Source organism: Streptococcus sp. AM43-2AT, assembly GCF_003603405.1.
In the GTDB taxonomy this organism is placed as follows: domain Bacteria; phylum Bacillota; class Bacilli; order Lactobacillales; family Streptococcaceae; genus Streptococcus; species Streptococcus ilei.
In genome coordinates this window covers 460,479-501,533 of sequence record NZ_QTND01000002.1, presented here as the reverse complement: position 1 = coordinate 501,533, position 41,055 = coordinate 460,479, and the positions used below count along the sequence as shown (strand labels likewise).

Annotated in this window: 25 protein-coding genes and 1 tRNA gene (1 of these 26 cut by a window edge); 20 read left to right on the top strand and 6 right to left on the bottom strand. The window is 45.0% G+C overall.

Going from position 1 to position 41,055, the window contains the following annotated elements; genetic code table 11:
• From DW930_RS06935 to DW930_RS06920, 4 genes are all read left to right on the top strand, one after another.
• Positions 1-1,042 (top strand): GBS Bsp-like repeat-containing protein (locus DW930_RS06935; RefSeq protein WP_207801604.1); only part of this gene is annotated, 1,042 nt, incomplete at its 5' end.
• Positions 1,043-1,466: 424 nt separating this feature from the next.
• Positions 1,467-6,791: a Cna B-type domain-containing protein gene (locus DW930_RS06930; RefSeq protein WP_123159638.1), complete on the top strand. Its 5,325-nt coding sequence runs from the start codon at positions 1,467-1,469 to the stop codon at positions 6,789-6,791.
• A gap of 183 nt (positions 6,792-6,974) precedes the next feature.
• Positions 6,975-7,910: a zinc ABC transporter substrate-binding protein gene (locus tag DW930_RS06925; protein ID WP_123159637.1), complete on the top strand. Its 936-nt coding sequence runs from the start codon at positions 6,975-6,977 to the stop codon at positions 7,908-7,910.
• 11 nt (positions 7,911-7,921) lie between these two features.
• Positions 7,922-11,119 carry a pneumococcal-type histidine triad protein gene (locus DW930_RS06920; protein ID WP_123159643.1) on the top strand — a complete coding sequence of 1,066 codons (3,198 nt, stop codon included), beginning with the start codon at positions 7,922-7,924 and terminating at the stop codon, positions 11,117-11,119.
• 132 nt (positions 11,120-11,251) lie between these two features.
• On the opposite strand, the gene DW930_RS06915 is transcribed toward DW930_RS06920, so the two are convergent.
• Positions 11,252-12,175 (bottom strand): RluA family pseudouridine synthase, encoded by a 924-nt coding sequence (locus tag DW930_RS06915; protein WP_227877757.1) that lies wholly within the window; start codon positions 12,173-12,175, stop codon positions 11,252-11,254.
• Positions 12,176-12,358: 183 nt separating this feature from the next.
• On the opposite strand from DW930_RS06915, the gene pbp2a reads away from it, so the two are divergent.
• Complete coding sequence (pbp2a, locus tag DW930_RS06910) at positions 12,359-14,590, top strand: penicillin-binding protein PBP2A (protein WP_123159636.1); 2,232 nt, start codon at positions 12,359-12,361, stop codon at positions 14,588-14,590.
• 664 nt (positions 14,591-15,254) lie between these two features.
• Here pbp2a and DW930_RS06905 read toward each other — a convergent pair.
• Positions 15,255-16,175, bottom strand: a complete 921-nt coding sequence (locus tag DW930_RS06905) for a neutral zinc metallopeptidase (protein ID WP_123159635.1) — start codon at positions 16,173-16,175, stop codon at positions 15,255-15,257.
• Between the two features lie 126 nt (positions 16,176-16,301).
• On the opposite strand from DW930_RS06905, the gene rpmG reads away from it, so the two are divergent.
• The 3 genes from rpmG (at position 16,302) to nusG (ending at position 17,363) form a co-directional block, all read left to right on the top strand.
• Positions 16,302-16,454, top strand: a complete 153-nt coding sequence (gene rpmG / locus DW930_RS06900; protein WP_006595433.1) for a 50S ribosomal protein L33 — start codon at positions 16,302-16,304, stop codon at positions 16,452-16,454.
• A gap of 9 nt (positions 16,455-16,463) precedes the next feature.
• Complete coding sequence (gene secE, locus DW930_RS06895; protein WP_023024653.1) at positions 16,464-16,640, top strand: preprotein translocase subunit SecE; 177 nt, start codon at positions 16,464-16,466, stop codon at positions 16,638-16,640.
• A gap of 186 nt (positions 16,641-16,826) precedes the next feature.
• Entirely contained in the window at positions 16,827-17,363 is a 537-nt protein-coding gene (gene nusG / locus DW930_RS06890; RefSeq protein ID WP_006595435.1) for a transcription termination/antitermination protein NusG, read from the top strand.
• A 419-nt stretch (positions 17,364-17,782) separates the two neighbouring features.
• On the opposite strand, the gene DW930_RS06885 is transcribed toward nusG, so the two are convergent.
• A complete protein-coding gene (locus tag DW930_RS06885; protein WP_243635763.1) occupies positions 17,783-18,505 on the bottom strand; it encodes a hypothetical protein in 723 nt (240 codons plus the stop codon).
• A gap of 116 nt (positions 18,506-18,621) precedes the next feature.
• Positions 18,622-18,692, bottom strand: a tRNA-Cys gene (locus DW930_RS06880).
• A 311-nt stretch (positions 18,693-19,003) separates the two neighbouring features.
• Here DW930_RS06880 and rpsB point away from each other — a divergent pair.
• Positions 19,004-19,786 (top strand): 30S ribosomal protein S2, encoded by a 783-nt coding sequence (rpsB, locus tag DW930_RS06875; protein ID WP_048716695.1) that lies wholly within the window; start codon positions 19,004-19,006, stop codon positions 19,784-19,786.
• A 79-nt stretch (positions 19,787-19,865) separates the two neighbouring features.
• Positions 19,866-20,906 (top strand): translation elongation factor Ts, encoded by a 1,041-nt coding sequence (gene tsf, locus DW930_RS06870; protein ID WP_023024647.1) that lies wholly within the window; start codon positions 19,866-19,868, stop codon positions 20,904-20,906.
• Between the two features lie 341 nt (positions 20,907-21,247).
• On the opposite strand, the gene DW930_RS06865 is transcribed toward tsf, so the two are convergent.
• Positions 21,248-21,718, bottom strand: a complete 471-nt coding sequence (locus DW930_RS06865) for a small multi-drug export protein (RefSeq protein WP_023024646.1) — start codon at positions 21,716-21,718, stop codon at positions 21,248-21,250.
• Positions 21,719-22,071: 353 nt separating this feature from the next.
• On the opposite strand from DW930_RS06865, the gene DW930_RS06860 reads away from it, so the two are divergent.
• From DW930_RS06860 to DW930_RS06815, 10 genes are all read left to right on the top strand, one after another.
• Entirely contained in the window at positions 22,072-28,944 is a 6,873-nt protein-coding gene (locus DW930_RS06860) for an Ig-like domain-containing protein (protein ID WP_123159633.1), read from the top strand.
• A gap of 106 nt (positions 28,945-29,050) precedes the next feature.
• Positions 29,051-32,761: an alpha-L-fucosidase gene (locus DW930_RS06855; RefSeq protein WP_123159632.1), complete on the top strand. Its 3,711-nt coding sequence runs from the start codon at positions 29,051-29,053 to the stop codon at positions 32,759-32,761.
• A 229-nt stretch (positions 32,762-32,990) separates the two neighbouring features.
• Positions 32,991-33,449: a CtsR family transcriptional regulator gene (locus DW930_RS06850; RefSeq protein WP_123159631.1), complete on the top strand. Its 459-nt coding sequence runs from the start codon at positions 32,991-32,993 to the stop codon at positions 33,447-33,449.
• Positions 33,450-33,456: 7 nt separating this feature from the next.
• On the top strand, positions 33,457-35,886 hold the full coding sequence (locus DW930_RS06845) for an ATP-dependent Clp protease ATP-binding subunit (RefSeq protein ID WP_123159630.1): 2,430 nt from the start codon (positions 33,457-33,459) through the stop codon (positions 35,884-35,886).
• An 11-nt stretch (positions 35,887-35,897) separates the two neighbouring features.
• Entirely contained in the window at positions 35,898-36,386 is a 489-nt protein-coding gene (locus DW930_RS06840) for an ECF transporter S component (RefSeq protein WP_120701504.1), read from the top strand.
• Positions 36,367-36,771 carry a DUF4430 domain-containing protein gene (locus DW930_RS06835; RefSeq protein ID WP_123159629.1) on the top strand — a complete coding sequence of 135 codons (405 nt, stop codon included), beginning with the start codon at positions 36,367-36,369 and terminating at the stop codon, positions 36,769-36,771. The genes DW930_RS06840 and DW930_RS06835 overlap by 20 nt, the downstream gene beginning before the upstream one ends.
• A gap of 162 nt (positions 36,772-36,933) precedes the next feature.
• Positions 36,934-37,677, top strand: a complete 744-nt coding sequence (locus DW930_RS06830; protein ID WP_123159628.1) for a hypothetical protein — start codon at positions 36,934-36,936, stop codon at positions 37,675-37,677.
• A 204-nt stretch (positions 37,678-37,881) separates the two neighbouring features.
• The gene (locus DW930_RS06825; protein WP_123159627.1) at positions 37,882-38,940 is read left to right on the top strand and encodes an AAA family ATPase; all 1,059 of its coding nucleotides are present in this window, start codon (positions 37,882-37,884) and stop codon (positions 38,938-38,940) included.
• Positions 38,941-38,952: 12 nt separating this feature from the next.
• Positions 38,953-39,735 carry a nicotinamide riboside transporter PnuC gene (pnuC, locus tag DW930_RS06820; RefSeq protein ID WP_123159626.1) on the top strand — a complete coding sequence of 261 codons (783 nt, stop codon included), beginning with the start codon at positions 38,953-38,955 and terminating at the stop codon, positions 39,733-39,735.
• Positions 39,736-40,533, top strand: coding sequence for an NUDIX domain-containing protein (locus tag DW930_RS06815; protein ID WP_123159625.1), 798 nt, complete (start codon positions 39,736-39,738; stop codon positions 40,531-40,533).
• A gap of 189 nt (positions 40,534-40,722) precedes the next feature.
• On the opposite strand, the gene dusB is transcribed toward DW930_RS06815, so the two are convergent.
• Positions 40,723-41,055: the end of a tRNA dihydrouridine synthase DusB gene (dusB, locus tag DW930_RS06805; protein WP_165851216.1), read on the bottom strand. The gene runs 648 nt beyond the window's last position; the window shows 333 of its 981 coding nt (coding positions 649-981); the start codon falls outside the window, past its right edge — the gene reads right to left on this strand; its stop codon occupies positions 40,723-40,725.

Below are 41,055 nucleotides of genomic sequence, written 5' to 3'. Positions count from 1 at the left end.
CTGGTCTGATAAGGACGGCCAAGATGATATCCGTTGGTACGAAGCGATTCGTCAATCAGATGGGACCTACAAGGTCAGCGTGAAGGCTTCTAACCATAAGAACTCGACAGGGACCTACCATGTTCATTTGTACTATATCCAGGGGGATGATAGTCGTGTTGGTATTGGAGCGACAACAGTACAAGTTGAAAACCGCAAGGCCAATACAAAAACACAGGCTCTTATAAAGAATGTCAATTCTGAAAAAGGAACATATACGGTCACGGTATACCAAGCTCCTCAAGGTCGACAAATTAAGCAAATCCGAGTTGCGGTTTGGTCCCAGCCTCATCAGGAAAACCTTCGTTGGTATTCAACGAAACCAAGTGGTGTGGAAACCAATGTCGACATTCTTGCCTTTAATCATGGGAATGTATCGGGGGACTATACTACACATGTTTATGTAGATTATACAGATGACAGTGTTGAAGGTTTTAATCTTGGAAAAACAAAACTATCCCCTCGTAATCCAAAAGTTGGTTCTCAAACTGCTTATTATTCTCAACGCGATCCTCGTTGGGGAGGGAAATGGTATGGTGTCAGCAACATGGACCAATCGGGCTGTGTTCCAACTTCCTTGGCTATGACTTTTACGGATATTCTCGGACGACAAGTGTTACCAACTACAGTAGCGGATTATCTGTATTACAATACCAATTCTTTTAATAAAATTGCTGTAGCCGGAACAGATGCCGATGGACTTGTTGCTGCTACGAATCATTGGGGCTTAAAGAGCCAAATGCTTACAGGGAAAGATGCAATTGCTGCAACCTTAGTATCCGGAAAACACGTTCTTGCTGCAGTTGAGGAAAGTATCTTTATCAATGCTCCTTATACGCATGAAATCGTCTTGCAAGGCTATGATAACGGGAAAACCTATGTAAGAGATCCATTTAATCCTGCCAACAACGGCTGGCACTCTATTGATTATATCTTCTCAGTAAAAAGTACCGATCCAATCGATGCTAAATTAGGTTCACCATTTTTCAGCATTTTTGCCTAAGGACTTTTCTATAATAGAAAGTCAACCAGCTCCGAAAGAGGGCTGGTTTTTTTGCATCCCTTTGATGACAGGAGAAGGCATTAGACAGGGAGCTTGTGTCAAAAAAAACTTATAAATACCCTAAGGATATCCATGCAAGGCCTTTAGGGGCGTTTTGGAAGGGTATAAAAAAGCTATGAAAACAAGGGATGAAGGGGTAAAATAGATTCAAAATAAACAGCTTGCAATCATATTTTTGGAGAGCTTAACCTAAATTGGCTGATTGATGCAGAAATCAAGAAAACTTATTTAAAAAGAAACACTAGGCTATTCATTTGTTCATTTAGAGACATTTTTTATAAAATCGTTGGCTTAATTGACTCATATATGATAAAAATGTAATGAGGAACTTTTTGGGTTCAAAATGATAAAAGGAGATGAAAGAATGAAAAAGAGACCGTCCTTATGGACAACCTTTTTGAAAAAAGGGTTTGCCCTCTTCACCATTTTAATGATGCTGGGTCAATTGGGTCAAGGTGCTGTAACAGCCTTGGCGCAAGAGCTAGCAGTCGGAGATAATGGTGCCTTAGATGTTAGCCTCTTGTATGGAGATAAACAAGACCATCCAGGTGGCATGGCCTATAATACGGGTGATACGATGTCTGGATACATCCAGATTACCCCTAAAAATCTGACAACAGATCTGGATGATGTAGTTGTGAACCTAGTCCTTCCAGGGAAATACTTGGATGAGGTCAATGTTCCCGAGTTCAATAGTAGCTCACAACATGATGCACCAGTTGTGACCAAGGTAGGGGATGATTACCATGTCAGCCTACATTTTACCAACTACCAAAAATCTGAGGTCTTGACCCTGCCATTTATCGCCAAGTTTAAGTTAGGATTTCCTCCGACCAACTACTCGATGGATATTACAGGGATGCTCAATATCAACGGTGCTGAGACTGCTTTAAATAGTATCACTTGGAAACCTCAATACAAGGACTATATCTTAACCAAGTTTGTCAATCAGAACTATGATGCGACCATGTCCAGAGACTATGCGGAAGCATCTCCAGGGATTGTAACTGGAGCAGATGGCAAAAAGTACATCGAAAAAGCTACTTCAGTTCCGTTTGCTTTCTTGTTAGATGGGATGCGTGGACAGTACAATGGTAGCTATCGTCAGTTGGAATCTGCAACAATCACAGATAAGCTGCCAACCTATACGGACAAAGATGGAAAAACTCGTACAGCGGTTCTAGATACAGAAAAATCAGAAGGTTGGGTCGATAATGGAGATGGTACGGTTTCAAAAACTTTTGTTGCCGATGCCAATGCCAATCCTCAAAACTATCATTCAGATTTGATGCAAAAAATTCAAGACAAGAGTTTCTTGTACTTGAAATTCCCTGATTTGGTCATGGAAAAAGACCAAACCTTAGAAGATGTCTTAGTGAAAGATTTGACCAATACGGCGTCTGTCGTGGGGATTCCTGCGGAACGTGGTGATGGAGAGCCGGATGTAACGGCTGAAGATTCTCTCATCTTCCGACTCACTTCACGTGACTTGGAAGGTAAAGGAGCCTTTGCTAAGCAAGCAGATGGAAATGTCTACGATTCGACAGACTACAAGGCGGCTAACTACAAGTGGCTCTTGAAATACAATAATACCACACCATTTGCTCAAAAGAATGTTGTCTTTTATGATGAGCAAGTAGACTCGCGCTTGAAGTTTACCAAAATTGAATATGGTCGTATGTTGATTGGAATCTATGGAAATGGACCTCTGATCAATCAATACGTGAAACGCATCATCCTAACCATGGAAGATGGCTCAACTAAAGAAATCCAACCAGAGGCAGACAAGGATGGATTTGGAAACATTGATTTGACCAAATATGGAACGGTTGTCGGCTGGAGACTGGAGATGAAAGATGACTTCGCGCTTCCATCTGGTCAAGGGATTTATATTTCTACCTATACAGCCTTCAAGGATCCAGAAAAGACCCATATCGATCAAAATGATGAGTCCAAGAATGCCTATGAAAATACTGGACGGATTACTTACAAAACTCAATCAGGAGCAGACAGAGACCAGTCTGCTAAATGGCAGTTCAAACTTCTTCCATTGACAGAAAATGTTGAACTGACTAAGAATACTGATTACAACAATGTCCGATTCACAGATGGGAAAAGCATTCGTTTTGCCCTATCTGCGGAAAATGTGCGTTTGGATCCAGGTAAGGACTACAAGGACTTGCGGGTGATTGACCTCTTTGATCCAAATACGCTGGATATTGACTTTAAAGATTTAGATAAATACTTTAACAATAGCAGTATGCCATGGAACAAGTCCTATGAGGTCATTGAAAACTACCACAACTCTGGACGTTCGGCCTTGATTATCCACTTGGATCAAAAGGAATTTATCAAACGCTCGCTAGAGACTGGTGGCCAAGTTCGTTTGCCATTTATCTATACCAAGCTGAAAGGGAAGGCTGATGGCGGAACCTTTACCAACCATATCTATATGGCAGGAGAAGGACTCTGGGATTTAGAAACTGCTAACCCGAATAAGGTTGCAGTAGATAGCTATGATTTGAATAACAATGGTTCGACAACGGATAAGGTTCCTCATGCGGAATCCAACTATACCATTGTCGCAGCTGAAGGGGTTTATTCTCGTAAGTTCATCGCCAAGAACGATGACTTGTCTGATGCTTCAACAGTAACTCGAACCTTTAAACCAGGGGAAACCTTTAATTACAAGTTGACCATTAAGAACAACACAGACAGGCCAGTTGAAAATACGGTGATTTATGACGTCCTCCCTAAAGTTGGAGATGTCAATACACTTGATGCTTCAGCCCGTAAGACAGAATACACAGTTAGTCTTCGCGGTCCGATCACTGCACCGGAAGGGTGGACAGCATACTACACAACGGACACCACAGTTACAGCTAGTACCATGGCACAAGCGGCAGATAGAGATATTTGGACAGCAGATGTCACAGACTATAGTAAAGTAACAGGAATCAAGGTTGTTGCCAATGAAGGAACCACGATTGGTGCACGTAGCCAAGTAGATATTGCTGTACCTGTTGTTAATCCAAGTGAATTGACAGACCAAGTTAAGCAATTGATGCTAGAACGTACAGAAGATAACAAGGACAATGGTGGCCGTTCAGGTGTTGTACAAGCCCATAACCAATTCGGTTATAGAGCCAAGGGCCATGAAGGAAACCGCGAATCCAACACCGTAACTTCTCAAATCTTTGCAGCAAGCTTCCATGTGAAGAAGGTTGATAAAGACGATACTAGCAAAGGATTAGCAGGTGCTGAGTTCACCTTGTCAGATGCTACTGGTGCTGTTCTTGCGACTCTAGTTTCTGATAAGGATGGCGATCTTGCCTTCACCACCCTAACAGAAGGAACTTACACGCTTAAAGAGACTAAAGCTCCAGACAACTACAAGTTGGATGAGACAGAACATGCAGTCCTTGTGACCTACGATGCGGATCAACAGCTCTACCATGTGACGATTGATGGCGAAGCGACTGGTTCAAAAGCTTCACCAAAAGTGATTGCAAATGAGAAAGATATTCATTATATCGATCTGGAAGCTTCAAAAGTTTGGGATGACCAAGACAATGTAGAAGGTCTTCGCCCAGAATCCATTGAGTTCCAATTGTACAAAAATGGAACAGCAGAAGGCAAACCAGTAGCCCTTTCAGCAGGAAATGACTGGAAAGTAACCTTTAACAATCTTCCAGATAAAGATAAAGACGGCAAGGTGATTACCTATACCGTTAAAGAAGTAAAAGTTCCAACTCATTATACAACTGATAGTCAAGAAGCACAGTTTGTTGATGGGAAAGCAACGATTACCAACAAGCGTACTCCTGAAACGACAGAAGTAACCGTGAAAAAAGTTTGGGATGATGCTCAAAATCAAGACGGTCTCCGTCCGTCAACCATCACGGTGCATCTCCTAGCAAACGGAGAGGAAGTGCAAACAGCCACTCTATCTGGTGAGGGAGATACATGGAGCCATAGCTTCACAGATTTACCAGTCTACAAGAATGGTCAAAAACTAGTCTATACGGTAACAGAAGATACAGTTGCTAACTACTCAACAGTTATCGAAGGTTCGACGATTACCAACAGCTACAAACCAGGCAAGACAAGTGTAACAGTGACCAAGAAGTGGGTTGATGCAGAAAACCAAGATGGCCTTCGTCCGAAGAGCATCAAGGTCCAACTCTATGCTAATGACCAAAAATCAGGTAAAGAGGTAGAACTTTCTGCAGATAACGACTGGACCTATACCTTCTCTGACTTGGATGAGAAAAAAGCTGGTCAAGCTGTTCAGTATACAGTGAAAGAGATTGAAGTACCGAAAGGGTATACTCAGACTGTAGAAGCGACCAATCCAGGTCAGGTAGTGATTAGCAATACGCACACTCCTTCTAAGACGAAAGTTCAAGTAACCAAGAAATGGGAAGATGCCAATAACCAAGATGGCCTTCGTCCAGCAACGATTACGGTCAAACTTTATAAAGATGGAGTTGCTACAGACCAGACCCTGGAATTATCAGAAGCTAACCAGTGGCAAGGATCTTTTGAAAATCTTAATGAAAAAGCAGCCGGTAAGGCCATTCACTACACTGTAAAAGAAGAGAATGTCCCAGAAGGCTATACCCTTTCGATTGATGACAAGGATCCAGCACATCCTATCTTGACCAATAAGCATGAGCCGACTGTCACTCAGGTTAAGGTAACCAAGAAATGGGAAGATGCTAATAACCAAGATGGCCTTCGTCCAAAAGAAATTCAAGTTCAATTGTATGCAGGTGATCAAGAGGTGGGCGAGAAAGTTGTCTTGTCTACTGACAATAAGTGGACTCATACCTTTACTAAACTTCCAGAAAAAGCAAATGGAGAGATCATTCACTATTCTGTTAAGGAAGTAGTAGTTCCTAAAGGCTACACCGTAACAGAAGAGAGACAGGAGAAGGGTGATATTGTCTTGACCAATACACATACCCCAAGTACGGTGGATATTCCAGTCATGAAGATCTGGGCTGACAATGACAACCAAGATGGCCTTCGTCCGGCTAAGATTACTGTGAATCTTTATGCCAACGGTGAAAAGGTGGCCCACAAAGATATCACAAGCGAGACAGATTGGAGAGAAACCTTTACTGGACTTCCTGAATTTAAGGATGGTAAGAAAATTGTCTACACTCTTCAAGAAGAACGAGTTGAGAATTATTCACCAAGTATTGACCAAGAAAGCTATACCATTACCAATACGCACACTCCAGGTAAGACGACCCTCTCTGTAACTAAACAGTGGGATGACCAAGAGGATAAAGACGGCCTTCGTCCGAAGAGTGTGAAAGTGCAACTGTATGCGGATGGTAAGAAGTCTGGTGAAGTCATTGAGTTGTCAGCTGAGAACAAGTGGACTCATACCTTTGCGAACTTAGACAAACATGTCAAGGGCAAAGCTGTCACCTATACGGTGGAAGAAGTCGATGTTCCAACAGGTTACCAAGTGACGAAAACAGATGATGGTCAAGGTAATGTTGTTCTAACCAATAAACATGAACCAACAAAACCAGTTACACCAGAGCCTAAGAAACCAGGTAAGAAGATTGGTTTCTTGCCAAGCACTGGTACAACCATCTCCTTGATTAGCTTGGTATTAGCCTTTGTGGTAGCAAGCAGTGCAGCTTATCTCCTTAAAAAGAAGAAAAAATAAGCGCATTTCTTGATTAACAATTGTTTAATCAATCGCGAGAATATAAGAGGCCCCTTAGGGGGCCTCTTTTTTCTGTGTGGTCAAAAATACAAAAAATTCTTGACAAACTAAAAAATTAGCGTTATTATTAACTAGTTAATTAACTGCTTAATAAACCGATTAAGAAAAAGAAAGGGATTATACATGTTTGGGAGGAAACTAAGTGCCTTAGGAATAGGATTCATCTGCCTCTTGTTCTTGGTGGCTTGTGGAAGCCAGAGAAGTTCGGGAGCTGACTCAACGAAAAAGGGGCTCAAAATTGTGACGAGTTTTTATCCTGTCTATTCCCTAGTTAAGGAGATTTCAGGCGATCGAAACGAAGTCTGGATGGTTCAGTCAGGCGCTGGGATTCATGATTACGAACCTTCAGCCAAGGAGACAGCCCAGATCTATGACGCGGATGTCTTTGTTTACCATTCTCACACACTCGAATCTTGGGCCGGACGTCTAGACCCTAGCTTGCAAAACTCGAAACTGCGGGTCATCGAAGCCAGCAAAGGGATGGAATTGGATAAGGTTGCTGGATTAGAGGATATTGAGGATACGGCAGGCAAGGATGCAAAAAACTTGTATGACCCTCATACTTGGATGGATCCACTGAAAATTGCTGAAGAAGGAAAGATCATCGCCCAAGAGTTGGGAGACATCGATCCAGAAAATAGAAGTTATTATGAGGCCAATGCCCAAAAACTTGAAAAACGGTGTGAGGCTTTGGTGGCCAAATACCAGCCTCTCTTTGAAAAAGGGGCACAAAAGACCTTCGTGACCCAGCATACAGCCTTCTCTTATCTAGCCAAGCGCTTTGGCCTGAAACAATTAGGAATCGCAGGGATCTCGCCTGAGCAGGAACCAACAGCCCGTCAATTGGTTGAGATTCAGCAGTTTGTCAAGGACTATCAAGTTCAGACGATCTTTGTTGAGAAGCATACCTCGTCCAAGGTAGCCGATAGCATTGCCAAGGCGACAGGGGCAAAAGTGAAGGTTTTAGATCCTCTCGAAGCGGATCCGGAAAATAACAAAGATCTCTTAGAGAACTTAGAAGAAAATATGGCTAGTCTAGCGAAAGAATTACAGGAGTGAGTAAAAAAGAAATGAAGAAAAAAGCAACAATTGGATTAGTAGCAACCTTAGGTTTGGGTTTATGCGCCTATGCCTTAAGTCAGCAAGCACCAGTCAAGGAAGACAAAAAGAATCAGAATCAGGTGCAGTATTTACAAGGAGACAAGAAAAAGTCAGATAGCCGCTCAAACAAGCAGGAAGAAAGCATTGAAACCGTCAACTCGAAGGAAAAGATCCAGGCAGAGCAGATTGTGGTCAAAATTACGGATGAGGGCTTTGTGACTTCCCATGGAGATCATTTCCATTACTACAATGGTAAAGTCCCTTACGATGCGATTTTTAGTGAGGAGCTGATTTTACGTGATCCTACTTACCAACTGCAGCAATCGGATATTGTCACACAGGTGCGAGATGGCTATATTATCAAGAAGGATGGGACCTACTACCTCTACCTAACCAATCCGAAACATACGCTGAATGTCCGTTCGGTGGAGGAAATTGCCCAACAGAAAAATGGTGAGCTGGTTTCAGATTCGAAAGAGAGTGTCCAAAAAGCTGGGCAAACTCGTGATTTTAGTCAGCCAAGTCAGGCTTTACGAGAAGGGAAAACAGTAGCCAGTCTAACAGCAGGAGTCAAGCCTAGCCAGGGTGGCTACCGGACAGATGACGGCTATGTCTTCCATCCTGGGGATGTGATTTCTGATACAGGAGATGGTTTTATTGTTCCGCATGGTGGACACTACCACTATATTCCGAAGAGTGCCTTATCAGCTGGAGAATTATATGCTGCCTTAGCAGTTCTAAATGGAGGAGGAAAAAGTGAAGTAAATCCCATTGCTCCATCTTCTAGCCAGCTAGCTTCATCAGTTAATCCGAATCAGCCAATCGCAGACCCGGTCACTCCAACGATTACAGCATCTGTGCCTCATCCAACAGTGACGAATAAAGGGAAAACCTTACCGAGCCTTTTGGAAGAGTTGAAAAATACTCCACTTTCAGCTCGCCATGTTGAGTCGGATGGTTCTGTCTTTGATCCAAGTAAGATTACCAAATGGACAGATCAAGGAGTAGTGTATCCTCACGGGGATCATTTCCATTTCATTCCTTATAGTCGCCTTTCGCCTCTAGAGCGGGAGTTGGCACGACAGTTCCAACTATCCCGTACACAAGGTGGAAGTATCACAAAAGAAGAGAGTCCAACTCAACCTTCAAGTCCAGAGACAAAACCAGTCGATCAGAATCCTCATCACAAGCATGATCATGAAGACCATGAAGCCGATCATGATCATCATCATGAAAATGAACAGGCCCATGAGCACGATCATGGTTTCCATGCAGATCATGTCATTAGCAAGGATGACGAGGGCTATATGGTCGCTCACGGAGACCATGCGCATTACTTCTACAAGAAGGATCTCTCTCCTCAAGAGATCGCAGCGGCAGAGGCAGTGTTAGCTGGTAAGAAGGAAGAAGACAAGGGTCAACCACTGACAGATGATGTAGCGACCTATTCGCGAGATGCTTCGGATGAAGAAAAAATTCAGTACATTAGCCAGACTTACGGCGTCCCTCGGGAAGCTATCAAGATTTCCAATGGTTTCTTTGTATTTAACAATCCAGACCAAGAATACGATCCAACCCATATCCACCCTTATGCAGTACGGAAGGAACATGTTCGGATTCCGCTTGAAACAGGAAATCCCGAGCTAGACTTTATCAACGAGCTTTATGCAACAGCACTTCGCTCCGGTATTTCACCATATACGATGCAAATCGAGAACGGCCAGTTTGTCATTCCGCATGGAGACCATAACCACTACATCAAGGTACGCTCAGCAGGATTGGCGGACTACTTGGCTCACCGTCTACCGACCATCCAAGCAACTTACCAGAAAGGTGACTTGGACCAGAAAGCTGTAGAGGACAAGGTCAACCAACTCCTAGCAGAAAGTCGGACTTTGTACGCATCAGACCCTCTGCAACAACGACGGATTGAGTTGAACTTGGGTCAATTCTTAGAAACAGTTAGAAACTTCCCAAGCAATTCGACAGCAGGCTACTTGGCGAGTCTTGACCAAGTTGATAAAGAATATATCCATGCGACCCAAGAAGTCAAGCCAAAAGAAGAAACAGCCTTGGATCGTCGCTATCAGGAATTGTTGGAACAGGTTCGCTTGCTTGATACCGAAGCCTTCCAACTCAAGAAAGAAAGCCTTGTTTCTCAATTGCAGGAAGCCTATACAGCTAAAGATAGCCAAGGCTTGGATCAGCAAGGAAAATTGTTGCAAGCTATTCAGGAGATGCAAGATCGGACTGGTGTGACTTCGGTGGACTACCTCAAGTATTTCTACCAAAGTTTAAGCGATGTGCGTTTGACACCGGAATTGCGTGCGACAGCAGCAGACCTTGCTTTGAAGCTTTACCGGGCTCAGGCCTTTGAAGAAGCTTGGGACTCAAAAGCCCATTTCATGGAACTCTACCAAGCTAAGCAAGCGATTGACCAGCTACTGTCCCAAGAAAATGCTCCAACCTATCCAATTGACAAAACAGTTCTGGATCAAAAGGGAGCCGATGCTCCATCCTATAACCTAGCTGTTTACGACTTCCTCAAAGGGGTCTATGGTGACTTGGATGAAAAGACAGAGTCCCGTCAACGCTCTAGTATCTTGACAACCCTTTTGGAACAAATCAACTCTCTTTTGCCACAAGTAGAAGAAAGCAAGCGTCCTGCTTTTGAAGAACGTTTAGAACAGGTACGCCAAGAGCCCGATGCTGACAAGGCCTTGACTGCTGGAAAAACTCTTTTGCGTGAAGTTGGTGAAACGATTGAACAACAAAAGCAAAAGAAAACAGAAGAACCAAAACTTGGAGACGTGGCCCTCTATCAAGAGATTTATAACCAGTTGATCGCTCTCCACCAACAATTGGTTGAAAAGGGGGCCAGTGATGCTCAGTTTGAACGCTTAGAAGCTCTCTTTGATCAACTAGCTGATCCAAAGAGCGACAAGAAAGCCTTGCTACAAGCGATCCAAGCTCTTCGAGATGAATTGCTAGCAGCTCCATCGACAGCAGTGGCGGAAGCAGACAAAGCAGACCCAGAACCTCAAAGTCCTGCCACAATCGATCCTAGCCTAAATAAGGAAGAGGCTTCAGATCCTGCTCAGACCCCATCACCAGAGTCAGAAAAAACAGAAGCCAGTCCAGTCGTAAGTGAAGAAACGACGGAATAGGACCAATGCAGAAATAACAGAAAGAGGCTGGGACAAAAGTCCTAGCCTCTCAATTGTTTTTGGATTGTCGAGCAAGACGCAGTGGTTGAGTGGGCTCTACTAGGCTGATTTCATCAGCTTTTACAGCCCTACTCAACTGTGCGGAGGTGGGACGACGAAATCGAATTCTAACGAATGACCGATTTCTGTCCCACTCTCTTTTAAGCCTTTCTCAAAACTTGGAGAAGGGGCCTCAACTTGAATTTTCTCTAAGGTAAAGGGATGGGTAAGCCGCAAGCGGTGGGCATGGAGCATGAGACGAGGCGCTCTTTCTGGGTTATAGAGAGGGTCACCCACGATCGGATGGCCATGATGAGAGAGGTGGACTCGGATCTGGTGGGTGCGACCTGTCTGGAGCTGACAGTTGACTAAGCTGGTGCGCTTGAAAGTCTTTAAGCTAGTCACATGGGTTTCCGCATAGAGGCCCTTTCGAGGATCGACAATACGCTTGCGTCGATCATGGCGATCACGGCCTAATTTGTCCTTATAAACCAGTTGCTTTTTGGGTAAGGTGCCTAAGATTAGGGCCCAATAGTCTCGTTGAATTTTCTTGTCTTCTAGCAGCCGATTCAGGACGGGTAAGACAAAGGGATTCTTGGCAAAGACAAGAGCTCCACTGGTTTCCTTGTCCAAGCGATGAACGACATAACAGGTCTTCCCAACATAAGTGGAGACATGATTAAGAAGGGCGATTTCATCTGGTTGATTGGCGTGTGTTTTCATGCCTTCCGGCTTGTTTACGATGATGAGGTGCTCATCTTCATAGAGGGTTTCGACCAGGCTAGCATCCCCTGTCAAGAGATCCTTTTCTTCATAATCTTCCGGATCAAAGGTGAGGGTGAGTTGGTCACCCGCTTCAAGCATTGATTGCCAGTGGACGGTCTCCCCATTGACTTGGACATGTTTTTTGGTTCGCAAAAAATGACGAATCTTTCGTGGGATGAGAAAATAATCTTCAAGGGCCTCTTTGACCGTCATAGCGGGCAAGGCGCTTGGTATCGTTATAGTATACTGCATAGTGTTATTGTATCAGAAAGCAAAGGGAAAGAAAAGATGAGAAGGAGGAAAAGGAGAGGAGAAACAAGTTGCTAAAACCCGCTCTAGAGAGGACTTGATGGCAACCTTAAAGAAAACTAAAAGCATCCGTTTCTGCGAAGGTCTTTCTTGTCTAGACGTTAGGAAGGTGATAAAATAGGGACTATGAATAAATTAAAAGAATTAATGGAGGGAATGATTCGTCATTTCCAACGAGAGAAAGAACCTAGGAAGATTGCGGAAGAGGTTGAGTTATCAACGGACGGGGAGGAGCAAGCTCCAACCTATAGCCGGTCGGAGAATTCACGGAGAAAATCTCACTCTCAACATCCGATCAGACGCTTTTGGCGCAAGTATCACTTGACCAAGATCTTCTTATTGATTGGCCTGACCTTTAGTCTCGTCGTCGGAGGTTACCTTTTCTACATAGCCAAGACGACCAATGTAGCGGATCTGCAAAACGCCCTCAAGGCGACCACGATCATCTATGATAAAGATGGGAATCAAGCAGGTAGCCTAACGGGGCAAAAAGGGACCTATGTTGAGTTAGATGCGATTAGCGAAAACTTACAAAATGCGGTTGTTGCGACGGAAGACCGAAGTTTCTACAAAAATAGTGGGATTAACTACGGTCGTTTCTTCCTGGCGATTTTGACTGCCGGTCGCTCAGGTGGGGGATCGACGATCACCCAGCAGTTGGCCAAAAATGCCTATCTTTCTCAGGATCAGACGGTTGAGCGGAAGGCCAAGGAGTTCTTCCTGGCCCTCGAGATTAACAAAAAATATAGTAAGCAAGAAATCCTGACCATGTACCTCAACAATGCCTATTTTGGAAATGGGGTTTGGGGGATTGAAGATGCTTCTAAGAAGTATTTTGGTGTCTCCGCTAGTGAGTTGACTTTGGATCAGTCAGCTGTCCTTGCCGGTATGCTCAAGGGGCCAGAAATTTATAATCCCCTTTATTCAGTCGAGAACGCCACCAATCGTCGCAATACGGTCCTACAAAATATGGTGGCAGCTGGTTATATCGACCAAGCCACAGCAGATCAATCCGCTGCAGTCGACATTCATGGACAGCTGGTGGATGCCTATGAAGGCAAGTCAGAAGATTATCGCTACCCGTCCTATTTTGATGCGGTTATCAATGAGGCTGTCAACGAATATGGTCTAACAGAAGAAGATATCATCAAGAATGGTTACCGGATCTACACAGAGATGGACCAGAATTACCAAGCCAGCATGCAGGTCATCTACGACAATGTAGATCTCTTCCCAGTTGCCGAAGATGGCACGCGGGCAGAATCTGGTAGTGTAGCCCTGGATCCTAAGACCGGAGGAGTGCGGGCGATCGTTGGACGCGTGGCTAGTGACCAAGATGTTGGCTTCAGAAGTTACAACTATGCGACTCAATCTGCGAGAAGTCCTGGTTCTACCATTAAACCTCTCGTCGTGTATAGTCCAGCTGTTGCAAACGGCTGGTCGACCAACAAAGAACTGGACAATACGACTAAGGTCTACGGTAGTTATACAGTCGATAACTACGGCGGCATTCAAGGTAGCCCGACTGTCCCTATGTACCAAGCTTTGGCAGAATCTCTCAACCTTCCAGCTGTAGCGACAGCCAATGAGTTGGGGCTCAATACTGTCTTTGATTACGGGAAAAAATTTGGTCTCGATATGGACAAGGTGGACAGATCTCTCGGAGTTGCCCTCGGATCTGGTGTGACGACCAATCCGCTTCAGATGGCTCAGGCCTATGGAACCTTTGCCAACGATGGAGTGATGAACGATGCCCATCTCATTACGAAGATTGAAAATGCTAGCGGTCAGGTCGTGAAAAGTCATAGTCAAAAATCGAAACGCGTGCTCAGCAGCTCCGCCAATAGAAAGATGACCAATATGATGTTGGGAACCTTTACCAACGGTACGGGTGTCAACGCAGCACCATATGGCTATACCATGGCTGGTAAAACAGGAACGACTGAAACGGATTTCAACCCCGATCTTTCCGGAGACCAGTGGGTCATTGGCTACACGCCAGATGTGGTCATTAGCCAGTGGCTAGGATTCCCTAAGACGGATGAAACCCACTATTTGACAGGAACCAGTGCAGAGACTGCATCAGTGATCTTCCGAAATGTAGCCAATAGCGTCCTTCCTTATACAGAAGGAACCAGCTTTGATAATGAGGAAAATTCTTACCAGGAAAATGGAATTGCTCCTGTCGGTCAAGAAACAGAAACGGAGAGTCCAGAAGAGGACAAGGGCTTCTTTGATACGGTCAAAGAACGCGCTGCAGGGATCGTAGACGATGCCAAAAAAGCCATCGATGAAGCAGATATTCCTGGAAAAGCACAAAATGCCTGGGATACTTTCAAAGGTTGGTTTGGATTCTAAAAATAGATGCTTAAAAGAGGCTGGGACAAAAGTCCTATCCTCTTAACTGTCTTTGGATTGTCGAGCAAGACGCAGTGGTTGAGTGCTCAAAGCACTGCTTTGAGGTGGTGGATAGAACTTGCGAAGCAATTATCCTAAGTCTTTGTTCGCTTTTTAAGCTTCAAAGATGCCCTATGTTGACGGAAACTTTGTTTCCTTTATCTGCAACCTTCAACAGTCTCCCAGACTGTTGAAGCTGTGCGGAGGTGGGACGACGAAATCGAATTCTTACGAATGACCGATTTCTGTCCAACTCTCTCGGGAGTTTTGAAAGCAAAACAGTTTGGGAAACTGTTTTGGCCTGAGCCCAGAAATTAAAGAGCGAAGAGATTCAAAACTAATTGAACACGGGCTACGGATTGTGTCAAAAAGATAAGTACTCCTAGAATCTAAAGATTCTGAGTCGAACTTCCTATTTTGACTTAATCCGTGAACGCCCTTTGTATCTTGGTTAAGTCATGGAACTTCTTCGAAGTTTGCTGACGTCCGTACTCACCTAAGGAAAGTTTCTGAGAAGATTTTGAATGGAAAGGATTTTTTAAATAATTTTCCTTGCTTAGATAGCTATCGATAGGGTGCTAAAAAAGCCTTCAGATGATCTGAAAGGCTTTTATTTTTAGGTTTGTTACAAGTCTTTATCAGAGACGCTAAAGGTATCTCCATGTTCAAAGTCACCGTATTGGTAACCACGTTTGAACCAGCGCATCCGTTGTTCAGAAGTCCCGTGGGTGAAGCTATCGGGAACGGAGTAGCCATAGGCTTGTTCTTGAAGGGTGTCATCTCCCACGGCGTGGGCAGCATTGAGCGCTTCTTCGATATCTCCCGTCTCCATGAGGCCTTGCTCTTCAATGTAGCGAGCCCACATACCCGCATAATAGTCAGCCTGAAGTTCCAAACGGACATTTAAGGCATTTTTTTCTGTCTCACTTTTCCCTCGGATGGCTCGCTGGTAACTCTGAAGAGTCCCCAATTCGTTTTGGATGTGGTGGCCGACTTCGTGAGCGATGACATAAGCCATGGCAAAATCACCGCTAGCCTTGTATTTGGTGGTTAGCTCTTTGTAAAAGCTGATATCCAAATAGATCTTTTGGTCTGTCGGACAGTAGAAGGGACCGGCAGATGCTTGGCCTACCCCACAGCCAGTTCGAGTTTGACCTGTATAGAAAACCAAGGTTGGCTTGTGATAGGTCCGCCCTTCATTTTGGAAGGTTTGCCCCCAGAAATCCTCAGTCGTTCCAAGGACTTGACTGACGAATTTGCTATCTCCATCACTCACCTGGGTATTGCTTTGGCGAGTGACTTGGCCTGAGTTATAGTTCTGCGTGCTTTGACCTTGGTCAAAGAGCCCGCTCAATCCAGCCCCGCCGCTCAAAAAGATGAGGACCAGAATCAAGATTAGTTTACTCTTGAAGCTTCCAGGTGAGAGGAGGATTTGTAAAATACCACCCCCTAAATTCCCACCAGAGCGGCCAGATGAGTAGCTTCCGCCACTTTGCCCGCGACGGTCTTCAATGTTTTTACTTTCTTTCAGATGATCGCTTTTCATAATTTCTCCTTTATCTCCTATATTGTACCAAATCGTAGAGAAAAGCCAAACAAAATGCGCTTCCAGAGAGCAGAAGAACTTGTCAAATAGTAGAAAACTTGCTATAATGGTGTGAATGGAGGCGTTATGGCATTAAAAAAAGCAAGTCTAGCGTGTACGGTTTGTGGGTCACGCAACTACTCAATCAAGTTGAGTGCGACGCCAAAACCAAAACGTCTAGAAGTTAACAAATTTTGTAAACATTGTAGCAAATATACAATTCATAAAGAAACCAGATAGGAGAATGTTGTGAAATTTTTTAAAGATATTTTTGTCTTGCTGAAAAACACGACTTGGCCAAATCGCAAGGAAAGATGGAAAAATTTTATCTCAGTAATTGAGTACACCGCTTTTTTTGTAGCTTTGATTTATTTGTTTGACCAAGTAGTGGCTAAAGGTATTTTGAAGATCATCGATATGTTCTAAAAAAAGAAACAAATCTGCGTCCCATGTGGATGCTTTTTTTCTTGTCTTGCTAAAGAAAAACAAGAGAAACTTCTTTGATTTCTCCGGTTTTATGTTATAATGGAGCTAGGAAAACAAGAGCCAGAAGGCTTTTTTTAGTATCGTGATGAAACGAACCCCTTCTGGTAGATAAGAAAGGAAATAAAAATGGATAGTTTTGACAAAGGCTGGTTTGTCCTACAGACCTACTCAGGATATGAAAACAAAGTGAAGGAAAACCTTCTTCAACGCGCACAAACATATAACATGTTGGAAAACATCTTGCGTGTAGAAATCCCTACTCAAACTGTGCAAATTGAGAAGAACGGGAAAACAAAAGAAATCGAAGAAAATCGTTTCCCTGGTTATGTCTTGGTAGAAATGGTCATGACGGATGAAGCTTGGTTTGTCGTTCGGAATACACCAAACGTAACTGGATTTGTTGGATCACACGGGAACCGTTCAAAACCAACTCCCCTTTTGGAAGATGAAATCCGTAACATCTTGATCTCAATGGGACAAACCGTTCAAGATTTCAACATTGATGTGAAGGTAGGAGATACTGTACGCATCATCGATGGAGCTTTTGCAGATTACACTGGTAAGATCACAGAAATCGATAACAACAAGGTGAAAATGATTATCACCATGTTTGGAAATGACACTGTGGCAGAAGTCAACCTCAATCAAATTGCAGAATTGTAATGGATGAAAGAGAGTGGGACAGAAATCGGTCATTCGTTAGAATTCGATTTCGTCGTCCCACCTCCGCACAGCTTCAACAGTCTGGGAGACTGTTGAAGGTTGCAGATAAAGGAAACTTTGTTTCCCTCATTAGGTCATATTTGGAGCTTAAAAGCGAACAAAGACTTAGGATACTTGCTTCGCAAGTTCTATCCACCACCTCAAAGCAGTGCTTTGAGCACTCAACCACTGTGTCTTGCTAGACAATCAAAAAACAATTAAGAGGCTAGGACTTTTGTCCCAGCCTCTTATTCAAAGAAACCCTCCAAGACGTTGGTCTTGGAGGGTTTGTGTGTTATGAAAAGGACTTCTATCCCATCGGTGAGAAAAGCAGCTAAGCGCTTGAATAGGATTAGAAAAGAATCCCGAAAAAGGGATTTTTATGCAGGTTCAGAGACTTGGAAGACTGTTTCTTTGTCAAAACCGACAGAGTAGTCCTTTCCGTCTTCACCTTTCCAAGTAAAAATCGTCGCGTAGCCAAAGACGAAAACAGTTTCTGGACGGCCGTGTTTTTCAATGACTTCTTTAGCTGTCATTCCAGGTTGAATATCCTTGAGATTCGTAACCTTTTTAGAGTTAGGCAAGGTTGCAATTTTGTTAGTGGCTTGACCTTTTTCATTAAAATCAATCAAGATAGCACTGCCATCTCCATGCCAGTAAGCACCATTGCCAGAAGTGGAATCAGTAGGACCTAACTTGCTGATGGCTTCTTCTTTTGAAGTAGGAGCAAGGGCTTCATTTCCAACAAGGATTTCCACTTTAATTTCTTTGAAGGCAGCCCATTTTGGCATTTCAGGGATATCCCCGATAGCTTCCAGTGATTCTCCTTGGTCCATCAAACTCATTGTATAGTTAGGATCCTCGCGCGTGTTAGAGTCTGAAGAGCTAGAAGAATGATCGTCATCGAAACCTGATGAAAAATCCTTTTTGCTAGATGACTTTTTAGAGTATGAACTTCTAGAACTCTTAGAGCTTTTAGAGGTTTTTTTAGAGCTACTTACAAGAGGTTTTCTTTGTTGAGTCTCTTTTTGTGCTGGTTGGCAAGCGGCGAGCATGGCCAAAGAGAGGATGCTGAGAGCAGATAAGGTCACTTTTTTCATCATATCTTTTCCTTTCATGATTGGAAAACACAATCACTGACAAAGGGGTGAAAGTGAGATTCAATCAAGCTGATGTATCAAAAAAGCCCATTGCTGGGCTCATTGATATTTGTTTGTGAAGGCGGTAGACGGATTTGAACCGACGATCAAGCTTTTGCAGAGCCGTGCCTTACCACTTGGCTATACCGCCACAACATATTCTATTTTATCTTAAAAATCAGATAAGGTCAAGAAAAAATTTCAGACAAAAGGTCTATGAAAGGGAAAGAATGAGAATTTTGCAGAAAAAATAAAGGAAGGAGGGAGACTCTGAAGAAAAGCAGGAATGTCTAGGAATTTCTCTCAAATGACTTGCAAAAAGCTTCTAAATCTGCTATACTGATAAAGTTGCGTAAAGCAATAAATACTCATCCCGGAACCATTGTGGCACCGTTGCCCTTGTGGTCGTGTTGCAAGCTGACGTCTGGGAGAGGAGAAAAAAACAAAAAGGAGAATTTACTCATGGCAGTAATTTCAATGAAACAACTTCTTGAGGCTGGTGTACACTTCGGTCACCAAACTCGTCGCTGGAACCCTAAGATGGCTAAGTACATCTTCACTGAGCGTAACGGAATCCACGTTATCGACTTGCAACAAACTGTAAAATACGCTGACCAAGCATATGACTTCATGCGTGAAGCTGCTGCAAACGACGCAGTTGTATTGTTTGTTGGTACTAAGAAACAAGCTGCTGAAGCTGTTGCTGAAGAAGCTGTTCGTTCAGGTCAATACTACATCAACCACCGTTGGTTGGGTGGTACCCTTACTAACTGGGGAACAATCCAAAAACGTATCGCTCGTTTGAAAGAAATCAAACGCATGGAAGAAGAAGGAATCTTCGACGTTCTTCCTAAGAAAGAAGTTGCACTTCTTAACAAACAACGCGCTCGTCTTGAAAAATTCTTGGGTGGTATCGAAGATATGCCTCGTATCCCAGACGTAATGTACGTTGTTGACCCACACAAAGAGCAAATCGCTGTTAAAGAAGCTAAGAAATTGGGTATCCCAGTTGTAGCGATGGTCGACACAAACACTGACCCAGACGATATCGATGTAATCATCCCAGCTAACGATGATGCTATCCGCGCTGTTAAATTGATCACTGCGAAAATGGCTGATGCTGTTATCGAAGGACGTCAAGGTGAAGATGCAGTTGCATCAGTTGAAGCTGAATTGGCAGCAACTGAAACTCAAGCAGATTCAATCGAAGAAATCGTTGAAGTTGTTGAAGGCGACAACGCTTAATTCGTATAAATAGTAATTACCTAGGAGGGCGGGGCTTAGCCCGGCTCTCCTATTTTAAAAAAAATATAGGAGAAACAAAATGGCAGAAATTACAGCTAAACTTGTTAAAGAGTTGCGTGAAAAATCTGGTGCTGGTGTCATGGACGCTAAGAAAGCCTTGGTTGAGGTTGAAGGTGACATCGAAAAAGCAATCGAATTGCTTCGCGAAAAAGGTATGGCTAAGGCAGCTAAGAAAGCTGACCGTGTTGCCGCTGAAGGTTTGACTGGTGTTTATGTGAACGGTAACGTTGCAGCAGTAGTTGAAGTAAATGCTGAAACTGACTTCGTTGCGAAAAACGCTCAATTCGTTGAGTTGGTAAACGCAACAGCGAAAGTCATCGCTGAAGGTAAACCAGCTAACAACGAAGAAGCTCTTGCTTTGACAATGCCTTCAGGTGAAACTCTTGAGGCAGCATACGTATCTGCAACTGCTACTATCGGAGAAAAAATCTCATTCCGTCGTTTTGCTTTGCTTGAAAAAACAGACGCACAACACTTCGGTGCTTACCAACACAACGGTGGACGTATCGGTGTTATCTCTGTGATCGAAGGTGGAGACGAAGCGCTTGCTAAACAAATCTCAATGCACATCGCTGCAATGAAACCAACTGTTCTTTCATACAAAGAATTGGATGAGCAATTCGTGAAAGATGAGTTGGCACAATTGAACCACGTGATCGACCAAGACAACGAAAGCCGTGCAATGGTTGGTAAACCAGCTCTTCCACACTTGAAGTATGGATCTAAAGCTCAATTGACTGACGAAGTTGTCGCTCAAGCTGAAGAAGACATCAAAGCTGAATTGGCAGCTGAAGGTAAACCAGAAAAAATCTGGGATAAAATCATCCCAGGTAAAATGGATCGCTTCTTCTTGGACAACACAAAAGTTGACCAAGCATACACTCTTCTTGCACAAGTCTACATCATGGACGACAGCAAGACAGTAGAAGCTTACCTTGAATCAGTAAATGCTTCAGTTGTTGAATTTGTTCGCTTTGAAGTTGGTGAAGGTATTGAAAAAGCTTCAAATGACTTTGAAGCAGAAGTTGCAGCTACAATGGCAGCAGCTCTTAATAACTAAGAATAAAAAGAAAAGAGGTTTCCATAGAAACCTCTTTTTTTCAAGATGAAAAGAGAGTGGGACAGAAATCGGTCATTCGTTAGAATTTGATTTCGTCGTCCCACCTCCGCACAGCTTCAACAGTCTGGGAGACTGTTGAAGGTTGCAGATAAAGGAAACATAGTTTCCGTCAACATAGGGCATCTTTGAAGCTTAAAAAGCGAACAAAGACTTAGGATACTTGCTTCGCAAGTTCTATCCACCACCTCAAAGCAGTGCTTTGAGCACTCAACCACTGCGTCTTGCTCGACAATCCAAAGACAATTGAGAGGCTAGGACTTTTGTCCCAACCTCTTTTATGATTAATGCGCAAAGGTATTGAGTCCAAAAAGAAGCGAGAGAGTACCCATGATAAGCCCTGCTAGAATGACTCCCAACATGACCGCTAGGACACTCCGTTTGAAGTCCCAGTCTAGAATAGAGGCGGCGAGGGTTCCAGTCCAAGCTCCAGTTCCTGGTAAAGGAATGCCGACGAAGAGGAGTAGGGCCCAAAAGATTCCCTTATCTCCTGCAGCCTCTTCTAATTTTTGACCTCCACGATGCCCCTTATTGAGACACCAAGTAAAGAAATTCCCGATAAGAGGTTTCTCTTTCCCCCATTCCAGGATATGGCGAGCGAAAAAGAAGATAATAGGGACAGGAAGCATATTGCCAATGACCCCGATCAGGAGGGCTTGCCAAAGAGGAATTCCGCTAGAGATAGCGTAGGGAACAGCTCCACGAAGCTCCACCAAAGGAATCATGGAGATCAAAAAAGTAATAATGTAGTTCATGTGGTATCCTTTCAATTCATCCTTTTCATTCTACCTTATCTCTGCTGGAATGACAACTATTTCAAACAGGAGAAATAGAGGGGGAATCGTTTATACTGAATGATGGATGTCATCACTATCTTCTTGATCCATTTCTCTTATCTGAAAGAGCTTTAGTGTCCCTACGGTCCTATTTTATGCTTATAAGAATCAGTTCGACAAAGTATAGTTCTTTTAGTACAAACTATATATTCTTTGCCTGCTCTCTTGTTAAAGGCTCAACTTTTGGTATAGTTAAAATGTAGAGTTTCTTTATTTGCAAAAGCATTTTAGAAAGCGCTTACAATTGTAAAAATCCCAAGAGGAGGTTAAATATGGGAAAGTCTTTTTTTGAAAAGCGCAGTGTATTTAGTATTCGCAAGCTCGCGGTTGGAGCTTGTTCTGTATTAATCGGTGTATCTTTTTTTGGAGCTCCATCTGTCTTAGCTGAAGAAGAAGGAAGAGCTGTAACAGAAGAGGAGATGACAGCCACAAGGGAAGCGTCAGAGGTGACGAATGGAGAAGTTGGGACAAGTGATAAAGCATCAACAACCTTAGAGGCGCCTGCTGTGATTACTCCTGAAAAGAATGAGAGCGAAATCGAAAAGCCACAGGGGGAACCTCAAACAAGTGAACGTTCTGCTGGGGCTACTGAAGAGGCTACGAAGGACCAAAAACAAGTAGCGGAGGACATGGTGCAAGATCGCGAACGAGACTTTAACAAGGACTGGTATTTCAAGTTAAACGCAGCTCCTGGTGCAGAAGGGCGTCAAGTGGATGTCAAGGATTGGAAAAAATTAGATTTGCCACACGATTGGTCAATCTTTTTTGACTTCGATCACAATTCTCCGGCTCAAAATGAAGGGGGACAATTAAACGGTGGGGATGCTTGGTATCGCAAGACCTTCCGTTTGGAAGACAAGGACCTGGATAAGAAGGTGCGTTTGGAATTTGGTGGAGTTTACATGGATTCCAAAGTCTATGTAAACGGACAATTTGTGGGTCATTATCCAAATGGCTACAATGCCTTTTCTTACGATATTACCCCTTATTTGAATGCGGATGGAAGTGAAAACACCATCGCGGTTCATGTGGTCAACCAACAGCCAAGTAGTCGTTGGTATTCTGGAAGTGGGATTTATCGTGATGTCAAACTCAGTGTGACGGATAAGGTCCATGTAGCTAAGTATGGGACCACCATCACGAGTCCAAAATTAGAAGAACAACAGAATGGGGCAGTCGATACTCTTGTGAAGAGTCGTATTGTCAACCAAGATGATCAAGCCCACAGTGTGTATGCGGAATACGAAATCGTCGATCAAAATGGTCAAGTGGTCAGTGAAAAGGTGCGCAGTGAAGTGCAATCCGTTTTGGCTGGTCAAGAGATCAACCTGTCTCATACTCTTCATGTTGAAAAACCGACCCTCTGGGATGTCAAAACCAATAACCCAGCCCTCTATACTCTGTATACACGGGTCTATCGGGATTCGCAATTGGTAGATGTGCAAAAGGAACGCTTTGGTTATCGCTATCTCAACTGGACACCAGAAGGTGGCTTCTTCCTTAACGGAGCGGCTACGAAATTCCACGGTGTTTCCCTTCACCATGATCATGGGGCCCTCGGAGCTGAGGAAAATTACAAGGCTGAATACCGCCGTCTCAAACAGATGAAGGACATGGGGGTCAATGCCATCCGGACGACCCACAACCCAGCGAGTGAACAAACCTTGCAAATTGCGGCCGAGTTGGGCTTGATGGTCCAAGAAGAAGCCTTTGATACCTGGTATGGTGGCAAAAAGCAATACGATTACGGTCGATTCTTTGAAAAGGATGCAACACATCCAGAAGCTCGTAAAGGGGATAAGTGGTCTGATTATGACCTCCGGACCATGGTAGAGCGAGGCAAGAACAATCCTTCTATTGTGATGTGGTCAATCGGTAACGAAGTCGGTGAAGCAGATGGATCTGATAAGTCTGTCGCAACCGTTCGTCGTCTGGTCAAGACCATCAAGGAAGTGGATGCAACCCGCTATGTCACCATGGGAGCTGATAAATTCCGCTTTGGTGATGGATCAGGAGGGCATGAAAAGGTAGCGGCAGAGCTCGATGCAGTTGGATTTAACTATTCAGAGGCCAACTATGAAAGCCTACGCGCTAAACACCCAAACTGGCTCATTTATGGTTCTGAAACCTCTTCTGCAACGCGGACACGGGGCTCTTACTATCATCCTGAAAGAGAATGGGTCGGAAGCAACCAAGAAGACCGCCACTATGAACAATCAGACTACGGCAATGACCGGGTTGGTTGGGGTCGGACAGCGACAGCCTCTTGGACCTTTGACCGCGATCATGCCGGCTATGCAGGGCAATTTATCTGGACAGGTACCGACTATATCGGTGAGCCAACACCATGGCACAACCAAAATGACACACCTGTGAAAAGTTCTTATTTCGGTATTGTCGATACTGCCGGCCTTCCGAAGAATGATTTTTACCTGTACCAAAGTCAATGGCTGTCAGCTGAGAAACATCCAATGGTCCATCTCTTACCGCATTGGAACTGGGAAAATCCAGAATTGGCCAATCGTGTCATGGATGAAGAAGGTCGGATCCCTGTTCGTGCCTTCTCCAATGCCCACAGTGTGGAATTGATTGTCAATGGGGAATCACAAGGGGTCAAGACCTTTACCAAGAAGACTACAGCAGATGGCCGGACCTACCAAGAAGGGGCAAATCCGGATGAACTCTATCTAGAATGGTTGGTTCCTTATGTGCCAGGTAAGGTGGAAGCTATTGCCCGCAACGAAGCAGGCGAAGTGATTGCCCGCGATCAAATAGAAACAGCTGGGAAGCCAGCCGGTGTTCGCCTGCTGAAAGAAGAACACGCCATTGCAGCAGACGGCAAGGATCTGACCTATATTACCTATGAAATCGTCGACGAAGAAGGTCGTGTGGTCCCAACTGCCAATAACTTGGTGCATTTCCATCTGCATGGGCAAGGTCAAATTGTCGGTGTCGATAATGGGGAACAAGCCAGCCGGGAACGCTACAAAGCGCAGGAAGATGGCTCATGGCAACGCAAAGCCTTCAACGGCAAAGGGGTTGTCATTGTCAAATCGACTGAGCAGGCGGGTGCCTTTACCCTGTATGCAGACTCAGACCGCTTGCAGTCAGACCAAGTCAGCCTCTTTACTGGTAAGAAGGACCAGGAAGAACGCTCTGTCTTGGGGGTCGAACCGGTTCGAACTCAAGTGTACTTGGGACAAAATCCTGAACTTCCAAGTCACGTATCTGTTGTTTATAGTGATGGCAAGGCCCAAGAAGAAGCCGTCGAATGGGATGCAGCAGACTATAGTCGTGCTGGCCAAGTCCGGGTGACAGGTCATGTTCAAGGACGGACGGTCGAAGCTCTGGTTGATGTGATCGGTGTGGAGCAAGTCCTTCCAGTTATCAAACAAATCCCACAGGGAGCAGATCTAACGACGGTGGATAAGACAGTGCAATTGGTCTTCACAGATGGCCGGACAGTTAGCTATGAAGTTGATCAATGGACCTTGGAAGCTGGTCAAGAAGATCAGTTGTCCACACCAGGTGCTCGCTTGAAGGCGACAGGTCTCCTAGGCAATGGGGAAACGGTCCAAGCGACGCTAGTGGTTGCAGGAGGAGATGTAGCCAAGGCTAAGAAACCAACGGTTCAGCTAGATGGAGTAGCTCTTCCAAAATTTGGTAGTGGCAACCATACCATTTTCCGTTCCCTCGCTTATGGGCAAGAGCCAGGTCAAGTCACAGCAAGTGCAGAAAATGCCCAAGTGACGGTCCTACAAGCTAGCCGTGAGAATGGTTTGAAAGCTCAAATCTATGTTACCGCTAAGGATACGGGAGCTGTACAGACCTATGCTGTGCAATTCCAGGAAGAAAGTCCACAGATCCAGCGTTTAGAATTGCGTCTGCCAGAAGGCCAAGAGCTCAAGGAAGACCAAACAGTCACGCTTGATGTCCTAGCTCATTACCAAGATGGCAGTGTGGCTAGTCTCCAAGCGGATCAAATCGATGTGGTAACAGCAGCCGGTAGTCAAGGAAAAGCGGTCGCAAGCAAGAAAGGTTTGGAACTGCGGGAAGCAGGATTGGTTCATTTACAAGCTAGCTTCCAAGGACAAACAGGAGAATTAACCTTTACCATCACGCCTAATCCAGAAGTAAAGACAGTTGTCAAGGTACGTCCTGTACGGATTAGCACCGATCGAAACGTTTTGCCAGCTCTTCCAGAGACAGTGTTGGTTGAGTATGACAAGGGATTCCCGAAAGAAAAACGCGTGACCTGGGATGCCGTAACAGCAGATCAAGTCAAGGATTACCATAGCTTTACAGTCACAGGTCATGTAGAGGGTGTGGAAAAAGAAGCCCAAGCTCAAGTCACCGTTGAAGGCATTATCGCTGTAGAAGAAGTCAGCACGACAACGCCAGTTGGTGAAAAACCAGCCCTTCCAGAAAGCGTGCGGACTTATCACTCCAATGGCAAGACCTATGCTGCCAAGGTGGCCTGGGATGCGGTCGATCCGCAACTCTTGGCCCAAGAAGGAGAAGTTGTCATAGCAGGCCGTGTAGAAGGAACCAACCTTCCAACACGTCTTCATATTCGTGTTTCTAGCACCACAGTCAAGGGAGCCAATGTAGCTGAGCAATGGACAGGATCAGTCTTGCCACTCGCTTTTGCAAGTGACTCTAACGATGCGGATCCAGTTGCTAAGGTCAATGATAAGGTCATCTCCTTTACCGATGCTCCAGCTAACCGTTGGACCAACTGGGGCCGTGACAATGCGGAAGATTCTGTTGGTATCTTGTTTGGGGATTCTGGTATCTTGACCAAGCGAGCAGTGGACAACCTCCATGTTGGTTTCCACGAAGACCACGGCGTTGGGGCTCCAAGTGAATATGTGATTGAGTACTATACAGGGGAACAAATCCCAACTGTTCCAAGCAATCCAAATCGCGTCAAAGACGAAACAGACCATCCATTTAACAATCCAGCCAACTGGAAAGAAGTCAGCAACCTAACCGTTGAAGAACCGGTAGCAGCTGGCAAGATGAATCATTTCAGTTTTGATAAAGTCGACACCTATGCTGTTCGTATCCGTATGAAGACACCAGAAGGCAAACGTGGAAGCTCTATTTCAGAGATTCAGGTATTTGCCAATAAGGTTGCGGCAGAAGAAAAGAGCCAGGTGACCATTCGTGTCAACGGTGAGGTTTTACCAGGAGTTAATCCAAGTGTGACCGATTACTACATCGATGCGCGTGATCGGGCTTATCCACAAGTGGAAGCGACAGCTAGCCATCACGGTCTTGCAACGGTTGTGCCAAGCGTCCATGAAGGTGAGCCAATCCGTGTCATCCATAAAGCGGAAGATGGTACCATCTTACAAGAATACCATCTCCATCTCACAAGCGATGCAGAAAAACTGAAACAAGCTGTTCCAGTAGCAGTAGAAGCAGGCAGACGTTTTGTGAAAGTCGGTCAAGATCTAGTTCTACCATCTACAGTAGGTGTCTACTTTAAAGGGGACACAGGTTATGAACGCAAGGAACTGACGGTGGACTGGCAGGCTATCCCAGCTGATGCACTTTCTCATGAAGGCAGCTTCACGTTAGAAGGAAAAGTCCTCGGCTATGATCTGACAGCTCAGCTGACCGTTCGGGTGTCAGAAAAGACAGGAGAAATCCTCTCTGTGAACCGTGACTACAATGCAGAGGATACCAGAGCATTTGCTAGTGAAACCAACGATCTCGATCCAAATCAAATCGACTATATCGATTACATCAATGATGGTGGCTACAACGAGTACTACCGTTGGACCAACTGGAAGAGAGAGCCAGATCAAACAGAAGTGTTTGCTGGTCTCATCTTCAAGAAAAATGGTCAAGTAACAGAGCGCTTAGTCAATAAAGTAGCGGTCGACTTCTTTGCAGATCAGGAAACAGGTCTGCCAACGAAAACGGTTCTTGAACGCTATATTGGTCCAGACTTTGATGTCCCAGATGATTACGGCAATTTGAAGAATCTTCCAGATCATCCATTTAACCAGGCCTCTAACTGGGAAGAAATCCCGTATAGCTTGGATTATGCCTTTGAGCCTGGTTATATCTCTAACCTCAGCTTCAACGAAACCAGAACGAAAGCCATCCGTTTAAGAATGGTCCGTGATGAAAATCTTAAAGGAATTGGAATCATTGAATTGAGCACCTATGCCCCAACAGAAGAGGCCCAGGCAACAACTGATGTTACGATCCAAGTGAATGGCAAAGACCTAGAAGGTTTTAAACCAGATGTGACAGATTATCATCTAGAGTATGAGGGAGAACGTCCAATCGTTTCAGCACAAGGCAAGAATGGAACAGCCGTTACGGTCATCGATGCTAAAAGTGCCAATGCTCCGGTTCTTGTCAAGGTTGTCTCAGAAGATGGCAAGCTAGAAACAGTATATCAACTTTCTCTATCCGCAAAAGCACCTACAGGCTCAGCCATTCCTGAAGAAGGGGTTAAGAATCTGGTCCATACCAAACCAGAGTTGGTGATTGAGCCAGAAGAGATGGACTTTGAACGCTTAGAACGTCCAAATGCGGAACTTCCAAAAGGAGAGAAACGTGTGGTTCAAGAAGGTCAAAAAGGCCGCAAATTGCGCTTGGTGGAAGTTTCTCAAGAAAATGGTGTGGAAAGCCGGAAGAAACTGGATGCCTTTGTAGAGCTAGATCCAGTGGCAGAAATCACAGAGGTGGGCACGAAAGAAGTACTTCCAGACACTCCACAACCAGAGCCACAGCCAGAACCTCAGCCACAACCAGAGCCACAACCGCAACCACAGCCAGAGCCGCAACCACAGCCACAGCCAGAGCCGCAACCACGGCCAGAGCCACAACCGCTTCCGAACCCAGAACATCCTCATGGCTCAGAAGGACCAGTAGCTACCCCAACTCCTCAAACATCTCTTGAGGTCAAAGCAGTGCGTCAGGAAGGGACAGATGCAGCAGGGAAGGAAGTCGAGAAAACAGCTCAAACGCCAGCAGTTTCAGCAACTTCAGTTTCCGAAGGTAGATTACCAAATACAGGAACGGAAGAAAGCGTCGCAAGCCTTGTGGCAGGTCTCTTAGCAGCAGGTCTTGCCGGTGCTGTGCTGGATGACAAGAAAAAAAGAGCCGATAAGGCCAAGTAAAAAAGCTGGATAAACCAGCAAACATACGGTGAAAAGATCACAGGTAACAGAAAGAGGATGGGGAAAGTCTCCACCCTCTTTACCTGATGACATAAAGGAATGGAATATGGGAAAAAGATTATTTGATAAGAGAAATCGATTTGGCATTCGCAAACTATCAGTAGGGGTTTGCTCTGTAGTCGTAGCGACTTGTTTTTTAGGAGTCACTACCAGTTATGCAGAGGAACAAGCTGAAAGGAGTGAGAGTCGTGAAGAACGAGTCGACACAAGTGATGGCGATCATCAAGGGGAGGAGGGAAAAACTGTGAAAGACCACCAAGAAGAATCAGAACATTCCTCACCCGTAACGAGTGAGAAAGAAAACCGAGCAGTCAGCCAAGGGACAGAAGCAATTCAACCAGTAACATCTTCAGATGAGGAACCTGAGATTGCAGACTACGGTCCCCTTCCAAGCAAGGCTCAAATGCAATACCACCGCGAAGAACTGGCAGCCTTCATCCACTTTGGGATGAATACCTACTACGATCGTGAGTGGGGGGATGGGCAAGAAGACCCTTATTATTTCTATCCAGAGCATCTGGATACTGATCAGTGGATCAAAACCCTGAAAGACGCTGGCTTCAAACGGACCATCATGGTCGTCAAGCACCACGATGGCTTCCTCTTGTATCCTTCTAAATACACCGACCATACCATTGCCAAAAGTGGTTGGAAGGAAGGAAAAGGCGATATCCTAGCCGAAGTTTCGGCTTCTGCTAGCAAGTATGACATGGATATGGGGGTCTACCTCTCCCCTTGGGATGCTCACAGCCCGCTCTACCATGTGGATACAGAGGACCAATACAACGAATACTATCTCAACCAGCTCAAAGAAATCCTTGAAGATCCTAAATATGGAAACAAAGGCAAATTTGTTGAAGTCTGGATGGATGGAGCGCGTGGCGATGGGGCTCAAAAAGTAACCTATACCTTCGATAAGTGGTTTGACGCCATCCGTAAAGCCCAAGGGGATATAGCTATCTTCTCAGCGGAGCCCACCAATGTTCGTTGGATAGGAAATGAAAAGGGGATTGCTGGAGATCCAGTTTGGCATAAGGTCAATCCGGATAAGATTCGCAACAATCCATCCAATAGCTATCTCAACCATGGAGATCCGGAAGGGAAGCAATACTCAGTGGGAGAAGCGGATGTTTCTATTCGCTCTGGCTGGTTCTACCATGACAATCAAGAGCCTAAGTCCTTGCGTGAATTGATGGACATTTACTTCAAATCTGTCGGTCGTGGAACGCCACTCTTGCTCAATATTCCACCCAATCAAGATGGAAAATTTGCGGATGCCGATGTGGCTCGTTTGAAAGAATTCCGCCAGACTTTGGATCAACTCTACAGCGTGGACTATGCGGCGGGCGCCTTGGTAGAAGCTGACTCGACACGGCGCAATTCGCATTACGCAGCTAGCCATTTGACAGATGGCGATGAAAAGACCAGTTGGGCCCCTGCCGATGATGCCAAGACCGGCTCTTTTGTCCTCGATCTTGGAAAAGAGCAACATTTTGATGTGGTAGAGCTCAAAGAAACCATCGAAAAAGGCCAACGGATTTCCGGTTTCACCATCGATGTAGCGGTGAATGGCCAATGGGTTCCTTTTGGGGCTGGGGCAACCGTTGGATATCGCCGTTTGATCAAAGGGCAACCAGTTGATAGTCGCTACCTCCGAGTGTCAATTACTGATGCCCAAGCCACTCCAATCTTGAATGGTGTCTCTGTCTATAAGACACCAGCCAGCATCGAAGAAACCGATGGCTATCCGCTTGGTTTGAGCTATCATTCCGATCGAACAGCTGATCGGGCCAATAGCCAATGGAATGAAGAGGGAGAAGGCGTTCGAGGCACCTCGATGTGGACTAAGGAAGCAGGAGCTTCTGCAACCTATCACTTCGAAGGGACCAAGGCCTATGTGGTCGCAACTGTAGACCCAGGTCATGGGGAGATGGATGTCTATGTAGATGGGCAAAAACTAGCGACGGTCAATACCCAAAGTCCAACTCGCAAACGCAGCCAAAAGGTTTATGAAACACCAGATTTGAAAGCAGGTTCCCATACCTTGACCTTGGTCAATAGCAAGGGAGATGCTATCGCAACGGAAGGGATTTATGCCCTCAATAACCAAGAAAAAGGCCTCTTTGAGTTTGCTCAGCCAACCTTAGCTGTTAAAAAAGGAGACCCAGCGCAAATCGTCGTCAAAAGAAAAGGTGGCTCTAAAGGAAGTGCCAGTCTAAAGTTAATCACAGAACCAGGAACAGGGGTTCATGGCAAGGTCTACAAAGATACCAATGTCACCCTTGAGTTCGCAGATGGAGAGACAGAAAAAACAGTCCAAGTCCCAACCCTTGATTTTGCAGGAAAAGCGACCGATGTCTATGACTTTAAGGCCAAATTGTTGCATCCGGATCAAGGCAGCCTGGTCGGCTTTATTCCAGAACTGACAGTCCAAGTGATGAACGAGGACCTACTTCCAGAAAATCGCAAAGAAGTGGATGATCAAGATCCAAAACTGCACTACAGCCAAGGCTGGAATCATGAGACGGACAATCGAGACTTCTCAAATGGAACGGAATCTTGGTCTAGCTTCAACCAAGTAACCGATGAAGAAGGAAAGAAACACATTGAGGTGACCATCACCTTCAAGGGAACTGGTGTGGAAGTTCGAGGAGTGGTTGATCCAAGCCATGGTCTCTACAGCGTCACCCTAGATGGAAAAGAAATGTCCTTTGAAGAAGGGCGTGGTCATGACTATGAGATTGAAGGCGACCATTACTTCAGTGGCTATGGAGATCAACGCAAACTGGACCAGAGTTTGGTCAATCTGCAAGGTCTAACAAAAGGCTACCACCAATTACGCTTGCACCTGGATCCGTCTCTTAATGATCCTCAGTCATCTAGAGCCATTCAGGTAGACCGCTTTATCCTATCAGGAAAAGATAGTCAGTTGCTCAGTCAAGAAGAGCTCCAACAGGTTATCAAAGAAGGAGTAGAAAAGATCAAGGCTACTTCTCTCGATCGCTTGAAAGCAAACCTCAAACCGACTGTTCAAGAGCAATTGACGGAATTGACTCAGTTGTTGAATCAAGAGCGACCAGATTTGGTTGCTGCAGCGAATCAAGTGGAAGCCCTTGAGACCATCTTAAAAGATGATCTCAATTATGAACCGCTGACGCAGACACGCCCAGACGAAGGTGTTCGGGATTTGGTTCTTGAAAAGCCAGAACTTCTCATCGAAGCGGAGGAGATTCCATTTGAGAGTCAAACGCGTGAAAGCAAGGACTTGGCCAAGGGCGAAAGCCGGATCCTTCAAGCAGGGAAGGTTGGACGCCGCTTGAAGTTGATCGAGGTTCGACAAGAAGAAGGCAAAGAAATTCGGACAGAAGTCGATGCCTTTGTCGAAGTGGAAGCCCAGGACCAGATTACAGAAGTCGGAACAGGAGTGGTAGGAGAACATCCTGTGATACCTGATCTACCGACTCCAATAACACCTGTAACTCCAAGTAAAGACTTACAAGTTCATGCACATCATTCAACAGTAGATGATAAAAAAGAGAAAGAAACTCCGGTTCTTCTGAAAGAGACGACTCCAGAAGTAACTTCTGTTTTGACTGCCGAGCATCCAGTAGTAGAAGAGGTTGAAAGTCCTTCTCTACAACCGGAAGGTAAACTGCCACAGACAGGAACAGAGAAGGCAAGTTTCTTAGCCTGGATGGGACTTTTCGGCTTAGGCTTCTTAGGCGGAAGAGTAAAATTCGCTCGTCGGAAATCCTAAGGCACCTTCTATAAGAGGTTAGCAATCGCTAGCCTCTTTTTTGTTTCTTCTGGCTACCAGTAAGGGGGATTCAGATTCCATCTGGACGTAGTCTTTGCTTTATTTACAGGCGTAAAAATTGTATAATAGTCAGATAAGGTCAATAATGACATCATGGATGATGAGACCATTTTTTATCCTCTGAAGAACAGAGAGCTCATCTAGAATGAAACCATCAGAAAGGAGCATCATGGCAAGTAAAAATACATCAGATAGCATCGAGGCCTATATCAAATCGCTACTGGCTCAAGCAGGAATCGCAGAGCTCAAGAGAAGCGAAATAGCGGATGTTTTCCAAGTTGTTCCTAGTCAAATCAATTATGTGATTAAGACCCGCTTTACCGAAAGTCGAGGCTACATCGTAGAGAGTAAGCGTGGAGGTGGAGGTTATATCCGGATTGGCAAGATTCAATTTTCAGACCAACACCAGATGCTAACAGAGCTTGGCGCAAGCATTGGAGAACAGATCAGTCAGACTGTATTCTGTGATATCCTCCAGATGCTATTTGAAGAAAAACTCCTTACAAAGAGAGAAGCAGAGCTCTTGTCAGTGATGACAACAGACGAGGTTCTGGGAAGTGAAGCCCATCGCTTACGAGCCAATATCCTACGAAAAATTATCCAACAAGTCGATAGAAAGGGAATGTAATCTCCTTATGAACTATTCAAAAGCCCTATTAGAAACGATTGAAGCCGCTCAAATCTTGGCGGGTCATTTTGATTCCCAAACCCTAGATACCTGGCATATCCTAGTGGCCCTAGCAAATAACCCCTATAGTGTAGCTGGTTCCGTCTTAAGTGACTATCCTATGCAGATTGATGATTTTCAAGATGCAGCTGAGCACATCACAGGCCAAGTCTACCAACGGGATGGTCGCTATGAGGTATTTCCTTTTTCTTTCCGTGTAGAAGAAATCATGAACCGTTCCCAAGAGATTGCCCAGGCAGTCCATGCCAAAAGTCTTGGAACAGAGCATGTCCTCTTGGCGCTCTTACTAGAGCGGGGAACCTTAGCTTCTCAAGTATTGGAGTATGTTGGCTTCCGCTATGATGATCAGGAAGATGGCATTAAAATTGTCGAGCTTCGTAAGAGTTTGGAACAACGAGCAGGTTGGGACAAGGAAGCTGTCAAGGCTATCCGTTCTCTCTATCGGTCCCAGCAACCAAATCGTCAAACCATGGGAAATATGATGGGCATGCCGGCCTCTACTAGTGGTGGTTTGGAAGATTATACCCGAGATCTGACAGAAATGGCTCGCAATGGCAGTTTGGAACCGGTGATTGGCCGGGGTCAAGAGATCTCGCGGATGATTCAGATTTTGAGCCGCAAAACAAAAAACAATCCAGTCCTCGTTGGAGATGCCGGTGTCGGAAAGACTGCTCTGGCTTTGGGCTTGGCTCAACGGATTGCCAGTGGAGATGTCCCAACTGAACTTGCTAAGATGCGTGTCTTAGAGTTGGACTTGATGAATGTTGTCGCAGGGACTCGTTTCCGTGGAGATTTTGAAGAGCGGATGAACAACATCATCAATGATATTGAAGAAGATGGCCATGTCATTCTCTTCATTGATGAGCTCCATACCATTATGGGATCTGGATCAGGGATTGACTCCACCTTGGATGCGGCCAATATCTTGAAGCCTGCCTTGGCTCGCGGGACCTTACGGACCGTAGGAGCGACTACGCAAGAAGAATACCAAAAACACATCGAAAAAGATGCCGCTCTGTCACGCCGTTTTGCCAAGGTTTTGATTGAGCAACCGTCTGTTGCGGATAGCATCGCTATTTTGCAAGGGCTCAAGAAGACCTATGAGCGTCACCACCGTGTCCATATTACGGATGCAGCCATTGAGACAGCCGTTGTCTATGCCCATCGTTATTTGACCAGTCGCCTCTTGCCAGACTCAGCCATTGATCTTTTGGATGAGGCGGCAGCGACCGTGCAAAACGCGGGGCCTCAAGCAGGCCTTCAGTCCGATTTGACAGCTGCCGATCAGGCCTTGCTCAAGGGACAGTGGAAAAAAGTTGCTCAGTTACTAAAAGAAGACGCCAGTCCGAAAGGCTATCAGTTAGAAGTCAAGGAAGAGGATATTCTGAAGACGCTCAGTCAGCTTTCTGGCATTCCTGTGGAGAAACTAACCCAAACAGCAGCTAAGAAATACCTTGAATTAGAAGCGGAACTTCATAAGCGCGTGATCGGTCAGGATCAGGCCGTCTCAAGTATCAGCCGAGCGATTCGCCGCAATCAATCTGGAATCCGGTCTCACAAGCGACCAATTGGTTCCTTCCTCTTCCTCGGTCCGACAGGAGTCGGGAAAACCGAGCTAGCCAAGGCGCTTGCTGAGGTTCTATTTGATGACGAGTCCGCTTTGATTCGCTTTGATATGAGTGAATACATGGAGAAATTTGCAGCTAGTCGTCTCAACGGAGCTCCTCCGGGTTACGTTGGCTATGAAGAAGGCGGTGAGTTGACGGAAAAAGTCCGCAACAAACCTTATTCAGTCCTCTTGTTTGATGAGGTGGAAAAAGCCCATCCAGATATCTTTAACGTTCTCTTGCAAGTCTTGGATGATGGTGTCTTGACCGACAGCAAGGGACGTAAGGTGGATTTCTCCAATACCATTATTATCATGACGTCAAACTTGGGAGCTACTGCTTTACGAGATGATAAGACAGTTGGTTTTGGAGCCAAGGATATTCGCTTTGACCAAGCCAACATGGAAAAACGCATTTTCGAAGAGTTGAAGAAGACCTATCGACCAGAGTTTATTAACCGGATTGATGAAAAGGTTGTCTTCCATAGCTTGACCAGTGACCAAATGCACGAGATTGTCAAGATTATGGTAAAACCATTGATTCAATCCCTAGCAGAGAAGGGCATTACTCTGAAATTCCAAGCGTCTGCCCTTAAATGGCTGGCAACTCACGGATATGATCCAGAGATGGGAGCGCGTCCTTTGCGTCGGACCATCCAGACCCAGGTGGAAGACTACTTGGCAGAAATCCTCTTGAGAGGAGAAGTTGCAGAAGGTCAAACCCTCAAGGTAGGTGTCAAGTCTGGTCAGCTTAACTTCACGATTGACTAGGAGGATATGCAGTGCCTCTCAAACGCTTGACCCGAATCACCCTCCTAGCAGCACTCTGTGTGGTGCTGCGACAAGCTTTTGCCTTTCTACCCAATGTCCAACCCATTAGTGCCATCTTCTTTTTGTTGGTGCTATTCGAAGACTGGCCATTCGCCTGTTTGGTGATGGCTGTCACTATGTTTACTTCAGCCTTTCTCTTGGGGATGAGTCCAGTGGTAGTCGCTCAGATTCTAGTCTTTGCCCTCCTCTTGACTCTTTGGCGGGGGCTTTATCGCCACCTGTCTTTGGAAGTCCAAACCCTAGTGGTCGGCATCTTATCCTTTCTCTACGGGATGTTGATTGATAGCGTTTATGCTGTCCTCTATCACATGCCTTGGTGGACCTATGCTCTGGTAAATGGCTTTAGCTTTAACCTAGCCCACGCCCTTTCCACCGCTTGTTTTTATCCTTTACTTTATGTCATATTTAGGAGATTGTATCATGAAAAAAACACTTTATAGCTTGTTTACTGTCTTAGCGGCTCTTGTCTTGGTTAGCTGCGGACAAAGCACACCATCAGCTACGAAAAACTCAGCTTCTAGCTCACAAGTAGCCAAAGAAAAAGAAATAACCATTACGGTAAGTATCGCCCCTGAAGGGCAAGAAGCTCAAAGCAAGACCCTAAAGGTTGCAGAAAAAGCCAACTTGATGGAAGTCCTTAAAGGCAACTACAAAATTGAGGAGAAGGGTGGCCTCATCACCTCGATCGATGGAGTAGCCCAAGACGAAAGCAAGGGGCTCTATTGGATGTACAAGATCAATGGAGAGATGGCACCAAAAGGGGCAGCAGAGACCACTGTCCAAGATGGAGACTCTATCGAATTTTATCAAGAAGTCTATCAATAAGAAAAAGAGTGAATGCTTGGACTAGGACTCCATGGGTTCACTCTTTTTTTGAAACTAGTTTCTATTTTTTATAAGAATTGTGAATCCTCTTGACGTCCCTATAGATAAATGTTACAATTATATTACAAAATGTAACGAATGTTACAAAAGAGAGGTATTGCCATGAAAATGAAAGGAACCTTATTTAGTCTATCCACCCTTGCTCTAACAGCTGCTCTTCTCTTAAGCGGCTGTGGATCAGAAAAGAAAAAGGAAACCAGTCCATCTTCAACTAGTAAAATTGAGCAAGTGAAACAAAGCTCTACGAGTAAAAAAGAAGAGAAACAGGCTACAGGCAAAACCACACAAAGCCAACAAAGCGCAGAAGTGGCAAAAACTCCTGCCATCGCTTCGAGTGAAACACAAGCGAGCCAAGAGACTCCGTCAACTCCGGTGACACCAAGAGTTCCAGAAGTCAGTCAAGGCCTGGCCCCAACTCCTTCCAAAGAAACACATCCAGCAGTGACCCCAGCACCTGAAAAAGCAAAACTACCTAGCTTGGAGGAAGGTCGCATGACTGCAAAAGAGCAAGCCTCTAAGACAGAGAACCCACGCTATAAAGGTGTATTAGCTTATGCCTCAGGGGATTATTCTGGAGCAATAGGTAGTTGGACCGACGGTCGCGATACAGGTGTAACGATTGGGCAAGGAGGCCAAGTGACCTTACAAACTCCAGGTGGCGATGCAGTGGGCTATACGATTGGAAGCTATGAATACAACTTGGATCAAGGTCGTTATCATGCTGGCTTGATTTCCGCCCAAGATGGATCTGCAGCTAGCTTGGATATAGTCATTGGTCAAGATGGACAACTGGCAAGTGTTCAAGTGACAGAAAATGGCCATGCGCACGCCTTGGTTCGGGAATAATAGCTCGCCACTGAGAAAATTAAAAAAATAATTGAAATCAGAGGTTCAATTCTGTATAATAACATACAGAGTTGGATCTTTTTAATTTTTATTTTATAAAAATATATTTTTTTATAAAAAAGTATTGACACTGGCTAATTATAGTTTATAATAAAAGTATAAGCAAAGCATGTTTTGAAATAATAATACAAAGGAGCCAGTAAGATGAAAGAAAAAGTGGCAGTGGTTTTTGGAACATTTGCCCCCCTTCATCAAGGGCATATTGATTTAATTCAACGGGCAAAGCGCCAATGTGACCGCGTTCGTGTAATTGTTTCTGGGTACAAAGGTGACCGTGGAGAAGAGGTTGGACTTCCTTTGCAGAAACGTTTTCGCTATATCCGAGAAGGTTTTTCAAATGATGAACTCACTCAAATATATAAACTTGACGAGACAGATCTTCCCCGCTATCCTTTGGGATGGGAGCCTTGGTTGAAAACAGCCTTAGAAACCATTCAATATCATGCAGAGAGAGAAGAGCTGATCTTCTTTGTTGGAGAGAAGGCTTACCAAGAAGAACTTGAAGCGCGAGGCTTTGAAGCCCGCCTGCAGGAGCGTCAGTTTGGCATCTCAGGAACCCTCATCAGAGAGAACCCGAGCAAGTATTGGAAATACATTGCCCAACCCTTCCGTCGTCAGTTTACGAAAAAGGTTCTCATTATGGGTAGTGCTAGTAATGGGAAGACGACCTTGGCAAAGGATTTGGCCCGTTTCTATGATGCGCCAGTGAGCTTGGAATATGCTCGGGAGTACCAAATTAGAAATAATGTACGGGATGATGAACTAACACCAAAAGATTACTATTACCTCTTGCTGGGACAATACGATCAAACCTCAAAATTAATCGACAGTAGTGCCAATCGTGGCTTAGTCATTGCGGATACGAATTCTCTGGTGACGAAGGGCTATTACGACTACTATATGGAGGTAGAAGGCCAAGAGGCCAGTATGACGGATACCTTTGACAACCTCTTCGTCAGTATCTTAGCTAAGGAAAAATGGGATCTGATCTTATTTGTCCAACCCATTGGATCCTATGTCAATGATGGTTTCCGTGATATGACCATGGCAGATGATGAAATTCGCAACAGTTTTTCAAATCACCTGGATCAACTCCGCCATCAATACCTCTCGAATATCCCTACAGCCTATCTCGGGCAAGACTACTTGGGGAATTATGAAGAAGCGAAACGTGTCATCGATACGATTTATCAAGCTGATTAAAGGAGAAGCAGCATGAAACGACTACAAGAAAAAATTCAAACATTTGGGGAACATTTAAAAAATGTCCATCGAGAAGCTGGTAAGCGTGGCTTTATAGGAATTATGAAACTCCTTTGGAAAGACCTGTTCGCTGGCCGCACATTGACACAATGGCTCTATTTGCTTGCTTTGTCCAGCGTGCCCTTTATCTTAGAATTTACCAATCAGGAAGCGAGTCATGATTGGTTGGGGCTCTTTGCATCCTGGACAGGAATAGTTTGTGTTATACTAGTAGCAGAGGGTAGGGCTAGTAACTATCTCTTTGGAGCAGTAAACTCAGCGATTTATCTCATCCTAGCCTTGAACAAAAACTTCTATGGAGAAGTCTTGACGACCTTGTATTTCTTCGTTATGCAGCCAATTGGTCTCTATGTCTGGTTGTCGAATCGGATCAATGATCAGGGGGAAGCGGAAGAATCTCATTTTGAGGCCAAGAAATTAAACCTAATGGAATGGATCAAGTACTTGGCCCTAACAGCTCTGATTTGGATCGGGATGGGCTACGCCTATAAAAGCATCCACAGTGCTCGGCCTTTCCGTGATAGTATAACAGATGCGACCAATGGTGTTGGACAGCTTCTGATGACTGGTCTCTATCGCGAACAATGGATTTTCTGGATTGCGACCAACCTCTTCAGTATTTACCTCTGGTGGGGAAAGAGCATCCATATTCAAGGCATGTACTGGGTCTATACCCTTAACAGTCTTGTCGGTTGGTATCAGTGGAGTAAAGCAGTGAAAAAGGAGGTTGCTTAAATGACAGCAACAAGCATTCCGGAAGGAATGAACGAAAAGGAATACTACGAAAGGGTCGTCAGCGAGGAAGAATTTCTCCGTTGGTATAAGGAACAGGATCACCCTACCTATGAAAATCCGAGCGTAACTGCTGATATGGTGGCCTACTGCTTTGTGGAGGGGCGCTTGAAACTCTTGGTGATTCGCCGGAAAACGCACCCTTGTCAGCATCGGGTAGCCTTGGTTGGAGGATTCTTGCAAAAGCATGAAGATGCTATCCAGGCTTGTATCCGTGAGGTCCAGGAAGAAGTTGGACTAGAGTTGACCCCTCAAAAGGTCGAGCAGTTGATGACCGTTTCGACACCTGGACGGGATCCACGGGGTTGGGTCATCACCATTGCCCACCTGGTTTATTTGCCAGCAGAAGCGGTCAATTTGGTCCGAGCTGGGGATGATGCCAAAGAGGTCCTTTTCCTCGATGTGGACTTCAAACAAGGGGAGTGTTCCCTAGATGGCCGTGTCTTGACGGCTGAAGATTTTGCCTTTGACCACTATGAGATTGTCCAAGAATCCATCAAGCGGATCCAAGGGCGTTTGGCTTGGAATCCAACCTTCCTCCATCTCCTAGAAGAACCTTTCACCGTATACGAGGCGACGGAGTTGGTGAACCTGATCCATCCAGATAAAGAAATTTTGACCAATAATTTCCTTGTCACCTACGGTTCCTATGTGGAAGAAGTAGGAGTCAAGCGGGTACCTAAGAAAAAACCGCGCAAGACCTATCGCTGGAAAGAAAGTGAAGGCCAAAAGGAAGAATAACATATAAGAGGCTGGGACAAAAGTCCTAGCCTCTCAATTGTCTTTGGATTGTCGAGCAAGACGCAGTTGTTGAGTGGGCTCTGCTACGCTGATTTCATCAGCTTTTACAGCCCTACTCAACTGTGCGGAGGTGGGACGACGAAATCGAATTCTAACGAATGATCAATTTCTGTCCCACTCTCTTTGTTCTTAAGCTTTTTCTAATTGAAGAAGTTCTTCAATCTCTGCTAGGGTGCTAGCTTGCGAGATTGCTCCACGTAGTTTGGCAGCACCTGAGGTACCACGGAGGTAGTGAGGGGCTAAGCCACGGAATTCGCGGACGGCAATGTGCTCGCCTTTGAGATTGATCAAGCGCTTCAAGTGCTCATAAGCAATCTTCATCTTGTCTTCGAAGGTCAAATCAGGCAGGATTTCTCCTGTTTCAAAGTAGTGATTGATTTGATGGAAAAGGTAAGGATTGCCCATAGCGGCACGGCCAATCATGACCGCATCTGCACCGACTTCTTCGATGCGTTGCTTGGC

Bases quoted from the DNA above. Each gene is read 5' to 3' on its own strand.
- DW930_RS06930 (WP_123159638.1), top strand. From the start codon at position 1,467: ATGAAAAAGAGACCGTCCTTATGGACAACCTTTTTGAAAAAAGGGTTT.
- DW930_RS06925 (WP_123159637.1), top strand. From the start codon at position 6,975: ATGTTTGGGAGGAAACTAAGTGCCTTAGGAATAGGATTCATCTGCCTC.
- DW930_RS06920 (WP_123159643.1), top strand. From the start codon at position 7,922: ATGAAGAAAAAAGCAACAATTGGATTAGTAGCAACCTTAGGTTTGGGT.
- DW930_RS06915 (WP_227877757.1), bottom strand. From the start codon at position 12,175: ATGCAGTATACTATAACGATACCAAGCGCCTTGCCCGCTATGACGGTC.
- pbp2a (WP_123159636.1), top strand. From the start codon at position 12,359: ATGAATAAATTAAAAGAATTAATGGAGGGAATGATTCGTCATTTCCAA.
- DW930_RS06905 (WP_123159635.1), bottom strand. From the start codon at position 16,175: ATGAAAAGCGATCATCTGAAAGAAAGTAAAAACATTGAAGACCGTCGC.
- rpmG (WP_006595433.1), top strand. From the start codon at position 16,302: ATGGCATTAAAAAAAGCAAGTCTAGCGTGTACGGTTTGTGGGTCACGC.
- nusG (WP_006595435.1), top strand. From the start codon at position 16,827: ATGGATAGTTTTGACAAAGGCTGGTTTGTCCTACAGACCTACTCAGGA.
- DW930_RS06885 (WP_243635763.1), bottom strand. From the start codon at position 18,505: ATGATGAAAAAAGTGACCTTATCTGCTCTCAGCATCCTCTCTTTGGCC.
- rpsB (WP_048716695.1), top strand. From the start codon at position 19,004: ATGGCAGTAATTTCAATGAAACAACTTCTTGAGGCTGGTGTACACTTC.
- tsf (WP_023024647.1), top strand. From the start codon at position 19,866: ATGGCAGAAATTACAGCTAAACTTGTTAAAGAGTTGCGTGAAAAATCT.
- DW930_RS06865 (WP_023024646.1), bottom strand. From the start codon at position 21,718: ATGAACTACATTATTACTTTTTTGATCTCCATGATTCCTTTGGTGGAG.
- DW930_RS06860 (WP_123159633.1), top strand. From the start codon at position 22,072: ATGGGAAAGTCTTTTTTTGAAAAGCGCAGTGTATTTAGTATTCGCAAG.
- DW930_RS06855 (WP_123159632.1), top strand. From the start codon at position 29,051: ATGGGAAAAAGATTATTTGATAAGAGAAATCGATTTGGCATTCGCAAA.
- DW930_RS06850 (WP_123159631.1), top strand. From the start codon at position 32,991: ATGGCAAGTAAAAATACATCAGATAGCATCGAGGCCTATATCAAATCG.
- DW930_RS06845 (WP_123159630.1), top strand. From the start codon at position 33,457: ATGAACTATTCAAAAGCCCTATTAGAAACGATTGAAGCCGCTCAAATC.
- DW930_RS06835 (WP_123159629.1), top strand. From the start codon at position 36,367: ATGAAAAAAACACTTTATAGCTTGTTTACTGTCTTAGCGGCTCTTGTC.
- DW930_RS06830 (WP_123159628.1), top strand. From the start codon at position 36,934: ATGAAAATGAAAGGAACCTTATTTAGTCTATCCACCCTTGCTCTAACA.
- DW930_RS06825 (WP_123159627.1), top strand. From the start codon at position 37,882: ATGAAAGAAAAAGTGGCAGTGGTTTTTGGAACATTTGCCCCCCTTCAT.
- pnuC (WP_123159626.1), top strand. From the start codon at position 38,953: ATGAAACGACTACAAGAAAAAATTCAAACATTTGGGGAACATTTAAAA.
- DW930_RS06815 (WP_123159625.1), top strand. From the start codon at position 39,736: ATGACAGCAACAAGCATTCCGGAAGGAATGAACGAAAAGGAATACTAC.